This is a genomic window from Burkholderia sp. PAMC 26561, from assembly GCF_001557535.2.
Taxonomy (GTDB): Bacteria; Pseudomonadota; Gammaproteobacteria; order Burkholderiales; family Burkholderiaceae; genus Caballeronia.
In genome coordinates this window covers 518,675-575,564 of record NZ_CP014309.1, presented here as the reverse complement: position 1 = coordinate 575,564, position 56,890 = coordinate 518,675, and the positions used below count along the sequence as shown (strand labels likewise).

Below are 56,890 nucleotides of genomic sequence, written 5' to 3'. Positions count from 1 at the left end.
TCAAACGGTGCGGTTTGTTGTCGGCCGCAACCATGTCAATGATGACTTTCGCTGCTTTTTCCGGATCGCCCGGATAGACGCTCTCGCCGGCGCTCGAAACAAATTGGCGGAAGGCTCCCGCAGTATCAGCATATGCCTCGATCTGCTCGCTCATCCGGTTGCGCTGTACAATCCCGGTTCTGAAGCCGCCAGGTTCAACAAGCATGACGCGAATGCCAAGTGGTTCTACCTCTTGCCACAGCGCTTCCGTAAGCCCTTCTAAGGCAAACTTGCTTGCAGCGTAATAGCCCATGCCGGCATAGCTGACCACACCCGCCATTGACGAGATGTTGATGATGGTACCTTGACGATGACGGCGCATACCCGGCAACACAGCTCGAATCAGGTTCGCAGCCCCGAAAAAGTTGGTATCGAATTGCCATCTGATATCGTCTTCGCTTCCTTCTTCAACAGCCGCCAGATAGCCAACTCCCGCGTTGTTCACCAAGACATCAATCGCACCAAACCGGGCCTCAGCTTCTCGAACTACGCGCTCTATATCATTGCCTTTTGTAACATCTAGGGACGCGACAAGTGCGGTTTCAGGATATGCGCTGAGTAGTCCCTCAAGCGCTACCGTGTTACGAGCAGTAAGCACAACTCGGTTGCCATGGCGGAGCGCTGCGCTGGCTAAAGCGTAACCCAAACCACTTGAACAACCAGTAATCAACCAGACTGGACGGGACATGAAAACTCCTAACTATTGTGAGTATTGATGCGACGCACGCTCCCTTGTTAAGAGTTGCGAAAAGCGCATCCAATCGACCCTCGATGTCGTTTGAGACGGGAGTCCCTCGTGCAAGATGGTCGAATTGGATTTACCGGAGAGGGTGTGCCGCGACGCCGCACCCATGACTCGTCGACATCTTCTTTTGGCATCGTCTTGGGGAGTGCATTTGTCTATGCACCCGTGCTCCCAAACGTGCCGATTAAACAAGAACGCTATAAGACAACACGCCCATCGCGCATTAAGATGTCAGCGTTCGTACGTTTGACGGGTTGCAAGGCGCTTCATTTTTGATAACGCTCGGCTGCGTGTTCCTGACCGAAGTTAGGCAACATCGCCTGTCGCGCCGCATCAAAGTCAAGCCACTGCTGAGCGTCGGGCAAGGGCGGAATTGTGATCAACTCGCGACGGTCGAACCCGACCAGGGCAGCGTCGACGAGGTCGGCAACTTCCATGAGCCCCTGAACCGCAGCAATATTGTGTCCGGCGCGTTCCCAGATTTCAGTCCGTGTGGCTGCGGGCATCACCGCTTGCACATACACGCCACGCGAACCCAACTCGGCATGCAACGACTGGGAATAGGTCAGCACGAAAGCCTTCGTCGCCGAATACACGCCAAGCGGATACTCGGGTGCGAGCGCGAGCACTGAAGAGATATTTACAATAGTGCCGGCTCCGTTTGCCACGAATCGCTTTACCACCGCCGAGCTCAAGCGCATCACAGCCGTAATGTGAAGTTGGATCAGAAACTCTTGCTGATCGACAGTGGTCGCTTGAAATCCGCCCGGTGCTGTAGCACCCGCGTTGTTGATAAGAATATCGATCGAATCGTCGTCTTGAAGGCGGCGTTCCACGTGAGCGAGGTCTTCGCGCTCAGTCAGATCGGCCTTTAGCACGTCGACCGATACGCCATGCTCGCTGCGTAGGCGCGCGGCTGCCTGTTCGAGGCGGTCCAGATCGCGTGCGACTAACACGAGATTGTGTCCTCGTTTGGCAAAGCGCTCGGCGTAGGTTGCACCAATGCCGCTTGAGGCACCGGTGATCAGGACGGTGGATGGTGTTGTAAGTGTCATCGAATTTCTCAAAAAAGATTGATAGGGAGACATTCGCAATCGCCTCGATTGCGAATGTCTCAGTTGCGGCAAGCCGGGATACAGCGTATTCGCAGATGCAGCGAGCTTCTCAGGGCAACCTGCTTTCCAGCGCTTCGATCGCGCTGGCTACGCCCTCGCCGTATCGCGCGTCGGCTCTTTTACAGTGCTTGATATGGAGTTCCTTGACAGGTACCGACACGCCTTTCATCGCGCGCGCGGTGTTGTCAAACAGCGCCTGTTGTTGTTCCGCGCTCATGCTGCGGAACAAATTGCCGGGCTGGGAGTAATAGTCGTCATCAACGCGGTGATTCCAGTGGTCAGCCGCTCCCTCAAGTGACAAGGGGGGTTCACGGAAATCGGGTTGTTCCTGCCATTCGCCTCGAGTGTTCGGCTCGTACGGCGTAGCGCCCCCCATATTCGCATCGACTCGCATCAAGCCGTCGCGATGGTAACTATGAACGTATCGGGCCCCGCGCGGCGCGTTCACTGGGATTTGATGGTAATTGACGCTTAAGCGATAGCGTTGAGCGTCCCCGTATGCGAAAAGACGCCCCTGCAGCATTTTGTCGGGCGAGAAGCTGATGCCTGGAACCACATTGGCCGGCGCAAAGGCGGCTTGTTCCACGTCAGCGAAATGGTTCTCGGGATTGCGGTTTAACTCCATGAAGCCAACTTCGATCAACGGATAGTCGCTTTTTGGCCAGACCTTCGTCAAATCGAACGGATTAATATTATAGGTAGCCGCTTCGTCTTCCGGCATGATCTGGACCGACAACGTCCACCTCGGGAAGTCCTTGCGTTCGATCGATTCGTACAGGTCACGATGGTGCGTTTCACGATCACTACCGGCAGCGCTCTCGGCTTGCGCATCCGTCAAGTTCCAAATGCCTTGCTGCGTGCGGAAGTGAAATTTCACCCAAAAGCGTCGGTTCGCTGCATTGATGAAACTGTAAGTGTGGCTGCCAAACCCGTGCATGTGTCGGAACGTTTTGGGAAGTCCGCGGTCACTCATGACTATCGTAACTTGATGGAGCGCTTCAGGAAGTTGTGTCCAGAAATCCCAGTTATTTTGGGCGCTTCGCAGACCGGTTCGGGGGTCGCGCTTGATTGCGTGGTTCAGATCGGGGAACTTCAGCGGATCGCGCAGGAAAAAAACAGGCGTGTTGTTTCCGACAAGATCCCAGTTGCCTTGTTCTGTGTAGAACTTCATGGAAAACCCACGAATGTCGCGTTCGGCGTCGGCCGCGCCCCGTTCACCTGCAACGGTTGAGAAGCGCGTGAACATCTCGGTCGTCTTTCCGATTTCAGAAAAAATGTTTGCTTTGGTGTACTGAGTGATGTCATGCGTCACGGTAAAGGTTCCAAACGCACCGGATCCTTTTGCATGCATACGACGTTCGGGAATGACCTCGCGATCGAAATGCGCGAGCTTTTCCAGAAACCATACGTCTTCCAATAACGCCGGACCGCGCGGCCCCGCGGTGCGTATGTTTTGATTGTCCGCAACTGGTGCGCCAAATGCGGTAGTTAATTTGTTCACAATAGATCCTGTAGGGGCGTGGCGTCGACCAGGAGTCGACGCAAACTGTCAATTTAAGAAAATGCAGCTGCTTCCAACGGCGCGGGCCACGCGACGTACGACTAGATGATCGAAATCCAGTATCGGATCAAGATCGAAGTATCGCAACGCTCAACGGACGGCGAATGCTGCCAACCATACGTGGACTCCTGCCATCGCCCCACACGAACCGTCGCCTGAGGCTTAAAGTTGCGCTTAGCCAGACCTGAAACAATTTGTTCAACGTCCGTATTGACGACGACTACCAACGCTTAAAAATGAATCGGTCGAAAGCACGTCAAGACATCTAAGATAAGTAGAACCGGAAGCGTTAGAAGGACTTTAAGAGGATTTCACACGGATAACCAATCCGATCGCGCCAATCTAGCATCGCTACATGGCCGAGCTTTTTGGTACCCGTTGGTCTGCCGAAACGCAAGGACGCTCCGGCGCTGGGAGATCCCGATCGCTTTGCTACACTTTTTCACCAGCTTGGCGCCAGGCTCGGAAAAAGAGGAACGAGCACGCAAACGCCAACCTTCCGGATTCTTCGTAAGGTACGCACGCAACTTTTCATCAGGAGGTTTGAATGACGATGTCAAAAGGGGAGCAGCCCATTCGTTTTGACGACGGAGCCGCATACGAGCGGGGCATGGGAATCTGGAGTCAGTTGGTCGCCAATGAGTTTCTAGACTGGCTTGCCCTGCCGCATGGGAAGAGGTGGATAGATGTTGGATGCGGTAACGGTGCCTTCACCGAATCGTTGATCAGTCGCTGTATGCCACACGAAACTCAGGCAATTGACCAGTCTGAAGACCAACTAGATTTCGCCCGCAAACGGAAGGCTGTTGGTAGTGCAGTCTTCCAGCAGGCCGACGCGATGGCGCTGCCATTTGATGATGACCGCTTCGATGCCGCTGTAATGGCTCTTGTGATTTTCTTCGTCCCGAACCCCGCTGGAGGGGTTGCTGAAATGACTCGTGTGGTCAGGCCTGGCGGCCTAGTTGCTGCTTACGCATGGGACATTGCCGGTGGCGGGCTCCCGTTTGAGCCCATTCGCTCTGAACTCGCCCGTATGAGCGTGAAGTTACCGATGCCCCCTCAAGCCGAGGTCTCGGGGCTAAAGGCGCTGCAAAGGGTTTGGGCCGCCTCTGGCCTCGAGTCCGTAGAGACCCGGGTGATCTCGGTGCAACGGATCTTCGGCAACTTCGATGAGTTTTGGAGCACTAGCATGCTGATTGGGGGTCTTGCTGAGACAGTGGCCGCGATGGCTTCCAGCAGGGCCGAATTACTAAGATGGCGCGTTCGCACTCTCATGCGAACCAACGAGGTCGGCCAGATCGTTTGTGACGCGAAAGCCAATGCGGTTCGTGGTCTCGTGCCAATGTAGCTCGCATGCTCGGGCCGGACGGGCCGTCGCCCGCCTTGGCACGTGTGTCTATGTCATGCCATGCCATCCTCGCTTGAGAAGTCGGTACCGGTATCTTGGGACTTGGCATGCCTGTGAACAAAACCTGTTGGGGCGAGCAGGTAACTGTTCGACTCGCGCGGCCGAGCGGTGCATCGGACATAGCCGATGCACCGTCGCTTACTGATTAAACGTTAGATCGGCTTTGAGACGATGACATTGTAAATGGAGACGATTGCACTACTCGCTCGGGGCGGGATGCACGGATAATTGCTCGTATCGGCGCTGCTGTGGACCGCCGCGCTTTTAAGAAGAAACATGATGCTGAGCCTTGTCAAGTATCGACCCGAGCACTGTTTGTCTACCCAGGCTGGCCAACGAATATATTATTTTCAAGGTCAATATAGACCGGCCGTTCAGCGCCTGGGCACGGCGGGGAGAAACTTAACGACTTACCTGCTTTAATGTCTTCGCGGTCCACTCCGGCGGATCAGGTGATGAAAACAAATACTGTTGGAGCTGAGAGATGAGCGAAGATCGCGTCCAAATGCCGGTGGCTTTCTTCGGCATAGTGGTAGGCGTACTGGCAAGCGCAAACGCCTGGGACGTCGCTGTCCGTGTCTGGCGATTACCCGCTGACTTTGCGGTGGCACTGAGCGCGATTGGTATTGCGCTTTGGTTGTTTGCATTGGCACGCTACAGTTACAAGTGGCTACGCCATACGCGCGAGGCTCGCTCCGAGCTCCTCAATCCGGTGCAGTCTTCATTCGCCGCGTTGGTGCCGGTCTCGAGTTTGCTGGCGTCAATGGCACTACTGCCATATGGGCGGACGATCGCCGCCGTCATCTTCGCAATGGCAGTGGTGGCGCAGGTGGTACTTGGAATTTATTTACATGGGAAATTGTGGCAAGGAAGCCGTCGGGCAGCGCTCATAACGCCAGCGATCTATCTGCCGACCGTCGCCCCGAATTTCGTTACGGCGACTGCTGCGGCCGCTTTTGGGCTACCCCAAGTAGGAATGCTGTTTTTCGGCGTTGGCTTGTTTTTCTGGATCGCAATCGAATCCCTCGTGCTTCACCGCGCTATGGCTTACGACTCTTTGCCCGACGCTCTTCGACCTACCCTCGGTATTCAGATCGCCCCGGCCGCGGTTGGGGGTGTCGCTTACATGAGTTTAACCAGTGGCGTTCCTGACATATTCGCGCACATGCTGATGGGTTACGGGCTTTACCAAGCGCTGCTGCTTGTGCGTCTGCTTCCGTGGATTCGCGGCCGAGCGTTCACGGCGTCTTATTGGTCTTTCAGTTTTGGCGTTGCGGCGTTGCCTACGCTTGCAATGCGACTGGTCGAGCGAGGTTCTACCGGCGTGATTGAATGGCTCGCAGAAGTGCTCTTTGTCGCTGCAAACCTGATTGTCGGTGCTCTGATGGTGATGACACTGAAGCTCTTGACTCGTGGCAGGTTGATGTCTAGCCCTGCATCACCGAGTCAGATTTTAAGGGAAAAGACATCAGCACAGCTGGCGCGCGACGCGCGCAGTTACTAAAAGCAAAATGCACTGCGTTGTTCAGACAATTGCGTTGTCCTGGTTCGTGATGTTAGCCATAGAGGATGTTGACCGTCCGCCGTTCGAGCGAAGAATGATCTGATGACAAGTTGGCGCGATTAGATTAGAGGTCTCTTCATAACACTCCTAAGATCTGTTCATCGCATCCACCTCGGCTGCAGGGTTCAACTCAAAGGAGTTATCGCATGTCTTCAGTTTGGCTCATTACTGGAAGTTCACGTGGCCTCGGCCGTGCATTGGCAGAAGCGGTTCTCGCCGCAGGTCATCGGCTCGTTGCCACCGCGCGAAAGCCGTCAGATCTTGCGGAACTTGTCGAAAAATACGGCGACAGCGTGCGTGCTGTGTCGTTGGATGTTACCGATTCGGTTTCGGCTCGGGCAGCGGTAAAGGAAGCCGTGGATGCTTTCGGTCGGCTCGATGTGTTGGTCAATAACGCCGGATACGGCAATGTCGCGTCGATCGAAGAGGGTGATGAAGACGACTTCCGCGCTCAGATTGAGACGAACTTCTTCGGCGTGGCAAATGTCACGCGCGCTGCGATTCCCGTCATGCGGGCACAGCAGGCGGGTCATATCCTGCAGATCTCATCTATCGGCGGTCGTGCCGGCTCACCGGGTCTTTCGGCTTACCAGTCAGCAAAGTGGGCGGTAGAGGGTTTCTCTGAAGTGTTGGCGAAAGAGGTCAAACCGCTTGGGATCAAAGTCACGATCGTGGAGCCTGGTGGCTTCCGTACAGATTGGGCCGGCTCGTCAATGTCGGTTGTGCAACCAGGAGAGGCGTATCGGGAGTCCATCGGTGCCTTTCTAGCCTTCCGTGAACTGGTCAAGCCGATAGGGGACCCGAAAAAGGCCGCGCTTGCGATCTTGAAGATCGCGGGTATTGACGAGCCGCCTTTGCGACTGTTGTTAGGAACGGATGCAGTCATGATCGCAAGCATGGTGAATAAGGCTCAAGCCGCAGGAGACGCGCAGTGGAACGACCTAAGTCTCTCGACCGACGCTGACGACGCGGATATCGAGTCGCTCGTATCGTTGCTTAAAAAAATTGGCTCGACTGAAGAGAAGGCGGCCTAAATGACACCGACACCCAATGTGCGCGTTCAATCCGAAACCGTGCCTATAAGCGTAGCGCTTCTAACGCGCCTGGACGCCATTGGGGTCAATGTTGTTCGTGTGCTCGAAAGGGCCGGCGTGCCGCGGCCGACAACGTCGATAGGCACGCTGCACCTTGATACACGGCTGTTTTTTGCTGTATGGTCAGCCATTGGTGAGGTTGCCGGAGACGAAGAAATCGGCATCCGTATCGGTAGCCATGCGTTTGATGGCAAACTTGATCTAGCGTCAACGTGCGCGCTTCATTCAAAGGACCTGGCAGACGCGTTCAAGAAGCTCTCGCGCTACAAACGTCTCACGTGTCCGGAGGACGTCCGGGTCGACGTGACAGGTGGCGAAGCTGCCGTTACGTTTCATTGGCTTCTTGCAGACGCTTTCGCGCCGGATTTGCTTGTCGACGCCATTTTTGCGTCCACCGTCAAGTTGGCAGGGAGGGCTTCAGGTGGTGCAATCGCTCCTAAGCGGATCGAGCTGGCTCGCCGGACCAAGCGTCAAGCGCAACTCGCACGGCATTTCAAATGCGACATACGTTTCGATGCGCCTATAGATGCGCTCATCTTCTCATCGGCTGATATGAGGACACCTTTTATTACGCACGATGAACGCATGGTTCACGAACTTGTACCGGGCCTAGACGCGGAGCTCGCATCCGTTTCTAAAAATCAAACGTTCGATGGTCAGGTGGACGCGGCGCTTCTTCGCGGAATGCGCGGACAACGTCCGAGTGTTGAAACGCTTGCTGCTGAACTCTCGATCAGCCCGCGAACGCTGCAACGGCGACTCACTCAAAATGGGACCCACTATCAAGAACGGCTTGATGGGATCAGGCAGCGCGTTGCCCATCGGTTGCTGGAAAATACCAATCTTGATCTGGGCGAGATAGCCTGGTTCCTAGGCTTCGAAGAGCTGAATTCGTTTTCTCGCATATTCAATCAATGGGAGGGAGTCACGCCTAACCGCTGGCGTGCGCTGAAAACTAGCGCCCCGTCCACGATTTCTCTATAAGACTACCGAGAACGGATGGTAGTGAATGCTCGTCCTAAACGACTTTTGTTTCGCCAAGTGGACTCAAATTATCGCAGTTGTGACGGGAACCGTTCCATCGTTGGGACATCTCGTTCAAAAAACAAAATGTGTATTTATTTGATTCAAGAAACGAATGGACATAAACTCCTGGACGCCCCCAATCCTCTCCTAATTCAATTTGCCGTTTGCGTCAGCGAACCGAATATTATGAAACCATTTTCGCCATTATTCCAACCCTTTAAACTTAAAAGCCTGACAACCAACAATAGGGTGGTTATGGCACCAATGACGCGTCGAAAAAGTCCTGGTGGGATTCCGGGCGCCGACGTCGCGGCGTACTATCGCCGGCGCGCGGAAGGCGGCGTTGGATTAATTATTACAGAGGGTACGACGATAGACCGTCCCGCGGCGTCAAATCATTCCAGTATCCCAAATCTGCACGATTCGGCGAGCATCGAAGGTTGGCGCGAAGTGGTCAGGCAGGTTCATGAGGCGGGAGGAAAGATCGCACCACAGCTATGGCATCTTGGACTGATGCGCGAAGCGGGTGCCGGTCCGCATCCCGACGCAATCAGCGAAGGTCCTTCTGCTGTAAGCGGCGCAGGCAAGCCAATGAACGATGAAGACTTGCAAGACACAGTCTTGGCATTTTCGAAGGCTGCGAGAACGGCCAAAGACATTGGTTTCGACGCCGTCGAGGTCCATGGCGCACACGGTTACCTGATCGATCAATTTTTTTGGGAAAAGACTAACCGCCGCGAAGATCAATACGGCGCGAGTGTCAAAAATCGAGGGCGGCTGGCGGCAGAAATCATTAAAGCTATTCGAAGGGAGGTCGGTTCCGAGTTCGTCATTTCCTTTCGTCTATCGCAATGGCGGGTTCAAGACTACGACAGCAGATTGGCGGCTACAGCTGTCGAGTTGGAAGAATGGCTCGGACCCTTGGCGGACGCGGGTGTTGACCTGTTGCACGCATCGACCCGCCGATTCTGGGAACCTGAGTTTGCGGGATCGGATCTTAACCTCGCGGGATGGATAAAAAAGCTCAGCGGGCTTCCGACTATTACCGTCGGTTCAGTCGGTCTCGATGGTCCCGACTTCCTCGATACGTTGTTCAATTCCAAAACCGGCGATAGTCACTCGCATCGTTCAAACCTCGCGAGTCTAGAGGCGCTGAGCGAAAGACTGCTGCATAAGGAGTTCGACCTGGTCGCAGTCGGCCGCGCATTAGCAAATGACCCGCAGTGGCTAGCAAAGATTCGGGAAGAGCGGTCTAGTGAGCTCCGTCCATTCTCCGCGGCGGCGCTAGACACACTGAGCTGATGTTGCATGATCCGCACCTTTCACAAGTCGGAGAAGTTACGGCCCTTTCCTTCGATTGATCATTGAAGGAAAGGGCGCCCAATTAGTTGAAGTTCAGCATGACAGCCCACCGCCCAGATGATCCGCCCATAGATATATAGAACGGGTCATCTTGGGTGCGACATCGTGAGCCGTCAAATATCCTCCGCATTTCGCCGCACGAGATCCTTCGGTTCCTGTGTATGGCTCATTACGTCTTTACATAAAGAGGTAGCTATGAAAAAAACCCACATGCAGAACGAGATTCTTCCCAATCTTTCTCTTCGAAGGACGCTTGTCGCAGTTGGAATTGGCTTGATTGGCGCTATTGCGCCGGTTTTATCCACCGCAGATGAATCTGGCTCAACTGGCGCCGGGAAGCAAGACCGCAGGACGTCAAATGGAAGCAGCAAGACAACATACGGTACCCAGACAGTTGGGGATGTCGAGGTATTTTATCGAGAAGCCGGTCCGAAGGACGCGCCCGTTATTTTACTTCTGCACGGGTTCCCAACAGCAAGTCACCTGTTCCGTGACCTGATGCTCGAACTGTCGAAGCGATATCGGCTAATTGCTCCAGACCTCCCTGGCTTTGGCAACACCAAAGCACCGCCGCGCGGCGAGTTCAATTACACATTCGATAATTTGGCAAAGGTTATCGACGGATTTACAGTTGCACTGGGGCTAAAAAAATACGCGATCTACGCGTTCGATTACGGCGCGCCGACCGGCTTCAGGCTTGCGATGGCGCATCCGGAGCGCGTGACAGCGATAATCAGTCAAAATGGAAATGCTTACATCGAAGGCCTGAGCGACACATGGGGCGACTGGCAAACCTATTGGCGCGCCCCGACGCCCGCAAATCGAGAGGCTTGCCGCGGCTCGCTTTCAGCTGACACGATCAAGAATTTTCAATACCTGCGCGGAGCCGACCCGTCGTTGATGTCACCCGACGGTTACACCTTAGACATCGCCTACATGGGGCGTCCGGGCGCAGAGGAGATCCAGCTCGATTTGATACTTGACTATCGTAGTAACGTCGCCCTCTATCCAAGCTTCCAGAAATACTTTCGAACCCATCGGCCGCCGCTCCTTGCGGTTTGGGGGAAAAATGATCCCTCGTTCATTCCGCCAGGCGCGACGGCTTATAAGCGGGACATTCCCGATGCCGAGGTGCATTTTCTTGACACAGGACACTTCGCACTCGAAACGCACAGCCCCGAGATCGCCGCAATGATCGACTACTTCTTGACGAGGAAGCTCCCGGCAAGCGTATGAGTCGTAGCCGAAGCCATGCGCGCGATTTCGGATGGCGGCCTAATTTGGATCATTGCCGGCAAGGAAGAGACATCCAGAACAGGAAAAAGACAGCGCCGCTAGCGACAGTCGCAAGCATGGAACCTCTAGATGCCCCCCATACGGCCAACGTGGCGAATGCCGCAGACCTAACTACAGAACAAAAAACATTATATAAAAACAGATTTTTGTCCAAGGCTTACACCTATCTAGTGAATGCGGGCTAGCGGCTCATCTATCGAGGACCATGTGAATATCCCTTGCTTTTGAATTGGTCACTTTGGACGCGGATTGGTGCTCACGACTCTGTTGCGTTTTGCTATGGCGCAGGCGTGGGACCTTTGAATGCCATTGGCGGCATGCAAGCGTTGTCCCTTTGTTGCCGATGCGAACCACGTCTTCCAAGATAGGGTCTGTATTGATTTCTTGGAAAAGCGATCTGGTCGATCGCTAGGGAGAACGAGAAACGATTCCGTCAAGTGCTGCTGACTCGTAAGCTTACCTACACATTCGTGCGCAGTCCATCCGGAACGGCAGCGGGTTTCGGCCGCCCAAGGAAGAAGGATGCGCAAATGCTGACAAGGGACATAGCGGCAAGATAAGCCGCAACGGCGTATCCCGAGTGGAACGTCTGGAACAACCACAGAGAGACCAACGGCGCCGGGCCTCCCGCGATAATAGATGCTCCTTGATATCCCAGCGATGCTCCGCTGTAACGAATATGAGCGGGGAATGACTCAGCTATGTAGGCGGCCTGCGAGCCGTATAGTGCCGCGTGGATGACCATTACGAAGACGGTGCCTCCAATCACTGCGAGCGGCAGCCGCGTGTTGAGTAATGCGAAGTAGGGAAATGCGAACAACATCATGCAGATCGCGGCTGACATGTAAGTCCGCCGACGGCCAATGCGGTCGGCGACATAACCGAAGAACGGTAACGCGAAGCAAGCGACCAGGGCGGCGATTAATACGGCGTTCAGCATAAGGTCCCGACCGAGCGCCAGATGCTTTGATCCGTACAGCACCGCAAACGTAGTGAGCGTGTAAAAAGCGGCCTGCTCACCCGGACGGATGAGCGCCGAGAGGAGAATGGCGCGCCACTCGGTGCGAATTGCTTCCCCGAGCGGACTCTTCGTGCGATCGGCCGACCTGTTGGCTTCGATGAAGTCGCGCGTTTCGGGAACGCCGACGCGAATAAGCAGTCCGAACATCAGCAGCACCGCACTCGCAATGAAGGGGAGCCGCCAGCCGTTTTCCAGCAGCGCTGAACCGGCCAGATGACTGCAGGCGCTCCAGACAAGGACTGAGATCACGAGGCCGAGCGGAACGCCGACGTTCGGCAACGATGCCATGAAACTCCGCCGCTTTCCATGATGTGATTCCATCGAAAGCAGAACGGCACCCCCCCATTCGCCTCCGACCCCGATGCCTTGCAGGAAGCGAAGCCCAATCAACAGCCATCCTGCAGCAGGTCCGACCACTTTTTCTGTCGGCAAACAACCGACTAGCACCGTGGCGACGCCCATCAGCGTAAGGGTGGCGACAAGAGTGGATTTACGGCCGACTCGATCACCCAGATGGCCGAAGAGCGCGCCTCCTAATGGACGTGATAAAAAGCCTACAAAAATTGTAGCGAATGACTCCATCAGGCCATCGGATCCGCCGTATGAGAAAAACAGAGAAGGAAATACGAGCGCTGCAGCAGTACCGTAAATAAAAAAGTCGTACCATTCGATGGTCGTACCGATGACACTGGCGATTGCCGCGCGTCGTTGTACGCGCTTTGAGGCAGATAAGCTCTCAATCGTGTCGTCAAGCAGCGCAGATTGGCTTGGGTTCATGTTTTGTCTCCTGATATTCAACGTAACCATCGTGTATCGCTTGGTGCGATGTCGCTCAGAATTTCGCCTCCGCACGCTACGAAAGCGCGCGGCTGCGCAATCTGACCCATTGCACAAGCTGGTCGCCGTCTGACGCGGCGTTGATCGTGTTCTCTTGCTGGAGTGGGCGGGTTGAACGCCTAGGTCGAGAAATGGGTAAGCGGCCGTCCTTAACGTGCGACGGGTGCCAGGAAGCCGCTGCGACCTGGGTGTACGTCGCGACTGAGGGCCAGCGGCGTTCGCCTGTCGAGCAAACAAAGCCAGCGCCAAAGTGGCGGTCGTAGTGGTATGCCGCCCTTGAAATCCGACTGAGGATGACCGAGTGCGGCGACCATCAAGCGCGCACGGTGCGACGACAGTAAGTCGCCATCGGCAACTGATCTGCCGATCCGTCCGTGCAAGTGATCGAATTAACTCATGACATTGCTTTGGTTTTTAGCACTGCGAATTCGGCGCGGAGGGCCTCGCTATGCTCCCCGATGGCCGGCGCGCGGGCGAACCGTTGCTCATCCCATGGCGCACGCACGGGCGGGGCAATCATTTGAATTTCCGAGTCGTCAACGGACATAGGCCAGGTGCGAAGTGCAGGGTGTTCGGACATTCCCCGGACCGAACGTACCTGACCATATGCAGTGTTGGACGACGACAGGCGCTCCAGTGTTTCGCTCAAGTCAAGGCTCGCGAAGGTATCTGCAATTAAGCGGTCCAGCGCATCGCGGTTTCGAACCCTTTCGGTATTCGATGCAAAGCGCCGATCCAACGCAGTCTCGGGCTGCTGCAGGAATGCTTCGCAAAAGCGCTGCCACTCCCGCTCGTTCTGAATGCTGATAACGATGTCATGCCCGTCGCGGGTGGAAAACGACCCGTACGGTGCGATCGATGGATGCTTTAGTCCCTGGCGGGTCGGCGCCCCATCGCCATAAACTTCATGCAGATAGGGAATCGTCATCCAGTCTGCCGCACCATCAAACAGGGACACCGATACGCCCGAGCCGCGGCCGGTACGCTCGCGTAGCGCAAGTGCGGAAAGCACGGCGATGGCGGCGTTCATGCCCGCACCGATGTCGCAGATGGACACGCCGATACGGCCGCAAGCCTCCGGGGAGCCACTGATACTTGCGAGGCCGCTCTCGCACTGGACCAGCAGGTCATATGCCTTTTGGCCGCTGGCGTCGTTATCGTTGCCGTAGCCGGTAATGTCGCAGGTAATAAGGCGTGGATACCGCTTACGGAGCGAGGCGCTGTCAAAGCCAGCGCGTGAGAGTGCCCCGGGCGCGAGGTTTTGCACAAACACGTCTGCGTTGGTCAAGATACGGTGCAAAAGCTCCGCGTCGTCGGGCTGTTTAAAATCCATCACGAGCGACTCTTTGCCACGGTTCGTCCAGACAAAGTAAGACGAGGTTCCTTTCGCAGCTTGGTCGTAACCACGCGCAAAATCGCCTTCGGCACGCTCGATTTTAATCACGCGTGCGCCCATCTCTGCAAGCCGCCCTGTGCAGAGGGGTGCAGCCAGCGCCTGTTCAATCGACACTACGACCAAGCCCGCAAATGGCTTAGCCAGCAGAGCTTCGTTTTCGATGACGCGCATTGTTGTCTCCAGAGTCTGTCGATGTACTGAATCGAGTATCGATAAATTAAGGTTCCGGATACAGCGAGCTTTTTCGAACGTTGCGTTCGCGAATGACGAAATGACGCGATGCAACAATAAAAAAGCGCCATTCAAGTGCCTTTTATTTGAAGGCCTCAGTTGCGATACACTTTGCAAAATTCGACGTGGCCGAACGGTATGCCCTACGATCTGACAGATTTAAAGGTCTTTCTCGCGGTCGCTGAAGAAGGCAACGTTTCGCGCGGAGCCGAACGGTGTCACCTTGCACCGTCATCAGTGAGCTTGCGGATAAGAAATCTGGAAAATGCGGTGGGTGTGCCGTTGCTTACGCGTCAGGCCCGCGGAGTGAGCCTAACGGGCGCCGGCCATGTTTTGATGGAGCATGCGCGGCGGTGTCTGGCGCAACTTGAGCAAATGCGGGCTGACCTACTTCCCTTTGCGCAGGGCCTGACTGGCCACGTGACGGTTTTTGCCAACAACAATGCGATCAGTTCCCATCTGCCGCACGACCTTGCCCGGTTCTTCGCGCTGCATCCGAGCGTGCGGATAACAATGGAGGAGCGTCTGAGCCACGATATCGTTGTAGCCGTCGCGGCCGGCCGCGCCGACCTTGGTGTAGTAGCGCTTGAGACGGGGTATCCGAATCTGGACTTTCTTCCTTATCGCGAGGATCAGCTCGTCCTACTTACGCCGATCGACCATTCGCTCGAGCTGAACACAACGGCGAGTTTCGCGGAGTGCCTCGGACAACCGTTTATTAGTCTGCAGTCAGGCGCTGCACTGCACACGTTCCTAATGAGTCATGCCACGGCGCTTGGCGGCCGCCTCGACGTCCGGGTGCAGGTTTCAGGCTATCGGGCGATCGCGCGTCTGGTCTCCTCCGGGGCCGGCATTGGCATCGTGCCGCGCTCGGCTATCGAACCATCAGACCAAGGGCAGCTTGCCGTGGTGGACTTGATCGAGCCTTGGTCTAAACGAGACCTTCGCGTATGCGTGCAGCGACATCCTAATGAGAAGAACGTCTTTCGGGATAAGTTGATCGAAGTCTTATGTAGCGGTGCTGACGGTTCACGTACGCCGGCTACACATGCGCACTGACGGGAACTGCGGTGGTCAAGGTCCGGGTAGGCCTATCCTGGCACACGAGATTACCGTAGCCCCGATCGTGTTGCGGTCCGCATCGCACGTAAAATCTAATTGGATCCGTCTTGGTGATTTCGCGCAGATTGCAATCGCTTGGCCGCTTTTCGAAACCACCACGCGACGCCTGCTCGACAAGGGGGCGTTTGCGGGATGCGTCGAGAGCCCCTCGCATCGCTTACATGTTGTTACTGCGTGGAAAATGAGCGGATTTGCAAGACAGAAGCACGTGTTGCATTGCGAGTTGACGACGCTCGTGCGGCACTGACGCGTGCCGCTGCATGTAACCCTGTTCAGGAGGCTCTAGATGCGCTTCGATGTCGCGGATTTACGCTTGTTCGTCGCTGTCGCCGAGGCGGGGAGTATCACGCATGGCGCTACGCGCGCCAATCTCGCCCTAGGCTCAGCAAGCGGGCGAATCAAACAGATGGAAGAGGCGGTCGGCGTGCCCCTTCTTTTGCGCGAGCGCCTGGGAGTTACACCAACCGACGCCGGCCGTACGCTGCTGCGCCATGCGCGAGTGACGCTCGCATCGATGCAACGCCTGACCGACGATCTTGGTCAGTTCGCGCACGGACTCAAAGGTACCGTGCGGCTGCTGGCAAACACCAATGCGCTCATTGAGTTCTTACCCACGCCAGTGAGCCAGTTCCTCGCCGACAATCCAAATGTCAACATAGAGGTCGAAGAGCGCCTGAGCCATGAAATCGTCGAAGCGTTAATGGACGGCGTGGCGGATATAGGAATCGTCGCGTCGACCGCGAATATGAGCGGGTTGCAGGCATTCCCGTTCGCGTCAGATCGGCTTTGTGCAGTAGTTCCTGCATCAGCAAGTGCGTTCGACGGTATGCGGGATATCGCGTTTGAACAGCTGATCCAACACGATTTCGTGGGCTACGGCGCCGATGCATCTATCCAGATCTACCTGGAGGGTCACGCTCGGCTGCTGCATAAGCGGATCCGCCAAAGAATTCAGTTACGAAGCTTCGACACTATTTGTCGGCTGGTCGAAAATGGGGTGGGCGTCTCTGTTGTGCCTGAATCCACCGCTCGCCGTTGCAAACGCACCATGAGCATCCGGACGCTGCGTCTGCGCGACGAATGGGCGGTGCGCGAGATGCGTGTATGCGTCAGCGAACGTGATGCGCTTCCTACGTTTGCGCGAAAGCTTCTCGATCATTTGACCAAACAAGGCAACGGTTTGAAGGCGCACAAGCCAGCTTCTCTTGGTGAGTAGATGGTCCTCTTGGCCAGCCTTCTACATTTCCGAAGGCTGACACCAAAAATGCCGCATTGTCGGCGCAGTGCATGACGAAGAAAATCAGGGCATCGAATCACTCAACAAGGTGCCCAACGTCATGCCGAATCATTCTGTTGTTCGCCAGCGCAGTTGGCTTTTTACGCCAGGAACCCAGCCCGACCGGCTGCTGAGCGCTGCAAAAAGTCACACCGACATATCGATCTTTGATCTTGAAGATTCTGTTTCGCCCGCCGACAAACGTACGGCACGAAACAATCTGCGCGCGCTGCTCAACGCGCCTGCCGACGAATCATTTCCTGCCTTTGCCGTTCGGATCAATTCAACCGCAACGCGGTTTGGACTGGATGATCTTGCCACGCTACTTGATAGCTCCCGCATGCCGCAATTCATCTTGTTGCCAAAGATTGAATCGGAAGAGCAAGTGGTACAGATCGCGGCTCTTTTAGCGGAAGCAAACCGCTCTGCCGCGCTCGTTCCTTTGATCGAATCGGCGCGAGGCTTGTCTGCCGTTAGTGCGATTGCGCAGGCTGCACCAAGCGTGACCGCATTGATGTTCGGCGCAGCAGATTTCGCATCCGATGTCCGCGCTCAGCCTGAAGCGCTCGCGCTGCAGGTGGCTCGTGTCCGGATCGCGGCGGCATGCGCGCAAGCCGGGATTAGCGCGATTGATGCGCCCTGTTTTGCCATCCACGATGTCGACCTGCTCAAGGCCGATTTAACGTTCGCCGTCACTAACGGCTTTCGAGGAAAGGCCGCGATCCATCCGTCGCATATTGAGTCTATCACCCGTGCGTTCACACCTTCCGGGGATCGCATTGCGTGGGCCAAGCGCGTGCTAGAAGCGAACGATCAGGGCGCGGCAGTCGTCGACGGTCGCATGGTAGACGAAGCTATTGCCCGAGAAGCGCGCGAAATACTTGCCGCCGCCTAAACACCCCACCCACTTAAGGAGAATCACCATGACCGCCAATATTTCCGCTTATCGCCAGATCGAGGCCAACCGTTTCCGCGAAACGTCGGGCCTGTACTTCGAGGATTTCGTGCCGGGAAATACCTATGAACACCGGCCCGGACGGACCATTACCGACGTCGACAACATCTGGAACACGCTGCTGACGATGAACACACAGCAAGTCCACTTCGACGCAGCGTACGCGGCGAAGACTGAATGGAAAAAGCTGCTCGTTGACAGCACGTTCACCCTTGCGCTGGTCACGGGCATGAGCGTACGTACAGTGAGCGCGAAGGTCGTTGCAAATCTGGGCTGGGACAAGGTCCGTGCAACGCATCCGGTCTTCGCTGGCGACACGCTGTACGCCGAATCGACGGTTATATCAAAGCGCGAATCGAAGAGCCGCCCAACGCAAGGCATCGTCACCGTCGAGACGAAAGGCATCAACCAGGAAGGGAAGGTCGTGATGACATTCGAACGCACCATGTTGGTCTACAAACGCGGCCAGTCGCCCGAAGCGGATGCTAACTACTGATCGATGCACCTTCAGGGGCCGATTGCCAACCACGAACACAGAGAAACATCATGAATATCAAACTGAACGTAGAAGAACTTTACAAGAGCAAACTCGCAACGCCAGCCCAGGCAATTTCGACGCTGCGCAGTGATTCGGCGATTGCCCTTGGCATGGCCATGTCGCAGCCGCCAGCACTGCTGGAAGCGCTGGGCGAACGCGCGGCAGCGGGCGATATTGACGCATTGAAAGTCTATTATTTCCACTCCGAAGAATTTTTGCGCAAGAGCCTGCTGCGCTACTCACTCATGGGTCGCATTCAGCCGCACTGCATGTTTATGGGTGCGCCAGAGCGTGAATTGATCAAGCTCGGAGTAGCGGACGGCGACCGGAAGGTAGTCTATTTCGTGCCGAATACATTTAGCCAATCTCCGCGACTTTTTGCGGACCATATTCCGATCGATACGATGCTCGTCATGGTTTCACCGATGGACGCGAACGGATATTTCACTTTCGGCACGAACAACGACTACACCAGCGGCGTCGCGCGCGCGGCGCGTCGGTTGATCGTCGAGGTCAATCCCAATATGCCGCGTGTGTTCGGGGACTCTCTGATCCACATCTCCGAAGTCGACGCCATTGTGGAATCCAATCATTCCATTCCCGAATTGAACCCCAAAGCACCGACGCAGGAAGACAAAGTGATCAGCGCCGCTATTGCTGAGCTCATCACCGACGGTGCCTGCCTCCAAATGGGTATTGGCGCGCTGCCCAACGCCGTGTGCAGCGCGCTTGCAAGCCACAAGCATCTTGGCATCCATACTGAGTTGCTCACGCCTGGCTTGGTCGACCTGATTCAGCGAGGCGCGGTTGACAATTCTCGCAAGACGCTCAATCGCGGTAAATCCGTGTTCACGTTCGCGATGGGCAACAAGGCAATGTATGACTTTATGAACGATAACCCGACTGTGGAAAGCTACCCTGTCAATTACGTCAACGACCCGCATGTGATTTCACAAAACGACAACGTCGTTTCGGTGAACTCGACCATCGAGATGGACCTGACGGGAGCGTGTAATTCCGAACATGTCAAAGGGCACCAGTACAGCGCCACCGGCGGTCAACTCGACTTTGTTCGGGGCGCATATGCATCGCGGGGCGGCAAGTCAATCATCGCGTTTCACTCAACCGTAGGTGCGAGCCATGTGTCGAAGATTGTTGCTCGCTTGAATGGTCCTGTCACGACGCCGCGCACTGATACGCATCTGGTCGTGACCGAATACGGCGTAGCCAATCTGAAAGGCTTGTCTTCGACCGAACGCGCCAAAGCGCTGATCCGGCTCGCTCATCCCGACGTTCGCGAAACTCTGAACGCGCAGGCCCGCGAACTGCACCTTCTTTGATATTGAGACACACCGTGAGCAATAATTTAGCTGACTACCTTACGAAGACACTCGAGGCAGCAGGTGTTACGAAAATCTGGGGCGTTACGGGTGACAGCCTGAACGGCCTGTCCGCCAGCCTCGAAAAAGTCGAATCGATTAGCTGGATGCACACTCGGCACGAAGAAAGTGCTGCGTTCGCCGCCGGAGCCGAAGCAGCGGTGACAGGGCGATTGGCGGTATGCGCAGGAAGTTGCGGCCCTGGGAATCTGCATCTTATCAACGGTCTTTTCGACTGCCACCGCAATCACGTTCCTGTACTCGCCATCGCCGCCCATATCCCATCCACCGAGATTGGGCTTGGCTATTTTCAAGAGACTCATCCTACAGAACTCTTTAAAGAATGCAGTCACTACGTCGAACTGGTAACCAGCGCCGACCAGTTCCCACGTGTACTCGAACGTGCAATGCGCACCGCGATCACCGAGCGGGGCGTGGCTGTGATTGTCTTGCCAGGAGACGTCGCCCTAGGCGACGCACCCTCTACGATGCCGACTTGGGTTGACGCAGATCCGCCCACTATTGTGCCAGCTGAATTCGATCTGAACCGTCTCGCGGATTTGCTAAATGATTCGAGCGCCGTGACCATGCTCTGCGGCAGCGGATGCGCGGACGCACACGATGAAATTGTTGCTTTTGCGGATACACTCGCCGCGCCCGTCGTGCACGCACTGCGCGGAAAGGAGTACGTAGAGCACGACAATCCATTCGACGTTGGTATGACGGGTTTCATCGGCTTCAGTTCTGGTTATCACGCCATGATGTCCTGCGAAACCTTGGTTATGCTGGGTACGGATTTCCCCTACCGGAATTTCTACCCGCCGAAAGCGAAGATCATCCAGATCGATATTCGCGGCAGTGCGCTCGGAAAGCGGACACCTCTTGCACTTGGGCTGGTAGGCGGTGTCCGTGAAACTATCGAGGCACTTTTGCCGCGGCTGACAGTGAAAAGCGATCGTCGGTTTCTCGAAAACGCTAAGAAGCACTATGCGGTAGCGCGCAAAGACCTAGACGAATACGCGCGTCCTTCGCCCCCGGGACGGCCGATCCATCCGCAATACCTAACCCGGCTGTTAGATGAAATTGCGGATAAAGACGCCATTTTTACGGCTGATGTCGGCACACCGACGCTCTGGGCGGCAAGATATCTCACAATGAACGGGTCAAGGAAGCTGATCGGATCGTTTAATCACGGTTCGATGGCCAATGCTATGCCCCAGGCACTGGGAGCGCAGGCGGCGCAACCTGAGCGGCAAGTGATCTCATTGTCGGGCGATGGTGGTTTGTCCATGTTGCTTGGTGATCTGCTGAGCGCCCGCCAGCTAAACTTGCCGATCAAGGTTGTCGTGTTTAACAACAGTTCATTAGGCTTCGTCGCGATGGAGATGAAGGCGGGCGGCTACCTTGATACCGGCACCGATCTAAGCGCCACCAATTTCGCAGCGATCGCGGAAGGCGCGGGAATCTACAGTATCCGCGTCGAAAAATCGGAAGATTTGCTGGACGCGTTGGAGCGGGCGCTGGCGCGTCCCGGTCCCGTTCTCGTCGACGTGGTCACAGCGAAACACGAGATCGCATTGCCCCCTAAGGTACAGTGGGCTCAGGCAAAGGGCTTTAGTTTGTACATGATTCGAGCGGTGCTGAACGGGCGAGCTGATGAAGTTGTCGAACTGGCGAACACGTACTTTCGCTAACTTCCCAAGCGAAGTTTGATGTTCATTTATCGTGCGCCTAGGAGCTAATATGGAACATCTGCACGAAATGCCCCACTCGCCGCAACGACGGCTTATCGTCGATTTTTACCGAGCGATCGCCGCGCACGATATTGAACTGTTGCGCACAGTTGTATCTCGCGATTGGCAATATATTCCTGCGATATCCGATGACCAGTTTGGCCCTGACCAGTTGATTCCGGCGTTTAAAAGGCTGGCGTTCGGGCTGCGCAAAATGAAGATTGATCTGCTCGATGTTCTCGTCAGCGACGACCGCGTCGCCGTTCGTGCCAGTGTTTCTGGAACGCAAACCGGTCCGATAATCGGCGTGGCGGCGACGTCAAAACCGATCAAGTTCGCTGTTCATGCCTTTCACGAAGTGAAAAACGGCAAAATCATGCGGACGTGGCATCTCGAGGATTGGCTCAGTGTGTTCCAACAAATCGGCAGGACGCCCTGACCTTTCTTACTAATTTGCTTTTAGATTGGGTGCCTGATTGTCGGACCATAGCGTAGGCGCTCGCTTAAGACACGATGGTCATTTTGAGAGGAGTAAGCAAAATATCGAGCGTCCCGCACAACGGCAGCGCGCTATTCGCCGTCTATAGTGCCTTAGACATTTACGCTAACGGAAATATCAAAAGGCGTCCGCGATATTCAACTAAGGAGATCACGATGTCCGCAACTACTTTCGAAAATTTGATTATGTTTTTTTAGGTGACGGGAAAGGCGGAAAATCGCTCGCCATGGAACTTTCAAAATTAGGAACGGTTGGCCGTCGTCGAAGAAGGAATGATCGGCGGATCGTCCATCAACATTGCATGTATCCCAGCAAAGGCGCTTATCCAGAGTGCGCGCCTGATGCACGCGGTTCGCTCGGCTGACGCCACTACGCACGGCACCGATGACAAGAAAGTCAACATGAAGAAGTGCATCGCCACGTTCGCGCCATCGTTGACGGATGGTCAACACTAACCAGAAAGCGTTCGATGCCGCTGGATTCGATCTGATCCTCGGTACAGGCAGTTCCATCGCGCCGCGTACCGTGCGCGTCGCTGTGGGGTAGGTGGCGAGCGAGTCGTCGAAGGAACGCACGTCTTTATCAATACTGGCACGTACGTCGCGATTCCCAATGTCCCAGGCCTGCGCGACGCTCAACCCATGACGCACGTTGAAGCACTTGCCCTCGAACATTTGCCTGAACATCTGATCGTTGTAGGTGGTGGCTACATTGGCTTGGAAATGGCGCAAGCATTCCGGCGCCTGGGCAGCAAAGTCACTGTACTGCAAGAAGCGGCCCGCGTTGCGATGCGAGAAGGCACCGACGTCACGGACGAAATCGAAGCGGCGTTTCGCGAGGAAGGCATCGATGTGCGAGTATCCGTGCAAATGACGCGTCAGCGGCCGCTCGGGGCAATTGTCAATGTTGACCTTGCCGATGGCACTCGTGTCAGTGGTACCGAGATTCTTTGCGACGGGCCGCATTTCGCGCACGCAGCGCATTGGGATGGACGCGGCAGGTGTCGAACTCGAGGCGCGTGGCTTCGTGAACGTGGACGAGCGACTCTCGACGTCAGCAGATAATACGTGGGCAATTGGCGAAGTCGCTGGCACACCGATGTTCACTCAAGCGTCGTTCGATGACTACCGCGTGCTAAAGTCGTAGCTCTCCGGTGGCACAGTGACGACCCGCAGCCGCGTCATCCCCTACGCGCTGTTCGTGGAACCGAAACTTGGCCGGATCGGCCCCAACGAAACTGATGCCGCGAGCCTGGGCATGGCGGTGCGTGTTGTCAAATTGCCGGTGGCGGGCATTCCGCGCGCGCCAACGAAGGCGATACGCACGGGTTCATGAAGGCGATCATAGCGGCGGACTCAGATCAAATTTTCGGCTTTACGATAGCAGGTTCGCAAGCCGGCGAGATTGTAACGACGGTTCAAATGGCAATGCTGGGCAAACTGCCGTACACCGCCGTACGCGACGCGATCATCTCGCATCCGACGCTTGGCCCTGACGGAAAACCGGATGGCTTCATAATGAAAGCAAGTTTTGAATCTGTCGCACAGCAATTTGGTGAGACGATAGTTCAAGCAGATCAACTTTTTCAAGCTCTTGGTGCAAACACGGACGGTCTCTTGTCGCATGACCAGTTTATGAACGGCATCGTCGGCGCCCTAAAAAATGCTGACAGCGCAATTTCGTAAACGATCATGACGTCGATGGACGTGGACGGCAATGGGATTGTGAGCGAGACGGAATATGTAAACTACGAAACAGCATTCATCGCTGCCGAAAAGCCAATCGTTAAAAGCTAAGCGAGTTTCCTTCGCCCACTCGGGATTTGGCTTCGAAGGCTCGAGGGAACTGGTTCGGTCGCGCACATTCCCTCGCCCCTGAGACGCGAAGAAGGTATTGGGTCCGAGATCTTGTTCGCTGCAATCAAGGCACGCGCGCGATCAACTGATGATGCGCGTCCCGGCCGATCCTGCCGCGCAGTTTCCCATGCGCAAGTCCATCCGAGTGATAGACAATCAGAATGGCATTCTCGTGCGTAAGTACTTTAGGAGCAGTGACCGTCACCCTAGCCGCACCGCTGGAATCGGCCTTAAACGTGTTCTTTATACCGGTGCCATCGAGTGGGCTGAAACCGATCGGCTGTTGATCGAAATGATTTTCAAACAAACTATAGCGCGGGCCCGGCACCAGTCCCGCTAGCTGTACCGCCACCGTTTCGCGACCATCTGAAAGCGGCGTGAGTCTTGCGGCTCCTCTCGCACCAAGCCACTGCCCCAAGTTCATATGCAAGGGTTTGCGGATAGCGGAGTAAACGGGTAGCACCGGCGAATCCGACACTCGCGCATTCCTAAGTCCGACGATATGGAAAATTCCTTGAGCGCCGACCGCAGCCGCTGCGTCGTTGTCGATAACGAATACTTGCGGATCGATCGCAACCGGCAAGCCGACCTCAGCAGAAAAAAACGCTGCGTGCGTCTCAAACGGAAGCTCCGTTGTCGACTGCGCATGTGTGCCGGTGGTCATGCCAAGAAAGCTCAGGGCGATCAAAACGCCTTTCAGACACTGCATGGATTGTTCTCTTTCCGTAACGTAGCTTCAATGTTATTCGCGACCCGCACCGTATCACTTGACCCGGACCGTTTGCAATAAAGCCAACTGCATGGCACAGCGATCGGCCTGGCGAGACCGTTCGCTTAACCACCGCGATAATCTTCGATCGCAGGAGATAGATGAGAATTGTCACATGAACGGGTCTTGTTCGATCCCGACTCGGATGTGCTTCCCGTGCTTTTGCCATAATCCGTTTCATGAGCCACGCTTGGCGGCCTATCCAAGTTTTCTTTCGTCGCGGCATTAGCCACTGTGTTGGCCCTGGAATCAGGATAGTGCACATCGCTGAGCGGAGAGAGTCCTGCCATTTCGGCCGCGATTAGTTCCGCTCGTACCTGTGGGCGTGAAATAGGTGAATGGTCGAAAGAGTGAATCCACTATACGGGCGGCATATAGCCCTGGATTAGGCGAGATCATCTCGTCTTAATGCTCTGCGTCTCATTCAACCCTTGGCCTTCGTTCATTACATGCAGTCAGTCTTGTCCGACAACCGTACGCAGCAACGCCGGAGTTTGCTTTAAGGCCGCATACACTTGCGGATCGATCGTATAGTCGCGGCCGAGTGCGATAGTGACATCCTGATAATCCACGTGCACGCCATGTTCGGCGTCTTCCCAGACCACCGCCTTCAACGGCAGTTCCAATGCAGCATGCGGATTAGCCGCCATGACTGGCGTTCCGGCCTTCGGGTTTCCGAAAAGGAAAACCCGCGTAGGTCTTAGCGACATTCCGGCGCCGGTCGCGGCGGCGCTTTGATCGATATCGGCGAAAAGCGTTACGCCTCGCGATGCTAGGGCAGCCTTGAGCCGCGACACGGTCGTCTGAAAGTCGTATTTGCTTTGTAAGGTAAGCACGGAGGACGGGTGTTCGCCAGCGGTTCCAGCATGTGCGGTCATGGCAGATGTCATACAGAAAGCTACAAAAAGAGCCCCGCAGTATGCACGCCGTGTGTAACTGCGAGAAAGTCGCGTGATGTGATCAGTCATTGTCCCGTCCTAAGCGAAGGTTCCGTCGTCTTATTGGTCCGTGCAGCAAGCGGCGCTTTGTAACGTCGCCTAAAGTTACTGAGCCCTCTTTGCTGCAATCCCAGGATAGAACCGCTCAACAGCCTCTGTGAACGTCGCGCGCGAAAACTGACCCAGATGCACCGATAACAATCGGCCTTTCGCGTCATAAAAAAGCGTAGTGGGATAGGCGTTCGCCGACACCGCCCTTGCAACTCCAAGTCCGGGATCGAGCAGCGCGTTGCAGATATGAATATTGTGAGACGTGAGGTAATCGGTTACTGCCTCGGGCTTTTCGCCCTGATTGACGAACACGATGTCGAGCCCCGAATTGCTCGCCTGCGCGTCGGCCAGAACTGGCAGCTCCGCCTGACAAGGCCGGCACCACGTTGCCCATAGATTCACAATCGTCGGTTTGCCGTCGCCTATGGTTAGTGGGCGAATAGAGCCGTCGACGTCGACAAGCGAGACAGCCGGAATGTTCTCGGGCAGCCTTGAAAAATCCATTGCTACCGTAGCGGTGCTCCAGACTAGAGCGCCGGTTACGACTGCCGCTGACAACGGCATGCGCACCGCACGGCGGCGCAAAAGGAACCAGGACACAACGCACGCCCCGGCGATCAGGCCCGGGATCGGATCGGATCCGCGATCGCGGAGGTCGAGGATCTTGAGTAGATCTTCTTTATAGGCGGGAAGGTAGCGCAGGGCGAACGACGCCCGCGCGACCACCAATCCGATGAAGACGCTGGTGAACAGGGCATTGTCCACGTGGGCACGGCCCCTTCCAAGAAACCGTCCAGCAAATAAAGAAATCACGACGCTAAAAAACAAAATTAGTGGTGGTACGGGTAGCGTAAAAAAGCCAAAGTTCATTTGGTACTGCCCGTTAGATGATGGATTGAGGAGCCTGCGCAGACGCCAATAAGTGCCCGTGCGAAGCCGAAAGTGTACGACGGACGGATTGCCGTGCTTATGCCGCATCGTCGCATTGGTATGCGCAATCGTCTCAAGATGCCTTGTCGATTGCCGTCCAGCCTTGCGAGACTTGACGTTTTAGCATTGCTAAGATGTTGCTGCGAGGTCGAGTGTTCCAATGGGGATGCGCTCGCGATGGTTTGCTGATGTAGCGGTTAGTCAGGGTCCGCTTGCCGATGCTTGCGACCCTGAGCCAGCGATCTCAATCTGCTGACCGCAGCCATCGTGCTTTGGAATACCATCCATCTGGAGCGAGCTACAAGTGCCTTGAGCGGTTGCCGCGCTCGATTCGGAAGCCGTCAGGGAAAGTGTACGTGCCATTAAGGAACGGCGGCCGCCTCGCTTCAAGGCTCGACAGGAAGCAGAGACCCGCTCAAGTTGTGGGCTTCTAATTAAAGGATTCACTATGTCACGAGTATCCCGCGCTTGCCGGAAAAGCGGAAGACGAACGGGTGACCACTGAACCGATCACGTCGAGAACACTTTGCACCATCGCTGCGAGGCTGTTGAAGCCCGCACGCATGTCGGTGACGCCCGCGACCAGCCACACACGTGTCCAGTTGGTGGTACCAGCGTCATTGACGCATCACACAAGTAAGCCAACGCGACGCGCAGCACGTCGAAATCAGGAGTGTCTTCGAGCGGACCCGAACCGCTTAGCGCTCCACCTTGATGGTTGGGTGCTGCGTTAACGACGGCGTGATCTGCGCGGGAGAAATGGAGAAATGATTCTGGCGCAGGCGACCGCGTCTTCGGTGGCGCAGGCGAACGTTGGCGTCACCACTCGCGACCATGTTCTTGTTCAGACCGTGTTCCTTAGCAACATCAGCGATCGAAAGTTCCGGGTCGTTAGCTTGCGCCAGCACCATCTCCCGGAATTCTTGTGTGTAGTTCCTTAAGCCGCGGCGGCGGACGCGGTGCGCTCACATGGAGCATGCAGATGCCGCGTCGCTATGAACAGACGGTGCTGCACACTCGCTTAATGCCAGCCTTCGGGCTCCAGAACATAACAAGCCGCCGTGATCTCAACAACGATCCGACGTTCGTCGCGGCGGAGTCCTGATCAACATCCGCGAATAGCGTTACTCCGTGCGAGGCTCGGGCTACCTTGAACCGCGACACTGTTTTCTGTATGTCGTATTTGCTTTGAAAGCGAAGCATGGAGCGAGGACGCTATGCCAAAATTTCAGCCTGTGCGGTCATAGCTAAGGTCATCCAATAGACGATTAGCACAGCTGCGATGTACGCGCGGCGTTTGGAACTGCAAGGAAGTCGCAAAAATAGCATAAGTCATTGTCCTGTCGTCGGTGGAGGTTTACCCCTGATGTTGGTATCCATAGCAACCGCCACCAAAACAGCCACGCCAAAACGATGAGTATTCTTTGCTGCTTCCAAGGATTAATTCATTCAACGCCTGGCTGTTAGACCGCGCCACTGGACGAGGCGCTCAAAGTGCACAAGAGGTGCCGTCAGCCACAGCGCCAAGACCAGCAACCCTCGGGAATCGCTGGTGCCTCGCTTGTGTTGCTTAAGAATTTCTTTTTAGGCGTTGCCCAATTTTTTTACTTGGACTCGTTGCTGCGGGAGGGCTTTGGCTTTTCCACGAGCAACGACAACGCCTGATACGGCCAGAACGAAACCGATGATCTGAACAAATGTTAATTTTTCCCCGAATATGAACCAAGCCTCGGCCGCGGCGAGTGCAGGTACCGCCAGCAACAACGTACTCATCTTGGCGGCTCCTTGAGATCGAACCATCCAAATCAGCAGCAATACAGCGCCGACCGAAAGTCCTACGACAGACCATATTAAACTAAACCAAACAATGGGCAAGTTATCCCATCGACCAAACGAACCAAAAAACATCCCAACTAGAGCAACCATTGCTCCGCCGACATTTTGGATGCTTCCGGATACGCGTACCCCGTCACTGGATAGTCTCCCACGCTGAATGATGGTTCCAGCTGTCATGCCGATTACAGCAGTTATTGCGGCGACGATATTAGAAACGCCAATATGACCATAGCCGTTATTGCTGAGCGCTGGAGCGAGCACACAAACGACGCCGGCAAAGGCCGTCGCCAGACCGGCCAACGTACGAGTCGGCGGTACCTCGCGGTCGATAAAGAAAAGCGCCGCCGCGGTTACCAACGGCTGCATGCTACCCATCAAAGACATTATTCCTGCCGGCATTCCACGGGCCACCGTCCAGTAAGCCGCGCATAGATAGACGCCGTGTAGCAGCGCACCGGCGCTCAGATGGAGTAGTAACTGCTTGGGAGATGGCCACTTTTCCTTCATCAGAAGGGCGATCCCACCGAGCAGACCCGCACTCAACATCATCCGAACGAACAAAAACGTGCCCAAGGACGCGTGCGACACAATTGCACGTGCAACGACAAGTCCCGTGGACCACATGAGGACGAATATGACTGGTCCAACGACGTTAAGCATATCGTACGAACTCCTGTTTGGCGCGCAGAAACGCTCACGCTGACCTTTGAGATTGCGGTGTAATGGACCCGAGTAGCGCGTCACAAATTGCTCGACAAAAAGTCCCCCGATGTAGGAGGTCATCGCAGAACGAATGTACGCACGTATGAAGCAGATGGGAATGCGGCGGCGAATCATCCGGCTGCTCGTTCCGCTCAATATGTTTATTCGACGCCAGCGTTGCTGTTATGCGCGCTGTGCGCGAGTCCACCTGTAACCGATCATGCGATCGAGTGCTGGCTTGTTGCATAGAACCGGAAAATGTCTCCGATAAGAGGATCGGACCGAAAGAGTTCGGCCGTCAAACCTTCGACCGGCGCTTAAATGCAAGATGGCGTGATAGTCCACCCCAGCCATGCCGTCCGGTCGTTCGTGTCCCGCCTAGCGATTGTCGGGCGAACGGCCGCGCCAGAACCGCCGATACATTTTTTTGTGTGCGTCCCCGGAAGAGTGCCACACGGTGATTTCTACCTTCCGTCGCGAAAGTGGCGTGATTCGATTGGAGTTTAAGCCGCAACAGTTCTAAAGTTCTTTCTATGGAATCGTCATGCGCAGCCCGGTTTAGTCGTACAGAGCCTTAAAAAGACAGCGGATATTCGAATGAGCTTCTTGAACATGAATTTGAGCCGGAACAGCAGTCCTAGTTAAGACGTCTACATGTAGTCTTCGGTCACGCAGGTCGACTTTGAATCTCGGTCAAGCTTTGAACTTGACATCGCTCCAAGCAGGACTAACAAAAGGCAGCTATGACAACACCTGGTTTCCCTCATTTGAGTCGCGCACAAGGTGCGTCATCGCAACAGACGCTTTCCCGGCGGTCATGGCTAAAGGCGTTAGCTGCTAGTGGCGCCGCCGTTGCGATGGGCTACAGTGCCTTTGCCTCGGCAAGAGCTCTTGAGCTACCCATTTCCGGAGTCGTCAACCGAGACGGGCGCGTTTCCCCCTTTAAAGTCGGCGATCAAGTCGCGGTTTCTATGCGCTATCCGATCGGGCACTACCGGACGCCTTTCTATCTTCGCGGCAAGCAGGGATTGGTCGTCCGGGTAGTCGACCAGCACGTCAATCCAGAGGAAGAGGCATTCGGGCGGAATGCAGGTAGCCCGCTTTGGGTTTATCAGGTCCGATTCTCTCAAAGGGATTTGTGGCCCGACTATACGGGCGCGAGCGAAGACCATCTCCAACTTGAAACTTTTGAAAACTGGCTTGAAAAGGCTTAGGAGCTAAAAAATGGCTGAAGAACACGTACACGATCATTCGGAGCATGCGGCGATTGAGCATGACGATATGCCTAGCTACTATGCGATCCTCGAATTGTCGATTCGCGAACTGCTCATTGAGCGAGGCTTGATCACCGCCGATGAGGTACGTCACCAGATTGAGGTTCTCGACTCGAGATCGCCCACGCTTGGCGCGAAACTAGTTGCTCGCGCGTGGACGGACCCCAAGTTCAAGGAAAGGCTTCTTGCGAATGGGAATTCAGCCTCCGAAGAAATGGGAATCTCAATCTACGACGACACGCAGTTCACTGTTCTTGAAAACACCGATTCGGTTCACAACCTCATTGTCTGTACGCTTTGTTCTTGTTACCCCCGCCCAGTATTGGGCTTGCCCCCAGATTGGTATAAAAGTAAGCCGTATCGCTCGAGAGCCGTACGAGAACCGCGTTCCGTTCTCGCAGAGTTTGGCACTCATATCGCTGACAACGTCGAAGTGCGTGTCAACGACTCGACATCAAATCTGCGTTACTTAGTGTTGCCCGTCAGACCTAAGGGTACCGAGCACTACACGGAAGCACAGTTGGCTAAACTGGTTACGCGCGACACCATGATTGGTGTTTCCGTCCCGCACGCTTAATAGGAGAGTGAAAGTGATCGATACATCGATGCTTGTCAAAAAGCTTGTCAACGACTTTGGCGGGACGGGCGCCCACGAGCCTGTTCCCATGGCTGAGCACGAGCTTTTGCCATGGGAAAAACGCTGCCATGCACTCCTGGACGTTCTTGATTTTCACAAGATTGTGAACACCGAAGAGAAGCGCCGCGGTACAGAAGAAATCGGAGCTGAGATGGCAGCGAAGCTGACGTACTACGAAAAGTGGATCGTGTCCGCATCGCACTGCCTACTGCAAAAAGGCGTGCTGACACCCGATGAAATTGGACGTAAGACCAAGGAAGTTTCCGTCCGCCTCGGTGTCCCAGTTTAGTCTCAATGTTTCGGAACTCTGAGACTCGACATCGGCGTGCGGTGTCTTGTGACCGGGTTGATGGACCGGATATCGGCGGCTGTAGAAACTAGGTAACAGTCGCCGAGTCGGTGCTGCTATTCGACATTCCTTCAGCAACCGTGGATAACGCGCCTGCGCAATCCAGGCTTGGTTGCACATGGCTGGGTCTGGCACAAAACAACGATCGATCGCGCATCAAGCGTGCATTACCGGCGCACTTCGTTAGGCCGGCGGCATGAGACACAGACTGACTTGTTAATCTGATAGCGATGCTCACACTCTCAAGCGGGATATTATGTTTGCGCAGGTCATTGCCATTTTTAGTCAATCCAACAAGCCAATTCGTCGCAAGTTAGTTGGCACATACGGCTTCCTAATCGGCTTAAACATTGTAGCGTGGCTATGGGCCTTCATTGCATTCCGGTTACATCCAGTTCTACTGGGCACCGCTTTGCTCGCTTATGGCTTTGGCTTACGCCATGCGGTAGACGCGGACCACATCGCGGCGATTGATAATGTGACGCGCAAATTGATGCAAGATGGCAAACGCCCGGTCACTGTTGGTTTGTTCTTTTCCCTCGGACATTCAAGCGTCGTTATTTTGGTTTCCGTAGCGGTCGCTGTTATAGCCACCGCGATGACGGGTCGTTTCGCGCAGTATAAGGCGATCGGGGCAATAGTTAGCACGTCAGTATCGACGCTTTTCCTGCTCACGGTTGCCTTGATGAACGTGCTTATTCTTATTTCGATCCTGAAAACTTTGCGTAGGGTGAGGGGTGGAGGCGCCTACGTCGACGACGAATTTGACGCACTACTTTCAAAGCGCGGTCTTATCTCCCGGATACTCCGGCGGGTGTTTCGTTTTGTCAGCGCAAGCTGGCATATGTTTCCGCTTGGCTTCCTCTTCGGGTTGGGATTCGATACCTCAAGCGAGATATCGTTGCTCGGCCTGTCTGCGGACCAGGCAGCGCACGGGCTGTCACCTTGGGCGATTATGGTATTTCCGCTTCTTTTCAGCGCAGGTATGTCGCTCGTTGACACAGTTGATGGCCACCTGATGCTCGGCGCCTATGGTTGGGCTTATCTACAACCGCTTCGAAAAATTTACTACAATGCAACGATAACGCTTATCTCTGTCGCGGTGGCGATCATTGTAGGCGGCGTCGAAGCGCTTGGGTTGATCGCTGATAGGTTTAAGCCACAGGGTCAATTGTGGGATATCGTGGGTGCTTTGAACGAGAATTTCGGCACTTTAGGTTATGTGATCATAGGTGTGTTTATCTTTAGCTGGTTCGTCTCCGGTTGGATCCACCGCCGTCAAACGTTCAACACTAACGAGCTCAAGGGATAGTGTGAAAGGGGCGACTGGTCTGCTTGAAAGATCGCTAACGCAAGCGATGAAAACTTCGCTCCGCTGGCGCGCACTCCCGGCGCGGGACGTCCAGATCATGGTCGCACTTGCGTGAGGTTCGTTTTCAACGCAAATTCTGCGTGGAGGGAATATTGCTGCTTCCGTAGGAGGCTTCGGTGCAATTGTTAAGAACAGTAACGATCGTTCAGCGCGGTCAGGACGCCCTTGCAGAAATTGGCGCAAGCCATTTTTGCATGGCCTAGGTGTTATGCTCCGGTTTCCGCGCAGATAAGCGAGCGATTCGATGGATGCACTTGACCGGTTGATCGAGCTAAGCCGTCTTAGAGGGTCGCTGCAAAAGCGCTGCCTTTTAGGCGGAGACTGGTCCCTCGACCACGCCCGGATGCCCGACGGCGAAGCGCTGTTTCACGTCGTTGTCAGCGGGGAGTGCGTTCTTCGACTACGCGACGGTCCCGAAACTGTGCTACGTGCTGGTCACATCGCCATGCTGCCGCGCGGCGATGCACACGTGTTATCTGTGCATCGTCGGGTAGGCGCCGACGTCCACACTTCCGCCTTGACAAGTCACTTCAATGGCGCGGTCACAGTAAGCACAAACAGTCAAACGAATGATCCGGACATTGACCTGTTATGCGGAAGGTTTGACTATTTGCCGAATGCGCTCTTGATCGCTGTCCTACCTGATATTGTTGTCGCGCCCTTTTTGAGCGGTAATGTAAGCGATCTGGCAAGTATTGTAGGAATTATGCGAAGGGAAGCCGACCAGGCTGGGCCTGGCGCACTTTCAATTGTGTCCGCGCTATGTACCGCGTTGTTTGCCATGATGCTACGGGCACATGTCGCGCTTCAACCGGCATCGGTGGACATATTGACATTGCTTGCCAGCCCGCGTATTGGGGCCTCCGTCATCGCCATGCTTGAGCGCCCTGCGGAAAAATGGACGATCGAACTGCTTGCGGAACGCTCAGCGATGTCACGCGCCACGTACACTCGTGCTTTTTCCGCTTTGAGCGTCGATTCGCCGATGGTCCTGCTCGCTCGCATACGGATGCAACTCGCCGGTATGCTTCTTTCTCGAACCTTAAAACCCATCGCCGAAATAGCGGATGATGTTGGTTACCAGTCAGAATCCGCGTTTAGCAAAAAATTTAAGGACGCCTTCGGGGTAGGCCCAGGGCTATTCCGGCAAACGCGTGTTTGATTGGACGAGTCGACAAGCCTTGCTACAAATCCGTCGAGCTAGCTTGGGCTCTGGCGTTCGGGATAAGTCGTCAACATCGTGCCGACGCGGTAACGGAGTGCCGTGGCGCGGGCGTACTATCTCTTGTTGGCCCTCATGTTAATTGAGTTGAGCCTTATAAAAGCGAAACCCCTTAAATTCGACACCTTCGAGCCGAAAAGCACCCCTTGGTTTCGTCGAAGTTAATTATATCGACGCCGATGAATGTCGTCAGCAAAGGGAAAATGGCCCTACCGGCTATTGTCCACACGCCAGGTTTGCAGGAACGGCGATGTCCATCATCGCGGGATTCGGCAGACGAAGCCCTTCCATAGTGGCGACATATTCGCTTTCAGTCCTGCCGGCCAGACGAGGATTAAGCCGACGCTCATCGCCTATGGTCGACGCTGTGCAGCCTTTATAGTCATGCGCCGGGTAGAGCACGGTTTCGTCGGGCAACGTAAAGAGCTTATTGACGATTGAATCCCAGGAGCGGCGGGCATCCCCGCCCTGGAAGTCGGTGCGGCCGCTGCCGCGAATCAGCAATACGTCGCCGCTAAAAACGGCTTGCGGCTTTGCCGGATTCAGTACAAAACTGAACGATTCATCGGTATGGCCCGGCGTATAGATCGCCTTCAGTTCAATCCCATCCACCTTCAGCAGATCGCCCTCACGCACACGTTGCGACACACACAGCGCTTTGGACATGTCGCCCATGATCGTCACGCAACCCGTTGCATCACGCAAGTCACCTAGTGCTGTGATGTGATCGGCGTGCGTATGGGTATCAATCGCGTGAACGAGTCGCGCACCCATGGCGTTAATCGCCGCCACGTAGGTCTCCGACTGCGATTTGACGGGATCGATGATCAGCGCCTCGCCATTTTCGCGCGATACCAAAAGGTACGTGAATGTGCTTGACGCTGGATCGAAGAACTGTCGGAAGATCATTTTGGAAGGCCGCTTAATAGCTCTTGTACGGCAGGAATTTTCCGGATAAAACAACTTTTACACGGTCGCCCTTCGGGTCCGCTTCGCGCTGGATGTCCATCGAAAAGTCGATGGCGCTCATGATGCCGTCGCCAAATTCTTCGTGGATTAATTCCTTGATCGTGGTGCCATACACGCTGACGATTTCATACCAGCGATAGATCAGCGGGTCGGTCGGCACAGCACTGGGCAACGAGCCCTTGTAAGGGACGATTTGCAGCCACGCCACGGCTTCTTCGGACAATCCGAAAATCTCCCCCATCATTTCTGCCTGAGCCTTGTTCAGTGTCATCTGACCCAGACACGCGGCGGTCGTCCACTCCTTGCTCTGCCCGATTTTTTCGGCAATATCGCTCCATTTCAAACCCTTGGCGACTTTGGCGGATACGATCATTTGTGTTACTTCAGTGCGACCGGAAATCATGATAGTGCTCCTTTAATGAAAAAATGAAATCTCAAGCGATGGCCCGGATGAGCGCGCCGGAATGTCCTGCGGACGCGCCGTCGTTGTCCAGGCCTGGACGCACGAGACGCGGCTGGGTTTGCTCGTCTTCATCGGACGGCCCGAACTCACGCGAACGACGCACGAGGAAGTCGACCAAGTGATTGCGTATCCGATAAAACTGCGGGTCGTGATGAATGGTTTCGCGCTGGCGATCAGCCGGCAGCGTGTTCACGACAATCTCTGCAATTCGCGCACGGGGCCCGTTGTTCATCAGCATGATCTTGCTGGAAAGCAGGATGGCTTCGTCCACGTCGTGCGTGATCATGAAGACGGTCTGCCGCGTTGCCGCGCAGATCTTCAGCAACTCGTCTTGAATGACGCCACGGGTGAGGGCGTCGAGCGCGCCGAACGGTTCGTCGAGTAACAGCATTTTGGGTTCGAGGGCAAAGGCCCGCGCAATGCCGACGCGCTGTTTCATGCCCCCTGACAACTCGGACGGTTTTTTCTTTTCCGAGCCCTTCAATCCCACCATGTCGATGAACCGCATGCCGTGCTCCGCTATCTGCGCGCGCGTCCATGTTGGATGCCGCGACCGCACGGCGAACGCAATGTTCGCTTCCACCGTGAGCCACGGCAGAAGCGCGTGTCCCTGGAACACCACGCCGCGGTCAAGCCCCGGCCCTGATATCTCCCGGTTGCCCATGATGACGTGGCCGCTGCTTGCTTCTTCAAGCCCGGCAACTACGTTAAGGATCGTACTTTTCCCGCAGCCGGAATGTCCGATTACGCAGACAAATTCGCCTTGCCCAATGGCAAAACTGACGTTCTCGAAGACGGGTGGCGCGTCTTTCTTGTATCGCTTGGAAAGGCCTTCAACGCGGATGAAAGGGGCCGCATTCGCCGTCTGTCCCGTCTGGCTAGCCGTGTCAGTCAACATACGTCACCTTGCGTTGAAGTTGAGCAAAGAGGAAATCGAGGCCCATGCCGACCAGCCCGATTAGCAGCACCGAAAACAGCACGTTGGACAGCGACAGGTTGTTCCATTCGTTCCACAGGAAATAGCCGATGCCCGTGCCGCCCACTAGCATCTCGGCCGCGACGATCACAAGCCATGCGATACCCATTGAGATGCGCATGCCGGTCACGATAGTAGGTGCGGCAGCCGGCAAGATCACGGTCAGCGCCCGTCGCAGCGGCGGCACTTCGAGTGTGCGCGCAACATTTAGCCAGTCACGGCGGACCGCCGCTACACCGAACACGGTGTTGACCAGCATGGGCCAGACGGAGCAGATAAAGATCACGAACACGGCGGAGGCCGATGAACTCTTGATGGTGTAAAGCGCGATTGGCATCCAGGCAAGGGGCGAGATGGGCTTGAGTACCTGGATAAAGGGATTGAATGTCAGGAACGCGAGCTCTGACATGCCGATCAGGAAGCCAAGCGGCACGGCCACAAGCAGCGCCAGGATATAACCGGTCGCTACGCGGACAAGCGAAAAGCCGAGCTGAATGCCAATCCCTTTATCGTTCGGACCGTCGTCATGGAAGGGATGCGCGATCTGCGTCGATGCTTCCTCGACGAACTGCGCCGGAGTCGGAAAACCGGTCACCTTCGCTGGCGCTGAATCCGCTGCACCCGTCTCCGGAATCTTGCCCATCAGCATGGCGTATTCAGTGGCTTCGGCGCTTGCTGTTGTCTGTATTTTGGCGGTTGGTACGTCAGGCAACGTTGCCGCCTCCCAGACGATGACCAGCAGCGCCAGCACCGCCAGCGAGCACAGCGCGGCCCTATGCCTGAGCGTTAAACGCGTTGATAGCGACATGATCACTCCTCCTGCGCTCACGCGCGCTTGATGGCGAAACTATGAAGGTAGTCGTCAGGACGGCTCGAATCGAACGGGTGGCCCATGACGGTGATAGGCCTGTAACCGCCGGCATTTGCAGCAGCGGGGATCGGCTCGCCGACCTGACGCATCGCGTTGCGGGCATCGGTCATCAGGAAGACTTTTTCAGCGAGCGCCTGATAGTCCACCTCGCCCTTGACGTAACCCCATCGCTTCATCTGCGTCATCATCCAGACCGCCATGGAATACCATGGCAACGGGTCGAAATCGACGCGATCGGGCACGCGTTGAACGTGGCCGAGGCCGTCGGCGAAGGTTCCTGTCAACACTTGGCGCACGACGAGTTCCGGTTGGTTCAGATAGGCCGGCGCCGAGATCATTTTCGCGAGCGCAGGGCGATTCGAAGACTCGTGGGCGAACGCGGCCGCCTTCAGATTCGCACGGTAAAGGGCGGCAAACGTGTTCGGATTCTGCCGGATAAACGCCTCGGGCACGCTGAACGAACAGCACGGATGACCCGCCCAGATGTCTCGCGACAACACGTGAATAAATCCCACTTCATCGAACACAGCACGCTGGTTGAACGGGTCCGGTCCAAGAAATCCGTCGATGTTGCCCGCCCGCAAATTTGCGATCATCTCAGCGGGTGGCGTCACGCGTAATTGCACGTCGCGATCCGGGTCGATGCCATGCTCCGCCAGGTAATAACGCAGCAGGAAGTTGTGCATCGAAAAATCGAAGGGAATCGCAAACCTGAAGCCTTTCCAGTTGCGCGGATCGCGATTGTCCTTGTGCTTCAGCGCGAGTACGATGGCCTGGCCATTGACGTTCTGAATGGTTGCCACCCGGGTTGGGGAGGGCTGCGAACCAATTCCCATCGATATCGCCAGCGGCATAGGCGCAAGCATGTGGGACGCGGCAAGCTCATGGTTCAGCATCTGGTCCCGGACGAGTGCCCAACCGCCGACTTTGCGTAAGGTGACGTTGAGTCCCTGCTCTTTGTAGTAGCCAAGCGGTTCGGCGGCAATGAGCGGCGTCGCGCACGTGACCGGCAGGAAGCCGACGTTCAGGTCGCGCTTCTCGAGGTTGCCGCTCTTGTCTTCGGCAAAAGCTTCCTGCATCGCTGATATGGGCAGCACGCTGTACACCGCGGCTATCGCGGCGCTCTTGCCGACCGCACGGATAAACGCGCGCCGCGCGGTATCGCGGGGGAACAACGCGCGCACTGCAGCCGCCTCTACAAAGTCCCTTGAGAGCGAGTCAGCGTCGGTCGCGCTGGCTCGGACGTGCTCCGCCTGACTTGGATGCCGTCCGCATGCGCAGCCGCCTAGCGCCGTGTGACCGTCGAAAGGACCGTAACGGTTGTGGCTCTCCATCTGTTTCCCCTGAATGATCCACGCGTTGAAGGCAAAGGCTTACTCCGCGAGCTCGAGGCTGCGCTGACCGACTTTCAATGAGGCAGTGACCACGCCGTCGCAATACTGCGCCATGGACAGGTATTGATCATCCTCGTCGACTACTTCCCATTGCAAATCACGAGACGGCACACCGCGCATCAAAATAGGCAGTGACCGCGTCTTCACGCGCAGTACGGGCGGCTGGTGTTGATAGCCCGGGTGAGGGCGCTTGAGCACGGCGTGAGCAATGGCTTCTGCTTGCCCCGCTATCGGTTCGATATACCGGCAGGGCGCACCTTCCAGGCTGATGCAATCGCCGAGCGCATAAATATCCGGCGCGCTGGTTCGCAAGGTATGCGAATCGACCACGATGCCATTTTCAAAGCTCAATCCGGCTGCTCGCGCGAGTCTTGGTTCAGTGGCGAGGCCGGTTGCAGACAGCACGAGGTCGGCGCGCAAGGTCTCGCCATTCGTCGTCTGTATGATGCGCTCACCCTGGTAGTTCTGCGTGACGCTTGCGACCATGCGGCTCGCCTTGTACTGCACGCCCGCCGTTGCCCAGCTACTCAAAAGTCGTGCCGATGCCTTCTCGGGCAAGAGACCTGTGAGCGGTGCCGTGTGCACATCGAGTACGGTGACGTGATGACCGGCGCGCGCAAAGTCCTCCGCCAGTTCGCAACCGATCAATCCCGCCCCGATCACGGCAATCCGTTTCGGACCTGACGCAACCGCGCGCTGCACGCCGCCCCACATGGCGAGATCATTGATGCGCCAGCATAAGTCCTTGGGCAAGGCGTCCGGCATGACCGGGCACGCGCCTTGGGCCAGCACCAGCTGCGTGTAGGTGACGGCGCCTGCGGTGGTGCGCAACTGATGCAGCGACGGAGAAAGTCCGATCGCAAAGGTGTTGCGCAGCAGGCTTACTTTCAGGCGCGTGGCAGCAGCGGTCGCGGCTTCTGCGATCATCGACTGGGTGGTCTTCTTCTGGCTCAACGCAACCGATAGCTCAGGCTTGCGATATCGGTCGCCTTCGCAGGCAGTCACCAGCGTGATGGGCACGTCGGCATCGAGCGCGCGTAGTGCTTCAGCAACCGCCCATCCCGCCGTGCCGCCACCCACGATTACAACACCCGTTTCACGCGTAACCACCGCTTCGCGTTCTTCACGCGATACCACCACCGGCTCATAAGGCGCGAAATCGCTCTTCTGGACGCCGCATAGCGGGCACACCCAGCTATCGGGGATATCGGCGAAACGCGTGCCGGGTGCGAGGCCGCTGTCGGGGTCGCCCGCTTGCTCGTCGTAGATCACGCCGCACGCGCGGCAGATGTATTGCCTCCAGTCGCTGATGATGGCGTTCATGCCGGGAACTCCTCTTTGCAGAGCCGTGCCATTTCAAAACGCAGGTGCTTGAGTGCGGGTGTGACGATCGCCACGAAATGCGATTCACGGATGCGCCGTTGAGGCGCGGCGCTCATCAGGTAACCGCGTGCGCCCTGATGCAGCAGCGACGCCTGCGCGGCTCGCAATGCCAGTTCGGAGCCGCGCGCGCGGACATCCAGGACTTCGAGCAAATAGTCCCTGCTGCCGTCATACGGCGTTCTGGCGAGGCGTTGCGCCTGCTGGGCGGTGTCGTCGAGTTCGGCGCGCAGTTCGTTCGGGCGGTCGCTTAGGAAACGGTTGACGTGGCCAAGCATCGGCTCGACTTCGAGGATCGAGTCAATAGCACCCTGGGCCACGCCGAGCGCCATGCCGACCTGCAGCAGGATGAATGCCGGCCGGATCCGTGCGATGAACGGCCTCGCCGGGTCCGCAATGATCTGGGCTTCGCCAACAAAGTAATCGTTGAGTCTCACGCCCCATGTGCTGGTGCCTTCCATGCCCGAGAACACGGGGCAGGGACGTAGTTCGACCCGCGCGTCGCAATCGAGCATGAACATCACTTCATGCGTCACCGTGCCATCGTCGCGCTGCACGCCGGCAATGGCGCCACAATATTGTCCGGCCGCGATATGGCTGACCCATGGCAACGCGCCGTTGATCCGGTAACCACCGGGGACACGCGTCGCACGCAGCATCATGGGTTCGATGCCGGAAAACGCTTTCATCGGATTCGACAGGGCGGTACCGCCGAACGTCCGGCCTTCGGCGTGCGCATCGAGCCGCGCGCCCCTCAGCGCCGGATTGCCGGATTGCTCCATGTACAGCCCGCAGACATCGTGCGACCACATCAGGAAACCGGTCGCACCGCACGCACGGCTCGCGCGCTGCATGGCATCCACAGACACACCCACGCGCGCGCCGTAGCGATCCAGATGCACCCCAAGCGCGCCGGCCCGTCCAAGCGCCGCCAGGATCTCGAGCGGATAATGCCCTTCGTCGATGCGCACCGCCGCATCCTTCAGCGGTCCATCCGAAATGCGTTCTACATCCGCCATGACGGCGTCGTCGGTCCAGCGTCCGACGCGCGCGCGGTCGGCAAGCATTGCGCTTTCCATCATGTTTTCCTTGGCATTCGAGGGGCGTTGCAGGGTGCGATCCGGCTCGTTACGAACGCCGTGACTAGTCGGCCAGCGTGACCGTCATGGGGATCGGGTTGCGAACCGAGTTGGCGACGGGCGAGTAGAAGTTGGCCTGCCGCACGATGTCGTCGAGCACGTCGCGCGAAGCGTCGCCCTCGATCAGTACTTTCACGCGGATATCCTGGAAGCCCATTTGAGAGGGTTGCATCTCAGCGCCACCGGCGCCCCATGCGGCCGGATTGCCAATATCTGCTTCCAGCGAGAGTTCAAGTTTCGTGAGCTTCACCTGCTTCCATGTGGCAACGGCCGTGATGCCGACTGCAAGGCAACCGCCCAGTCCGGACAGCGCAACTTCGCCCGGCGCGGGTGCGGTGTCGTCGCCAAACAGGTGAAGCGGTTCGTCGACGACGACCGGCTCGTGCTTGCCAACATAGCTCAGTGAACGGTACTTGCCTTGCAAGACGGTGCGGACATTGTTCTTGCCGCGTGAGCCGGGGTTGTTGCGGCCTTTTTCCGCGAAGGTCATGAGGCCGTCGCGATCGATCGGGCTGAGGAACGCGGTAACGATTGAGGAAGTGTTCGTGGTCAAGGCTGGCTCCTGATAGGAAAGTGTCGCTAACCGCCTGAGGCATCCATGCCATGCGGTTGCGACTATTCCAATGCAACAGATATGCCAGTAGGTTGGTGAATCGTGTCCAGCCTTGTCGGGAGAGGCTCTGCGCCGAATTTCCGTGCCCCGGTAACGATGCCGTGACAAATGAAGCGGGCCTTGGAAATGTTGACATTGTTAGCAATGTCAACATTGTTTAAAGGTCATAGGGCGCCTTGGCCTAGCTTTTTCCATCGATAGTCGAACTGTCGCGCCGTCATCCCGAGCATTTGCGCTGCCCTGGACTTGTTGCCGCCGCATTGCTGAAGGGCATGAAGCAGGGTATCGACGGAATGCGAATTCACGCTGCCGTAAGGGCGCAATGACAACTGGTGCGAAGCCAGCGTGGGTGCAACCTTTACGGTCTTCTCGACCACGCCGGACTCGAGCGGCAGGAAGCGATCTATATCCGCCGCGTCCAGCAAGGGCTGCTCCGCGAGCAACACGATTCGTTCGATCAGGTTGGCCAACTCACGAATGTTGCCGGGCCACGAATAGTCTTGCAGCCGCACGAGCGCGGCCGCCGTGAGGTTGACGTTACGCTGGTTCACTTGATTCACGTGACTGATGAAATGCAGTGCGAGCTCGCGGATGTCCTCGTGACGCTCGGCGAGTGAAGGCAGGCTGATCGGAATGACGTTGAGCCGGTAGTACAGGTCCTGCCGGAACGTGCCGCTCGCCACGCCGCTCAACAGGTCTCGATGCGTTGCCGCGACCAACCGCACGTCGACGCGAATCTCGCGTTTGCCGCCGAGGCGCGTAAGCGTGCCCTCCTGAAGCGTGCGCAGCAGTTTCGTTTGAAGGGTCAGCGGCATCTCGCCGATTTCATCGAGGAAGATCGTGCCAGCGTCGGCCTGTTCAAACCAGCCGGCGCGCGCGGTGGCCGCGCCCGTAAACGCGCCGCGCTCGTAGCCAAAGAGCTCTGACTCAAACAGGGTTTCGGGAATAGCCGCGCAATTGATCTTGATAAACGCTTTGTCGCGACGTGGACTCGCCAGATGTAATGCACGGGCGAACAGCTCCTTGCCAGTACCGGATTCGCCCAGCAGTAACACGCTCGCCGATGAATCCGAGACGCGCTCCAGTTCGGAAATAGCCCGTAACAATCTCGGCGAGGTTCCGATGATTCCATAGCGCGCGCTGCTCGACGCTAGCGCCTGCGCCAGGACGGCGTTGCGCTGTTCAAGCGCGCGAGTCTTCTCTTCCAGGTTGGCTTCGAGTTGCAGGAGCTGGCCGACCAGCGTGGCGAGAATACGAAGGAGCGTCACGTCGTCGGCAAGGGCTCGGCTGCGCGTCCTGATGCGGTGGCACGCCAGCACCCCCACCGTCGTCTGTCCCCTCATGATGGGCAACGCGATAAAGGAAACAGGCCCTGGCGGCAGCTTCGAGCGTTCGACCGCCCGGGCAAGGAAACCGGGTTCTGCGTCGATATCCTGCACGATGATCAAATGCCCGTCGCGTAAGACCTGACCCGTGATCCCTTCGCCCTCGTCATAGCGCCCGCGCTCGACTTCCTGCGCCGTGAGCCCGTATGCATGCCTGATACAAGCGGATTGAGCGCCCTCGTCGCGCAACACAACCCGGCCACGGTTCAAACCAAGCAGTTCGGACAGGAGGTGAAGCATTTCACGAAGCACCGGAACGGGCGAAAGGTTCTTGCCAATGAGCGCCATCACCTGCTGCAAAAGCAACATTTCCGACTCACGCCAATGGCCTGGATTTTCCGCTTCAGTCTCGCGAGGGCTGTTCTGCATAGCAATCCAAATGGGGGTAGTCGAACGATGGATCTTCATCAGGATGGCTCTTGATCGCTCGTTCTCGCATGCGTAGCACGGCCAATTTCTCCTCTCCGCAATCTTCCGTCAGGCTGAACATACCTGGATATATTCGTCCTGTCGCAGGTCGGGTCGACTAGCACTCGTCCTGACCGGTGCTTTGTACGCGTATCCTGCCAGATCCGTGGAGTCATGTGAATTTGTCCGTAAATGAGTATGGGCTAGCCTTGAGAAGGCAAGCTGGCGAGTGGCCTGGGTGAAGGCAGTGGTGAGCAGATTGTCCGCTAACACGGAACCTGAGTTCCCCACAGCGGACGTGGACCGGCCGAAGAACGCGACGGTAGCTCAACCGGCTGGCTATTCAAAGTTTCGTTCCGCTGGACGTCCCGGCTAGGGGCCTCACAACGACTTGGCCTTGCTTGGAACGCGCGCGACACTACGTAACGAAAAGGAGGCTTCTCATACGCCGGTACTGCGGCGGTCCCCAAGAACGAGGTTCCTAAAAATGATCGACGCGCCGGGCAGCGACGCCGCTCAGCGAAATGACGGCGGTGGCGTATTGGAAGGCTTAAGTGCCTTTGTACGTATCCGGACTGGCTCGCCTGAATTCTGCCTTGAACCGAGTTCAGCGGCCTTCTCAAGTTCGCCTGTATCAGAGCTGACTGACTTGCTTACGGTTTCATCTAGGCGCTAGAGCGAGCGGCTTTAATTGACGCAGGGCAGCTCCTGTGGGCTTTCGCTTCGGAAGTTTTACCGCAGCCTATCGAAGCTATGGAAGCGTTTGGTTCAATATGATTAGGCTTAATTAGATTAGGCAACCTAAGCGAGTTTACATAAATAGAATGATCGAAATTTAGTTCGCATTCCTATGCGTATTAAGGCGAGCGGATTATCAATTTGTGCAGTGGGCCGTTGCACAAATTCGGATATATGGTGCCTCCAAGGTGCGAGGTGACAGTTTGCGCATGGCGGGGAGGGCTGCTGGCTAGATGCAATGTCCGTGCACGATGGGGCGTCAAAAGGGGGAAGTGCGTGAATGCTCCTCACGGACCTGGTGTCGTGCAGAGGCGGTCAATGAGTCTTATCGTCGTTGCTCTCCAGCCAAGCCGGAATATAACGCTCGCCGTTGAGCACGCGCCAGACTTCCACATGAGCCTCGCGCTCAATATAGAAGATTAGGTGCGGATAGCGATCCAGTGGCCACGACCGCAGGTCTGGGATACCCAGCTCGTACGCGTAACGGGGAGACCCGATGTTCGGGTGCTTGGAGAGACGCTCGTAAGCCTGCTCGATCTCCGCGATGAATCCGAGCGCAGCCTGCTCCGAGCCTTCGTCTACGAGGTAGTACGTCACCTCGTCCTCCATGTCCTGCCTGGCTAGCCTTGTCGGTATGACGGGCTTAGCCCTCATTTGCGAGAAGTACGCACGCGAGCGCGCAGTGATTCGAAGTAGTCGGCGTCAACAGGGGCGGCGAGGCCAGACGATGCGCCCTGCAGGATTATTGCGCGCAGACGCTTGCGATCTTGGTCTTTTCGGATCAGTTCGCGGACGTATTCGCTACTCGTGCCGTACCCGCCCTCGCCAACCTGTTCGTCGACGTAGACCTTCAGCGAATCCGGTAGGGAAATGTTCATGGTCGTCATTAAACAACTCTAGCACGCTTTGGCAAATTTTGCCAAAGTAATGCGGTATTATGAGGCGGCCGATACAAAGTGACTGCTACGGCTTTGGTGCGCATAGATTGTGATCGGTAGTTAGCGTCGGGCGAACAAAGAACCGGATATGCGACCGTGCGCGCGGTGTTCGACCGTACGTTTGGTCAATTCATGCCGATTCATCTTACATAACCTTATGATCATCGGGAGTGCGTATCAGCCCTAGCGGACTAAGCAGCCATGGGCAGCTGCCATCAAATTGCCGCAGGCCTCTCGACGTTAAGGGATCTACCCTCAACTCATAAGAGGCTAGGGCGCACGATGGACGTTTCTGATGCTGTACGAAGTTCAACCCCACGACGACTGATTCTTCGGTAGTGCATTGTGCGGATCGAAAACGTCGAGACGATCGGTTGGGTCGAAATTCTCTGTGTACAGAACGAGATTCGTGCCGTTAGGTGTTAGTCGTGATTTGAAGAGGATACCTTTGGCGCCGCTCAAGACGACCTCATCGCCGATGATCCAACTGGGTGGCTCGATCCGTTCATTGAACCAGCAGTGGCGCCAATCGCAATAAAAATCCTCCCACAAAGGAGACCACTTGCCACTCTCGTATCCACCGGTGAAATCGACTATAGGGGTGGCCGTGAGGCTGTAGCTAACCAGCGTCCCTGGTGGCATCAAGGACGAGAGTTGCTGATACTCTCTGACGGCAGTGTCGTGATCCAATGCGAGGTAAAGCGCGTTGAGTCCGACACGATTCGCACGACCGCCATGCGTTCCTGCTCCAGCGCCGCTCATCGGCGCGACTGCCCACTTCGGGACGAGCATCCGATATACGGTTACGTTAAACAGGTTCGCAAAAATCATCCCGCCGCGCCCGTTTCGAGGGATGCAACGAAACGGATGATATCGTCGGCCCGACCTTCGGATACCAATTGTTCGGCGGTTTTATAGTCGAACACGGGGAGGGGTTCGTTTCTGTACCAAAAAAGCGCCTTCGAGACGTCGCCTGCAAGATCAGTCGCGGCGCGGATCACCCTTAGGGCATCGCGAAGAAACCGTTGTACGCTTTCGGACGCAGGTTGCCTGCTGATCGTATTTCGGTGCACGTGCGCTTGCTGCGCCAGGGTCTGCAAGTCAATATGCAAAGCCTCGCCGAATCGACGGGCCGACACAATCGGTGCGGGGTCGTTTGGGTCACGCAACGACGCCATAAATCGATCAAAACCAACATCTGCGCCGGGAACGGTCGCATCTGCATTTGAGTTCATAGCGTCGCCTTGTGCACTTATTTTGCACAATACTAGCACAACTTCGCAGTCTCGCGCTGCTTCCGAAGGCAAGCAATGGGCATGTGTTGGCCCTGAACTACGGGATCTAACAGCAATTTCTTTTCATTGATCGCGTGAGCTTTGCAAAGTCGACCTCGACATTTGCAGGGCCATATTTGACATAGGTAAAGCTGGTCTTTGTGTGGCTCGGGCACCTTTCGAGTCGAGGCACCCGTACAGTGCGCGATGCTTGGCTGCATGGCTTTAGTTGATACCGGGCTAAGGTCGAACCGGTCTATAACTAGCGGCACTCAGCCCTTCGAGTTGCAAATAAACGCTCATCTCGATACGAAGCAAAAAGTGCCGAACCGAGAGTGCACTCTGGTAAAATTGTACCTTTTACAAGGCTAACTGCCTTAATGTGGGATTTCTCACACTTTGTTTCAATTTGTTGCATTTCGTCGGGAAGCTCGCCACGTATGTGTTTGCGGCGGTTTAGGGTGAGGCCGCGCCCTTCGCCATGGTTAAGACTTCGAGCCAAGATCCGTTAAAGGATTCAACAGAACAAGGAGCGCACCATGAAGATCAATTCCAGCAACGTCCCCGCAGCACTTCAGACCAACCAACCGCGTGTCGCCGCCAGAAGCAAGGTGCAGAGCGCGGGCGCGGTGCAGCAGTCCAGCGCAGCCGATGTAACAAGCTCGACGGTGAGCTTGTCGTCCTTGTCGGATCTGGGCGCGACGGGCGCGACGGACATCGACACGGCGAAGGTCGAATCGATCAAGGCCACACTTCGCGACGGCACCTATAGGATCGATTCGGGCAATATCGCTAGCGGTATGCTGAGCAGCGCTAGCGAACTGATGAGGACGCAGTCGCATTGATGGAAGTTGGTCTCAGCGAGCGATTTCCCTTGCTGAGCGAAAGCGTTCGCCGGGGATGTCGCTTTAGTGCTCGTTGAGATGTTTGAGCAAATCCAATGCTGCTGATACCGAATATCACCATTGGAACCGTCGAGAAATCGGGAAGCCCTGGGCCAAAGTGCACTCTTCGAACGCCAACCGATCCTCCCTTGTGACCGGGCTCGTAGTTCATGCAATGGGAACGAGTGGCAGAGCGTCAGTGCTAGAGGTAGGGGCGGCTGATACAGAGTGACTGCTACGGCTTTGGTTCGCATAGACTATGAACGGTAGTTAACGTCGGGCGAACAAAGAAACGGATATGCGACCGTGCGCGCGGTGTTCGACCGTACGTTTGGTCAATTCATGACGTATTAATTTGACATAAGCTTATACACCTCAAGGGAGAATGACGGTACTGGTTTGTATTTTTATCGATCGCGTTATTACAACCCTGCACAAGGCCGTTTCATCAGCGCGGATCCCATTGGATTTGCGAGCGGTCAAAATAGTTTGTATCAATATGTAGATAGCGACCCGATCAACTTCGAGGATCCTAATGGGACTGCGCGTTCACCTACGTCTTGGTGTCCTGAATGTGGTGCGCCGAATGGCAACAAGAATTATCCGAATCCTTACTGTGACAGCTGTTACGGCAAATCAAATGACCCCAACGGGGGGGTACCGTATTTGCCGCTGATTCCGGAACATGAATCACCAGAGCCGCCCGACGGCAAGATGTGTCCCGGATGAACACGGGTATTGCTTCGCGCCAGGTGGTTCATCCCTCATGGCGCGTTGCAAACTTTAACATTCGTAAATCAGTGACCAAGCGTCGTAGCCCTGCGGCAGAGCGTAAAATGCAAGTTGTCTGCAAATGCCTCGTTATGAAATTTCACAGTAGGAAGACTAAATGACCGTGTACATTTCGACATATGACTGGCTTGGGTGCTTGATCGAAGACCACGTGATACATGCAACGGTAGAAGAGGTCGCTCAAACACTTGAGACCAATATTATTGATGTTTTTGGGATTGAACTTGAATCATCTCAAGTCTCAAATATTGAATCCAAATTTAAGATATCGATCAAAAAACCGTTTTGCCGGGCGTCGGTTCGCCCACAATGTTTCGCGGACACTTTACCTTATGCTGTTCACACAAATCGCGAATTACAACTTATGGTTTCCGGATTAAAACCACTCGCGGTATTTTCGGAGCATTATCCAGAGGGATTAGTAAGGAAACTTTTTCCTGAATCGGCATTCGACGAGTTAGTTGCGGCAGGAAAATTGATTAAACGCGAATTTATCGAACACGATATTTCCATGTCGAAAATAAACCCTGCCAACAGGAATGTAAGAACCCGATACATTTTATTTTCAACCATGAGCGAAGAATGGCGCATTGATGCGTACATTCTCTTGCTGTTCAGTGGTATGACTGCAGGCTATGGAGAATTGTATGACAGAATGCAGGGTTCTCTTCTAGGATACGAAGAATGGCAGAATGCAGCATTCATCAAAGCCACACGGGAACGATAGCGTTTATCTATTTATAGTGCCCGAGCATGCTTAATCCTTCCAACCATGTTTGCCCATCCTTCTTGAAGACATTCACCGATGGAACAGATGTCTGATTGGATATTTCGTTGGAAAGCACCTCGGAATGTGTCACAACCCAAACCTGCGTTTTTGTAGCAGCTTTTTGAATCATCTTAGCGAGCGGGCGTAAAAGATTAGGATGTAAGCTACTTTCGGGCTCGTTTAGTGCAATAAAGGGCGGCAAACGATATGCATTAAGTGCTCCTGCAAGCGCCAAAAACCGGACCGTTCCATCAGATAATTCAGATGCATCAAATAAGCGTCCGGGATATTCCAAGTATTCGAGGCCAAACGTAGCCGACTTCTCAGGGAAAGGTACGATCAGTCGGGCGCCGGGAAATGCGTCGGCGACTGCTATGTCCAAGTCAACAGTTTCTTGTCTAATATGTCGTAAAGTAGCAAACACCGCTGCTAAATTACCGCCGTCGGAATCCAGCGCAGAGCTTGTGATTGGAAGGGAGGGCCGCCGCAACGGGGCATCACGGTCGGTTCGAAACTCATGGTAAAACCTCCAAGCTTGCAGAGTAGCGCGTACGGCGTCGAGGTCGGGATAACGCCGGGTATCCCTTAGCGATGCGAGCGCTGTTTCCGACGAGAGCAAGAAATTCATCTTGTCTTGTTCGACTCCTTCATTGTCGACTGCGGACATAAACGCGTTGCGTCGGTGAAGAAGGGTTAATGGTCGCCGGCATTGCAAGTTGATAGGCGATTCGGTTCTTATCTGTGGCTCTAGTGGAAATGCAGGACTAGGAGGCGGAGCGACAAAACCTATCTCGCATTCGTACCTAAAACAGCGTTGATTCGTTTCTCTTTCTGAAAGTTCCACAGTTAAAATAATTCGTGATTTGCCAGCCAGCTTCGATACTCCGGCCCAGATGGCAGATGGCATGCCCCCCTCCCTTACCAGATCCTGCGCTAGGGATCCGTTTGCAGCCGACTGAATAAGTTGCAATGATCGATACAAATTGGTCTTTCCAGTACCGTTTTCGCCAACGAATATATTGAGGCCGCCGAGAGGAAAATCGATTGAGCGAAGCGACCGATATCCCGAAACCTTTATTCTTGAAATATTCATGCTTGGATTTGCCGGAAGGGGTATGTCTTTCAGGATTTACTTAGTAAATTAGCATGTTTCGAGGTCGGGAAACAGTCCATGCGGACGGATGAATTTGAGTCAGTTGGTCTTGTTAGGACAAGCATTTCAAGCATCTGCTGCCGATAGTGTGACAGATTGGCTCCAAGAGCAGGCGATCGCAAATGTCAGCACGGGCGCGTGGCCGCGGGCGACACTTCAAACGGTCAAGTGGGCTCCTTTCCGGTCCGACAATCACTTAAAATCGCTGCGGTTAATGAGTCCAGAGATGAATCGATACCGCCGACAACGTCATTTGACATAATGTTAATTATCACCTATTCGTAAAACGCTTAACAAACGTCGCTCAAAGCCACATTCAGTGGCGGTAAAAAAGCCTCATTGCATACCACCAAAGCACGTGTGGACTATAATGCACATGTTTTCCAACATGGAGATGTGCATGGGTAAGGCACTCGAAGTCCGGGCACGCAAATCAACGAATGTCACGCTGCCGCCTGAAGTTCTGGATCGGGCCAAGGAGCTCGGGATCAACCTTTCGCGCGCAAGCGAGCGTGGTGTACGCGAAGAAATCCAGGAGACCGAGGCTCGTCGTTGGGCTGATGACAATGCCGAGTTGGTCGCGGCATACACTGCGATGGTCGAACGCGACGGGCTCCCGCTCTCGAAATACAGGACGTTTTGATGGCGCGTTTTGATCTTTACGATAATCCCGACGACGAGACGCGGCGCCTTGCACCTTACCTGCTCGACGTGCAGAGCACGCATGTCGGAATCTTGCCGACGCGCATTGTGATTCCTTTGAGACCTACCCCGGACCTCGGATTCTCAGGCAAGCCGTCCGATTTGCTGCCAGTCTTCGAAATCAATGGAGAAAAGCACTTTCTCGACACGCCTGCCATGAGTGCTGTTCCGCAGAACGCGCTCGGCAAACGCATTGGCTCCCTTGCGGATCGCCGCGATGCCATCTTGGCTGCAGTCGATCGGATTTTCGGCGCCTACTGAACGGAGGCGTCAGTGATCAGTCTAGTAGGTGAATTGGCAAAAGTGCAGACATCAGCGGCACTGAGGACACTCAGCGTTGCGCGTAAGCATTGATCTGCGATGTCCATAATCCTTAACCGTCAAAGCCCCGTACTGCCGCCCTTTTGGTGAGTTCGTACACCGCTGTGTTATGTGACTTGCAGACTCAGGCTACTTTTGCGGTCTTTCATTTCAACCAGCGCAAATTAATTAATTCGCATTCCTGACAAATTAAAACACGATCATTCTATTTATGTCAATTATTTTAGGTTTCCTAAATTAACAGCGATGGAGTTGGAACAATTATGTCAGCCTAGGGTGTCTGGCGTTGCGCACGTTATAGCCATCGCGTTTGCCGAAAATCCGCGCACTTACGATCTTGGTGCGCCAACGCGATTTATTTTCGAGCAGGATTGTCGCAAACAACACATGTTTGCAACGCTCTCCACCGGAGCTGCCTCATCGTCCGCAAAGAATTCGCACGTTACCGCACCACGCACTGCCTTCAATCGGGTCAACGATCATGAAGTTTTTTGGCCAGCGCGCTTTATTAGCATGTCGAACGGTGTGGACCGCTTGCGTTCTCCGGTCAGACGATAAATGGCATTGGCAACAGCCGGTGTCACTGCCGGGCTCGATAGCTCGCCTACGCCCCCCGGTTTGGTGAGGTCTCCCTGCACGATCTCGATATCGACGGCGGGCATGTCGCTCATTCGCGCCACCCGATACGTATCGAAGTTGCGTTGCATGACGCGGCCGTCGCGGATGTTGATCTGGTCGAAGAGCGCGTGTCCGAGGCCCCACATCAGGCCACCATAGAGTTGCTCCTCCACGCCACCGGGAGACACCGCCAGACCGCAATCCGCCACGCAAGTGAGCTTCTCTATGACGATCGCTCCTTCCTTCTTCGCGACACGGGCGACGACCGCGACATAACTGCCATACGCCTGATTGGTCGCAATGCCCAGCGACACGCCTGCGGGCAGCGGCTCATGCCATCCCGCGCGCTGCGCGGCTCGTTTCATGACCGCCGCATGGCGCGGCTCATCATGCATGTTCGCCAGCCGGAACTGCAACGGGTCGCGGTTGCCGAGATGGGCCGCTTCATCGATGATCGACTCGACCGCGAACACATTAGAGATGTAGCTGACCGCCCGATACCAACCCGTCGGGACACCCGTTTCATGGCGCACCCAGCCAATGTCCAGATGCGGCGCGCGGTACGTGAACTCGCGCGCGTTTATGGCCTCGGTGGTGCTGTAGTCCATGCGATCCGCGCGATCGAAATAACCCGGCTCCCATTGCTCCGGCGACGCCGGCGAGACGGCACGCAGTTGCAACGCGGCCAGGCGGCCGTGCTCGTCGAGCGCCGCCTTCGCGCGATGGTACGTAGCCGCGTGATGAAACAGCGCGCCCATTTCCGTCTCGCGGCTGTTCATCAGCTTGACTGGTTTGCCGGTCTTTACCGCGAGGTAGGTAACTTCGAACAGCCAGTATTTGGATTCGCGCGCGCCGAAGCTGCCGCCCGATACAAGCTCGTGCACTGTGACCTGATCTCCCTTGAATCCGCCGATCACTTCGGCGGCCTCCTGCGCCGTTGAAGGGACCTGGATACCGCCCCAGTAGGCTATTGCATCCTTGCTTGCCCATGCGGTGACGTTGACGGGTTCCATCGGATTCTGGGCTTTGTACGGCATCGAATACGATGCTTCTATCACGCGCGCCGGATGCGTCCACGCGGCCTTCGCGTCACCCGATTGAATGGTCGGCACGACATGCGCCGCCGGGCTGTCGAGCCACGCGGCCTGATGACCTGCGAGCGCGTCGCTGTTGAAGCTTTCGAAGAGGCTGTCGTCCCACTCGATCTGCAACGTCGCCTGTCCTTGATGCGCTGACCAGTAGTCATCCGCAAGAATCGCGACGCCTGCCTGATTGCCGCCCAGCACATCCGGCCGCCCTGGAATCTCGATCACGCCGCGCACGCCCGGCACTTTGAGTGCGGTGGACGAATCGACGCTGCGCACGCGCGCGTCGATCACCGGCGCGCGCGTGATCACGGCAACCAGCATGCCGGGCAGATCGACGTCGATGCTGTATTGAAACGTCCCCGCGACCTTCTGCGCGGCCCCGCGCTTTTTCTGCAGCTTGCCGATGTACTTGAACTGCGTGGGGTCCTTGAGCGCGACATCCTTCGGCGCAGGAACGCGTGCCGCAGCTTCAGCTAGCGATCCGTAGTTCGCCCGCCGGCCACTCGCTGCATGTTCAACATAACCGTTCGCCGTCGAGCACGATGCAACGGGTACGTTCCACTGGTTGGCAGCAGCCGCGACGAGCATCGCCCTTGCGGTTGCTCCTGCCATTCGAAGGCGATCGTATTCGAGCGAGACGCTGGTACTGCCCCCCGTTGAGAAAACCTTCCACAATGGATGAATGTAGACCGCGTAGAACGGATTTTCGGGCGTGATCACGTCGACCGCGAACGGGTCGACATCGAGTTCCTCCACCACGATCGCTGCCAGCGCGGTCCGCGTTCCGGTGCCCGAGTCATGTTTGTGGACTACGAGTTTGATCGTGTCGTCGGGTAATACGCGGACCCATGCGTTGGGTTCGAATTCGTTGGTCGCGCTCGTTGACGCAGCGGTGCCCGATGCTTCGCTCGCCCGCGCGTCAGGCAGACGAAAACCGACAGCAACCCCTGCGGCGACCAACGCCGAACCCTGCTTCAGGAAGCGTCGGCGGGAAACCTCTCGAGACTCGACCAGCGTCACGGCCGGTTTGCTTGCGTCGCGCATCATGCCTCCTTCTTTGGCGACAAGAGTTCGGGAGCGGCGCGTTTGATCGCCCTTCGAATACGCGCATAAGTGCCGCAGCGACACACGTTGCCCGACATGGCCGCGGTGATCGTTTCGTCGTTGACTTCGGGCTTGCCGTTGAGGAACGCCGCGGCTGACATTAACTGCCCGGGTTGGCAATAACCGCATTGCGGCACGTCCTCTTCAACCCATGCACGCTGCAACGGATGCTCGCCGGTCTTCGACAAACCTTCGATAGTCGTAATGCGATGCCCCGCTACCGCCCCCACCGGCAGCACACAGGAGCGCATCGCGTTACCGTCTAGGTGCACGGTGCACGCGCCGCAAAAACCGCCGCCGCAACCGAACTTCGTGCCGGTGAGTTTCAGGCTGTCGCGCAACACCCACAACAGCGGCATGTCTTCCGGTACATTGTCGAGCGTATGCCGCTCGTCGTTGACGATGATCTCGATCATGGGTGTCTCCTTTCGCTTGTCGCTTGTTGTCCAGCCGTCGCGCCGATTATTGAAAGCCGTTAAATCCCGCGCCAGCGACAATTTCTTCTAACGGCCGTCAGTCCGACTAACAGGTATGTTCAAACGCTACCCTTCCATCCAGTCGATGCAAGCTTTCCTCAACGCGGCGCGCGGCGGCAGCTTCTCGAGCGCGGCAAGGCAGCTCGACCTCACGCATAGCGCGATCAGTCAACAAATCCGGACGCTGGAGGAATTCGTCGGGCAACCGTTGTTCGAACGCAAGAATGGGCGCGTGATGCTTAACGACGCCGGCGTCCTGTTCGCCAACCTGCTTGGCGACGGCTTCGAGCAGATCGACCGTGCGTTGTCCTCCGTGCAGGAGCGGCCGGCCTCACACTCCCTTACGCTCGACGTCGATCCAGAGTTGTCACAACACTGGCTTAGCTCCCGACTGGCCGGGTTGATCGAAGCGTTGGACGGGCGTGCGCTGACTGTGCTGTCGACGCCTCGCCACGAGCGCACGGCGTTCGAACGCGTCGACATAGCATTGCGATACGGCTACGGCGAATGGGAGGGTTATGAAAATAAGTTGATGTGCAGCGACCGGTTGACGGTCATGGCCTCACCCGCGCTGGTGAAAAAATTCGGCCTGAGTTTGCCGCTCGCGCCTGAGGCGGTGCTCGAGTTGCCGCTGCTCGGTTATACCAAGCGATCATGGATTCCATGGCTCGAAGCGGCCGGCCTGGCGGCGCTCGAACCCTCGAACACGCTCGCCGTGTTCGACAACGCGGCTAGCCTGATTGAAGCCATGGCAGCGGGCGTAGGCGTCGGGCTCGCACGGGGTTTGCTCGCGGCGGATGCACTACGTGCAGGGCAACTGGTGACGCTGACCGAGGTCGCCATTCCAACCCACTACAACTTGTACGCAGTGTGGCCGCAGGGCAAACGCGAGAGGGTGGCGGACGTGGTGGAGACGCTCAAGGCGCTGGTGGCGCAGAGCCTTGAGTGAAAGGTGCGTCAGTAGAAAGTGCTTCCGCGCATTGGCGCACGGTATCGAGAAACAGCCGTAGCACCGGCGACGTATCGCCGGTCCGGAAGCGCGCATAGAGCGACACCTCCGGCGGTTGTCCGCTCAACGGCATGAACACTACACCGCCGGTTGTCAACTGCTGCGCCGAGGACGGCACCAGTGCCACGCCAAGCCCTTGCCTCACCAGGCACAGCAACGTCTGCACTTCGACCACCTCCTGCTCGATCTTCGGCGTAAACCCGGCTTCAATACAACAGTCCCGTAAGAACCTCGCAAGCTTCGAATGCGTCAGGCCGAACGACACGAAGCGCTCCGCGTGCAACTCCTTCAACGCGATCTCCTGTCTCTGTGCGAACCGATGTCCCGGCGGCAGCACGGCCATTGCACATTCCCTCACGACCACCTCGCTCTGGATCTCCGGGTCGTCATGGGTCATACGAAAGAAACACACGTCCAGGCGGTGCTCCTTCAGCGCTTGTATCTGCGCGGCAGGCGTCATTTCGTGCAGCGTCCAGCGTACGGCCGGATAACGCTCGTCGAACGCGCGCAGCGCGAGTGGAATGGCGTCGACCATGGCAGAACTGATGATGCCTATCTCAAGGTTCCCTACTTCCCCTCGCCCCGCGCAGCGCGCCAGATCGATCGCCCGTTCGAACTGCGCGAACACCAGGGGCACTTGTTCCTTCAGTGTTTTCCCTGCCTCCGTAAGCTCGACACGATGTTGCGAGCGCGTGAAAAGAGCCGTGCCCAGCTCTTCTTCAAGCAGCCTGATCTGCTGGCTCAAAGGGGGCTGGGAAATGTGCAGGCGCGCGGCTGCGCGGCCGAAATGCAACTCGTCGGCAAGCACCGCGAAGTAACGCAACAGCCGGATGTCCATATCGCCTACGTATCAAGAGTCACGTTAAAAAATATTGTACAGAGCGCTTTTGTTTGAAGAGACTGCGAATCAAGCAGCAGTGCACATCAGTGTGACACTCGATGCCGGCGAGGGGAAAGCGCTAAAAAATAGTGCTTTGACAAGGGCCGCAATGCACATCCGCAGATGCGCCTGCCAGCGATCCGGCAACTGGTTAATGCCAGTTCCTCTGTTATGGGAGATCGAGTACATGATCATCGACACAAGCTGTTACCCGACCAACCTGGTCGACCTCGCCTGGCGCCACGACGGCGAACCGTTCACGGGCGAACGCCTCCTCAAGACGCTCGACGGGCCGTACATCATCAACGGCAAACCGCGCCGCATCGACAAGGCTTTTATCCAGCCGCCCCAGGGCAACACAATCTATACGTGGACCGACGGCGAGCGCTCAGGCCGCGAGTCGATCGACGACT

The 56,890-nt window shown here is 56.1% G+C and carries 57 protein-coding genes and 1 pseudogene (2 of these 58 cut by a window edge); 29 read left to right on the top strand and 29 right to left on the bottom strand.

Going from position 1 to position 56,890, the window contains the following annotated elements; all coding sequences use genetic code 11:
• From AXG89_RS29420 to AXG89_RS29410, 3 genes are all read right to left on the bottom strand, one after another.
• A protein-coding gene (locus AXG89_RS29420; RefSeq protein ID WP_062173279.1) for an oxidoreductase crosses the window boundary here: on the bottom strand, positions 1-727 show its 5' portion. Its footprint begins 107 nt before the window's first position; only the first 727 of its 834 coding nucleotides appear in the window; the start codon lies at positions 725-727; the stop codon falls past the left edge of the window.
• Between the two features lie 323 nt (positions 728-1,050).
• Positions 1,051-1,839, bottom strand: a complete 789-nt coding sequence (locus AXG89_RS29415) for an SDR family NAD(P)-dependent oxidoreductase (protein ID WP_205583093.1) — start codon at positions 1,837-1,839, stop codon at positions 1,051-1,053.
• A 109-nt stretch (positions 1,840-1,948) separates the two neighbouring features.
• Positions 1,949-3,400: a catalase gene (locus tag AXG89_RS29410; protein WP_062173283.1), complete on the bottom strand. Its 1,452-nt coding sequence runs from the start codon at positions 3,398-3,400 to the stop codon at positions 1,949-1,951.
• 607 nt (positions 3,401-4,007) lie between these two features.
• Here AXG89_RS29410 and AXG89_RS29405 point away from each other — a divergent pair.
• The 6 genes from AXG89_RS29405 to AXG89_RS29380 all read left to right on the top strand — a co-directional run bounded on the left by AXG89_RS29405 (position 4,008) and on the right by AXG89_RS29380 (position 11,150).
• On the top strand, positions 4,008-4,808 hold the full coding sequence (locus AXG89_RS29405; protein ID WP_236873542.1) for a class I SAM-dependent methyltransferase: 801 nt from the start codon (positions 4,008-4,010) through the stop codon (positions 4,806-4,808).
• A 544-nt stretch (positions 4,809-5,352) separates the two neighbouring features.
• On the top strand, positions 5,353-6,372 hold the full coding sequence (tehA, locus tag AXG89_RS29400) for a dicarboxylate transporter/tellurite-resistance protein TehA (RefSeq protein WP_062174181.1): 1,020 nt from the start codon (positions 5,353-5,355) through the stop codon (positions 6,370-6,372).
• 206 nt (positions 6,373-6,578) lie between these two features.
• Positions 6,579-7,466 (top strand): oxidoreductase, encoded by an 888-nt coding sequence (locus tag AXG89_RS29395; RefSeq protein ID WP_062173285.1) that lies wholly within the window; start codon positions 6,579-6,581, stop codon positions 7,464-7,466.
• Entirely contained in the window at positions 7,467-8,510 is a 1,044-nt protein-coding gene (locus tag AXG89_RS29390; protein WP_062173287.1) for an AraC family transcriptional regulator, read from the top strand.
• A gap of 228 nt (positions 8,511-8,738) precedes the next feature.
• A complete protein-coding gene (locus tag AXG89_RS29385) occupies positions 8,739-9,854 on the top strand; it encodes an NADH:flavin oxidoreductase (RefSeq protein ID WP_062173289.1) in 1,116 nt (371 codons plus the stop codon).
• A 255-nt stretch (positions 9,855-10,109) separates the two neighbouring features.
• Positions 10,110-11,150 carry an alpha/beta fold hydrolase gene (locus tag AXG89_RS29380; protein ID WP_062173291.1) on the top strand — a complete coding sequence of 347 codons (1,041 nt, stop codon included), beginning with the start codon at positions 10,110-10,112 and terminating at the stop codon, positions 11,148-11,150.
• A 520-nt stretch (positions 11,151-11,670) separates the two neighbouring features.
• On the opposite strand, the gene AXG89_RS29375 is transcribed toward AXG89_RS29380, so the two are convergent.
• A complete protein-coding gene (locus AXG89_RS29375; RefSeq protein WP_236873543.1) occupies positions 11,671-13,038 on the bottom strand; it encodes an MFS transporter in 1,368 nt (455 codons plus the stop codon).
• Positions 13,039-13,462: 424 nt separating this feature from the next.
• Positions 13,463-14,635, bottom strand: a complete 1,173-nt coding sequence (locus AXG89_RS29370) for a CaiB/BaiF CoA transferase family protein (RefSeq protein WP_062173295.1) — start codon at positions 14,633-14,635, stop codon at positions 13,463-13,465.
• A gap of 198 nt (positions 14,636-14,833) precedes the next feature.
• Between AXG89_RS29370 and AXG89_RS29365 the strand changes: the two genes are divergently transcribed.
• From AXG89_RS29365 to AXG89_RS43620, 11 genes are all read left to right on the top strand, one after another.
• A complete protein-coding gene (locus tag AXG89_RS29365) occupies positions 14,834-15,754 on the top strand; it encodes a LysR family transcriptional regulator (protein ID WP_062173297.1) in 921 nt (306 codons plus the stop codon).
• Positions 15,755-16,103: 349 nt separating this feature from the next.
• A complete protein-coding gene (locus AXG89_RS29355) occupies positions 16,104-17,033 on the top strand; it encodes a LysR substrate-binding domain-containing protein (protein WP_062173301.1) in 930 nt (309 codons plus the stop codon).
• Positions 17,034-17,154: 121 nt separating this feature from the next.
• Positions 17,155-17,988 carry an aldolase/citrate lyase family protein gene (locus tag AXG89_RS29350; protein WP_062174074.1) on the top strand — a complete coding sequence of 278 codons (834 nt, stop codon included), beginning with the start codon at positions 17,155-17,157 and terminating at the stop codon, positions 17,986-17,988.
• Between the two features lie 28 nt (positions 17,989-18,016).
• Entirely contained in the window at positions 18,017-18,544 is a 528-nt protein-coding gene (ripB, locus tag AXG89_RS29345; RefSeq protein ID WP_062173303.1) for a (R)-specific enoyl-CoA hydratase RipB/Ich, read from the top strand.
• 50 nt (positions 18,545-18,594) lie between these two features.
• Complete coding sequence (locus AXG89_RS29340) at positions 18,595-19,926, top strand: acetyl-CoA hydrolase/transferase family protein (protein ID WP_062173305.1); 1,332 nt, start codon at positions 18,595-18,597, stop codon at positions 19,924-19,926.
• Between the two features lie 2 nt (positions 19,927-19,928).
• The gene (gene poxB, locus AXG89_RS29335) at positions 19,929-21,659 is read left to right on the top strand and encodes a ubiquinone-dependent pyruvate dehydrogenase (protein ID WP_442861756.1); all 1,731 of its coding nucleotides are present in this window, start codon (positions 19,929-19,931) and stop codon (positions 21,657-21,659) included.
• 49 nt (positions 21,660-21,708) lie between these two features.
• Positions 21,709-22,137, top strand: a complete 429-nt coding sequence (locus AXG89_RS29330) for an ester cyclase (protein ID WP_062173309.1) — start codon at positions 21,709-21,711, stop codon at positions 22,135-22,137.
• 539 nt (positions 22,138-22,676) lie between these two features.
• Positions 22,677-23,261: an FAD-dependent oxidoreductase gene (locus AXG89_RS44095; RefSeq protein ID WP_250645753.1), complete on the top strand. Its 585-nt coding sequence runs from the start codon at positions 22,677-22,679 to the stop codon at positions 23,259-23,261.
• Complete coding sequence (locus AXG89_RS44090) at positions 23,185-23,343, top strand: FAD-dependent oxidoreductase (RefSeq protein ID WP_250645752.1); 159 nt, start codon at positions 23,185-23,187, stop codon at positions 23,341-23,343. The genes AXG89_RS44095 and AXG89_RS44090 overlap by 77 nt, the downstream gene beginning before the upstream one ends.
• Positions 23,344-23,358: 15 nt before the next feature.
• The gene (locus AXG89_RS43625; protein ID WP_236873546.1) at positions 23,359-23,532 is read left to right on the top strand and encodes a hypothetical protein; all 174 of its coding nucleotides are present in this window, start codon (positions 23,359-23,361) and stop codon (positions 23,530-23,532) included.
• Positions 23,529-23,882, top strand: a complete 354-nt coding sequence (locus tag AXG89_RS43620) for a hypothetical protein (protein WP_069638436.1) — start codon at positions 23,529-23,531, stop codon at positions 23,880-23,882. The genes AXG89_RS43625 and AXG89_RS43620 overlap by 4 nt, the downstream gene beginning before the upstream one ends.
• 235 nt (positions 23,883-24,117) lie before the next feature.
• Here AXG89_RS43620 and AXG89_RS29320 read toward each other — a convergent pair whose 3' ends face one another.
• The 7 genes and pseudogenes from AXG89_RS29320 to AXG89_RS29295 form a co-directional block, all read right to left on the bottom strand.
• Entirely contained in the window at positions 24,118-24,762 is a 645-nt protein-coding gene (locus tag AXG89_RS29320; protein WP_062173311.1) for a hypothetical protein, read from the bottom strand.
• Between the two features lie 125 nt (positions 24,763-24,887).
• On the bottom strand, positions 24,888-25,124 hold the full coding sequence (locus tag AXG89_RS44975; protein ID WP_442861769.1) for a hypothetical protein: 237 nt from the start codon (positions 25,122-25,124) through the stop codon (positions 24,888-24,890).
• 153 nt (positions 25,125-25,277) lie between these two features.
• Positions 25,278-25,700, bottom strand: coding sequence for a DUF302 domain-containing protein (locus AXG89_RS29310; RefSeq protein ID WP_062174075.1), 423 nt, complete (start codon positions 25,698-25,700; stop codon positions 25,278-25,280).
• Between the two features lie 165 nt (positions 25,701-25,865).
• A complete protein-coding gene (locus AXG89_RS29305; RefSeq protein WP_062173313.1) occupies positions 25,866-26,681 on the bottom strand; it encodes a TlpA family protein disulfide reductase in 816 nt (271 codons plus the stop codon).
• A gap of 521 nt (positions 26,682-27,202) precedes the next feature.
• A pseudogene (gene tnpB / locus AXG89_RS43615) lies at positions 27,203-27,306 on the bottom strand (IS66 family insertion sequence element accessory protein TnpB); the annotation flags it as partial.
• Positions 27,307-27,439: 133 nt separating this feature from the next.
• Positions 27,440-27,652 carry a hypothetical protein gene (locus AXG89_RS29300; RefSeq protein ID WP_062173315.1) on the bottom strand — a complete coding sequence of 71 codons (213 nt, stop codon included), beginning with the start codon at positions 27,650-27,652 and terminating at the stop codon, positions 27,440-27,442.
• 673 nt (positions 27,653-28,325) lie between these two features.
• A complete protein-coding gene (locus AXG89_RS29295; protein ID WP_236873547.1) occupies positions 28,326-29,414 on the bottom strand; it encodes a DMT family transporter in 1,089 nt (362 codons plus the stop codon).
• A 608-nt stretch (positions 29,415-30,022) separates the two neighbouring features.
• Between AXG89_RS29295 and AXG89_RS29290 the strand changes: the two genes are divergently transcribed.
• The 5 genes from AXG89_RS29290 to AXG89_RS29270 all read left to right on the top strand — a co-directional run bounded on the left by AXG89_RS29290 (position 30,023) and on the right by AXG89_RS29270 (position 34,073).
• Positions 30,023-30,493: an SH3-like domain-containing protein gene (locus AXG89_RS29290; RefSeq protein ID WP_082771592.1), complete on the top strand. Its 471-nt coding sequence runs from the start codon at positions 30,023-30,025 to the stop codon at positions 30,491-30,493.
• Between the two features lie 10 nt (positions 30,494-30,503).
• The gene (gene nthA / locus AXG89_RS29285; RefSeq protein ID WP_062173323.1) at positions 30,504-31,130 is read left to right on the top strand and encodes a nitrile hydratase subunit alpha; all 627 of its coding nucleotides are present in this window, start codon (positions 30,504-30,506) and stop codon (positions 31,128-31,130) included.
• 13 nt (positions 31,131-31,143) lie between these two features.
• Positions 31,144-31,479 carry an SH3-like domain-containing protein gene (locus AXG89_RS29280; RefSeq protein ID WP_218778169.1) on the top strand — a complete coding sequence of 112 codons (336 nt, stop codon included), beginning with the start codon at positions 31,144-31,146 and terminating at the stop codon, positions 31,477-31,479.
• A gap of 316 nt (positions 31,480-31,795) precedes the next feature.
• Positions 31,796-32,851, top strand: coding sequence for a HoxN/HupN/NixA family nickel/cobalt transporter (locus AXG89_RS29275; RefSeq protein ID WP_062173325.1), 1,056 nt, complete (start codon positions 31,796-31,798; stop codon positions 32,849-32,851).
• Positions 32,852-33,155: 304 nt separating this feature from the next.
• Entirely contained in the window at positions 33,156-34,073 is a 918-nt protein-coding gene (locus AXG89_RS29270; protein ID WP_062173327.1) for an AraC family transcriptional regulator, read from the top strand.
• 276 nt (positions 34,074-34,349) lie between these two features.
• Here AXG89_RS29270 and AXG89_RS29265 read toward each other — a convergent pair whose 3' ends face one another.
• From AXG89_RS29265 to AXG89_RS29205, 13 genes are all read right to left on the bottom strand, one after another.
• Positions 34,350-35,042 carry an MBL fold metallo-hydrolase gene (locus AXG89_RS29265; RefSeq protein ID WP_062173330.1) on the bottom strand — a complete coding sequence of 231 codons (693 nt, stop codon included), beginning with the start codon at positions 35,040-35,042 and terminating at the stop codon, positions 34,350-34,352.
• A gap of 13 nt (positions 35,043-35,055) precedes the next feature.
• Positions 35,056-35,505: a cyanase gene (cynS, locus tag AXG89_RS29260; RefSeq protein WP_062173332.1), complete on the bottom strand. Its 450-nt coding sequence runs from the start codon at positions 35,503-35,505 to the stop codon at positions 35,056-35,058.
• Positions 35,506-35,536: 31 nt separating this feature from the next.
• Positions 35,537-36,463 carry an ABC transporter ATP-binding protein gene (locus AXG89_RS29255; protein WP_062173334.1) on the bottom strand — a complete coding sequence of 309 codons (927 nt, stop codon included), beginning with the start codon at positions 36,461-36,463 and terminating at the stop codon, positions 35,537-35,539.
• Positions 36,453-37,349: an ABC transporter permease gene (locus tag AXG89_RS29250; protein WP_062173336.1), complete on the bottom strand. Its 897-nt coding sequence runs from the start codon at positions 37,347-37,349 to the stop codon at positions 36,453-36,455. Before AXG89_RS29250 ends, AXG89_RS29255 begins: the two co-directional genes overlap by 11 nt.
• Positions 37,350-37,366: 17 nt before the next feature.
• Positions 37,367-38,746, bottom strand: coding sequence for a CmpA/NrtA family ABC transporter substrate-binding protein (locus AXG89_RS29245; protein WP_062173338.1), 1,380 nt, complete (start codon positions 38,744-38,746; stop codon positions 37,367-37,369).
• A gap of 39 nt (positions 38,747-38,785) precedes the next feature.
• Positions 38,786-40,129 (bottom strand): FAD-dependent oxidoreductase, encoded by a 1,344-nt coding sequence (locus AXG89_RS29240; RefSeq protein WP_062173340.1) that lies wholly within the window; start codon positions 40,127-40,129, stop codon positions 38,786-38,788.
• On the bottom strand, positions 40,126-41,253 hold the full coding sequence (locus AXG89_RS29235; RefSeq protein ID WP_236873548.1) for an acyl-CoA dehydrogenase family protein: 1,128 nt from the start codon (positions 41,251-41,253) through the stop codon (positions 40,126-40,128). Before AXG89_RS29235 ends, AXG89_RS29240 begins: the two co-directional genes overlap by 4 nt.
• A gap of 76 nt (positions 41,254-41,329) precedes the next feature.
• Positions 41,330-41,815, bottom strand: coding sequence for an OsmC family protein (locus AXG89_RS29230; RefSeq protein WP_082771651.1), 486 nt, complete (start codon positions 41,813-41,815; stop codon positions 41,330-41,332).
• 287 nt (positions 41,816-42,102) lie between these two features.
• Positions 42,103-43,632, bottom strand: a complete 1,530-nt coding sequence (locus AXG89_RS29225; RefSeq protein WP_236873549.1) for a sigma-54 interaction domain-containing protein — start codon at positions 43,630-43,632, stop codon at positions 42,103-42,105.
• Positions 43,633-44,784: 1,152 nt separating this feature from the next.
• Entirely contained in the window at positions 44,785-45,123 is a 339-nt protein-coding gene (locus AXG89_RS29220; protein WP_062173346.1) for a type II toxin-antitoxin system RelE/ParE family toxin, read from the bottom strand.
• Entirely contained in the window at positions 45,120-45,356 is a 237-nt protein-coding gene (locus AXG89_RS29215; protein ID WP_062173348.1) for a type II toxin-antitoxin system ParD family antitoxin, read from the bottom strand. The genes AXG89_RS29220 and AXG89_RS29215 overlap by 4 nt, the downstream gene beginning before the upstream one ends.
• Positions 45,357-45,716: 360 nt before the next feature.
• Positions 45,717-46,238 carry an RES family NAD+ phosphorylase gene (locus AXG89_RS29210; protein ID WP_062173350.1) on the bottom strand — a complete coding sequence of 174 codons (522 nt, stop codon included), beginning with the start codon at positions 46,236-46,238 and terminating at the stop codon, positions 45,717-45,719.
• On the bottom strand, positions 46,235-46,642 hold the full coding sequence (locus tag AXG89_RS29205) for a hypothetical protein (RefSeq protein ID WP_062173352.1): 408 nt from the start codon (positions 46,640-46,642) through the stop codon (positions 46,235-46,237). The genes AXG89_RS29210 and AXG89_RS29205 overlap by 4 nt, the downstream gene beginning before the upstream one ends.
• A 578-nt stretch (positions 46,643-47,220) precedes the next feature.
• On the opposite strand from AXG89_RS29205, the gene flgM reads away from it, so the two are divergent.
• The 3 genes from flgM (at position 47,221) to AXG89_RS29190 (ending at position 49,084) form a co-directional block, all read left to right on the top strand.
• Positions 47,221-47,526: a flagellar biosynthesis anti-sigma factor FlgM gene (flgM, locus tag AXG89_RS29200; protein WP_062173354.1), complete on the top strand. Its 306-nt coding sequence runs from the start codon at positions 47,221-47,223 to the stop codon at positions 47,524-47,526.
• Between the two features lie 438 nt (positions 47,527-47,964).
• On the top strand, positions 47,965-48,294 hold the full coding sequence (locus AXG89_RS29195) for an RHS repeat-associated core domain-containing protein (RefSeq protein ID WP_086386656.1): 330 nt from the start codon (positions 47,965-47,967) through the stop codon (positions 48,292-48,294).
• Between the two features lie 160 nt (positions 48,295-48,454).
• Positions 48,455-49,084: a hypothetical protein gene (locus AXG89_RS29190; protein WP_062173356.1), complete on the top strand. Its 630-nt coding sequence runs from the start codon at positions 48,455-48,457 to the stop codon at positions 49,082-49,084.
• Between the two features lie 7 nt (positions 49,085-49,091).
• Here AXG89_RS29190 and AXG89_RS29185 read toward each other — a convergent pair whose 3' ends face one another.
• Positions 49,092-50,219: an AAA family ATPase gene (locus AXG89_RS29185; protein WP_062173358.1), complete on the bottom strand. Its 1,128-nt coding sequence runs from the start codon at positions 50,217-50,219 to the stop codon at positions 49,092-49,094.
• Positions 50,220-50,679: 460 nt separating this feature from the next.
• Between AXG89_RS29185 and AXG89_RS29180 the strand changes: the two genes are divergently transcribed.
• On the top strand, positions 50,680-50,922 hold the full coding sequence (locus AXG89_RS29180; RefSeq protein WP_047846543.1) for a type II toxin-antitoxin system CcdA family antitoxin: 243 nt from the start codon (positions 50,680-50,682) through the stop codon (positions 50,920-50,922).
• A complete protein-coding gene (locus tag AXG89_RS29175) occupies positions 50,922-51,242 on the top strand; it encodes a CcdB family protein (RefSeq protein ID WP_062173360.1) in 321 nt (106 codons plus the stop codon). Before AXG89_RS29180 ends, AXG89_RS29175 begins: the two co-directional genes overlap by 1 nt.
• A 539-nt stretch (positions 51,243-51,781) precedes the next feature.
• Here AXG89_RS29175 and AXG89_RS29170 read toward each other — a convergent pair.
• Together AXG89_RS29170 and AXG89_RS29165 are read right to left on the bottom strand one after the other, a co-directional pair.
• On the bottom strand, positions 51,782-54,055 hold the full coding sequence (locus AXG89_RS29170) for a xanthine dehydrogenase family protein molybdopterin-binding subunit (protein WP_062173363.1): 2,274 nt from the start codon (positions 54,053-54,055) through the stop codon (positions 51,782-51,784).
• The gene (locus AXG89_RS29165; RefSeq protein WP_062173365.1) at positions 54,052-54,528 is read right to left on the bottom strand and encodes a (2Fe-2S)-binding protein; all 477 of its coding nucleotides are present in this window, start codon (positions 54,526-54,528) and stop codon (positions 54,052-54,054) included. The genes AXG89_RS29170 and AXG89_RS29165 overlap by 4 nt, the downstream gene beginning before the upstream one ends.
• 115 nt (positions 54,529-54,643) lie before the next feature.
• Here AXG89_RS29165 and AXG89_RS29160 point away from each other — a divergent pair, with 115 nt between their 5' ends.
• Entirely contained in the window at positions 54,644-55,537 is an 894-nt protein-coding gene (locus AXG89_RS29160; protein ID WP_062173367.1) for a LysR substrate-binding domain-containing protein, read from the top strand.
• Here AXG89_RS29160 and AXG89_RS29155 read toward each other — a convergent pair.
• Positions 55,506-56,435: a LysR substrate-binding domain-containing protein gene (locus AXG89_RS29155; protein ID WP_062173369.1), complete on the bottom strand. Its 930-nt coding sequence runs from the start codon at positions 56,433-56,435 to the stop codon at positions 55,506-55,508. The genes AXG89_RS29160 and AXG89_RS29155 overlap by 32 nt on opposite strands.
• 229 nt (positions 56,436-56,664) lie before the next feature.
• On the opposite strand from AXG89_RS29155, the gene AXG89_RS29150 reads away from it, so the two are divergent.
• Positions 56,665-56,890, top strand: partial view of an amidohydrolase family protein gene (locus AXG89_RS29150; RefSeq protein WP_062173371.1) — the 5' end (the start) only. The gene runs 695 nt beyond the window's last position; only the first 226 of its 921 coding nucleotides appear in the window; it begins with the start codon at positions 56,665-56,667; its stop codon lies off the right edge, out of view.

Coding starts and splice junctions, on each gene's coding strand:
- AXG89_RS29415 (WP_205583093.1), bottom strand. CDS start 1,839: ATGACACTTACAACACCATCCACCGTCCTGATCACCGGTGCCTCAAGC.
- AXG89_RS29405 (WP_236873542.1), top strand. CDS start 4,008: ATGACGATGTCAAAAGGGGAGCAGCCCATTCGTTTTGACGACGGAGCC.
- tehA (WP_062174181.1), top strand. CDS start 5,353: ATGAGCGAAGATCGCGTCCAAATGCCGGTGGCTTTCTTCGGCATAGTG.
- AXG89_RS29395 (WP_062173285.1), top strand. CDS start 6,579: ATGTCTTCAGTTTGGCTCATTACTGGAAGTTCACGTGGCCTCGGCCGT.
- AXG89_RS29390 (WP_062173287.1), top strand. CDS start 7,467: ATGACACCGACACCCAATGTGCGCGTTCAATCCGAAACCGTGCCTATA.
- AXG89_RS29385 (WP_062173289.1), top strand. CDS start 8,739: ATGAAACCATTTTCGCCATTATTCCAACCCTTTAAACTTAAAAGCCTG.
- AXG89_RS29380 (WP_062173291.1), top strand. CDS start 10,110: ATGAAAAAAACCCACATGCAGAACGAGATTCTTCCCAATCTTTCTCTT.
- AXG89_RS29375 (WP_236873543.1), bottom strand. CDS start 13,038: ATGGTTACGTTGAATATCAGGAGACAAAACATGAACCCAAGCCAATCT.
- AXG89_RS29370 (WP_062173295.1), bottom strand. CDS start 14,635: ATGCGCGTCATCGAAAACGAAGCTCTGCTGGCTAAGCCATTTGCGGGC.
- AXG89_RS29365 (WP_062173297.1), top strand. CDS start 14,834: ATGCCCTACGATCTGACAGATTTAAAGGTCTTTCTCGCGGTCGCTGAA.
- AXG89_RS29355 (WP_062173301.1), top strand. CDS start 16,104: ATGCGCTTCGATGTCGCGGATTTACGCTTGTTCGTCGCTGTCGCCGAG.
- AXG89_RS29350 (WP_062174074.1), top strand. CDS start 17,155: ATGCCGAATCATTCTGTTGTTCGCCAGCGCAGTTGGCTTTTTACGCCA.
- ripB (WP_062173303.1), top strand. CDS start 18,017: ATGACCGCCAATATTTCCGCTTATCGCCAGATCGAGGCCAACCGTTTC.
- AXG89_RS29340 (WP_062173305.1), top strand. CDS start 18,595: ATGAATATCAAACTGAACGTAGAAGAACTTTACAAGAGCAAACTCGCA.
- AXG89_RS29330 (WP_062173309.1), top strand. CDS start 21,709: ATGGAACATCTGCACGAAATGCCCCACTCGCCGCAACGACGGCTTATC.
- AXG89_RS44090 (WP_250645752.1), top strand. CDS start 23,185: ATGGACGCGGCAGGTGTCGAACTCGAGGCGCGTGGCTTCGTGAACGTG.
- AXG89_RS43620 (WP_069638436.1), top strand. CDS start 23,529: ATGAAGGCGATCATAGCGGCGGACTCAGATCAAATTTTCGGCTTTACG.
- AXG89_RS29320 (WP_062173311.1), bottom strand. CDS start 24,762: ATGCAGTGTCTGAAAGGCGTTTTGATCGCCCTGAGCTTTCTTGGCATG.
- AXG89_RS29310 (WP_062174075.1), bottom strand. CDS start 25,700: ATGACCGCACATGCTGGAACCGCTGGCGAACACCCGTCCTCCGTGCTT.
- AXG89_RS29305 (WP_062173313.1), bottom strand. CDS start 26,681: ATGAACTTTGGCTTTTTTACGCTACCCGTACCACCACTAATTTTGTTT.
- AXG89_RS29300 (WP_062173315.1), bottom strand. CDS start 27,652: ATGGTGCTGGCGCAAGCTAACGACCCGGAACTTTCGATCGCTGATGTT.
- AXG89_RS29295 (WP_236873547.1), bottom strand. CDS start 29,414: ATGATTCGCCGCCGCATTCCCATCTGCTTCATACGTGCGTACATTCGT.
- AXG89_RS29290 (WP_082771592.1), top strand. CDS start 30,023: ATGACAACACCTGGTTTCCCTCATTTGAGTCGCGCACAAGGTGCGTCA.
- nthA (WP_062173323.1), top strand. CDS start 30,504: ATGGCTGAAGAACACGTACACGATCATTCGGAGCATGCGGCGATTGAG.
- AXG89_RS29275 (WP_062173325.1), top strand. CDS start 31,796: ATGTTTGCGCAGGTCATTGCCATTTTTAGTCAATCCAACAAGCCAATT.
- AXG89_RS29270 (WP_062173327.1), top strand. CDS start 33,156: ATGGATGCACTTGACCGGTTGATCGAGCTAAGCCGTCTTAGAGGGTCG.
- AXG89_RS29265 (WP_062173330.1), bottom strand. CDS start 35,042: ATGATCTTCCGACAGTTCTTCGATCCAGCGTCAAGCACATTCACGTAC.
- cynS (WP_062173332.1), bottom strand. CDS start 35,505: ATGATTTCCGGTCGCACTGAAGTAACACAAATGATCGTATCCGCCAAA.
- AXG89_RS29255 (WP_062173334.1), bottom strand. CDS start 36,463: ATGTTGACTGACACGGCTAGCCAGACGGGACAGACGGCGAATGCGGCC.
- AXG89_RS29250 (WP_062173336.1), bottom strand. CDS start 37,349: ATGTCGCTATCAACGCGTTTAACGCTCAGGCATAGGGCCGCGCTGTGC.
- AXG89_RS29245 (WP_062173338.1), bottom strand. CDS start 38,746: ATGGAGAGCCACAACCGTTACGGTCCTTTCGACGGTCACACGGCGCTA.
- AXG89_RS29240 (WP_062173340.1), bottom strand. CDS start 40,129: ATGAACGCCATCATCAGCGACTGGAGGCAATACATCTGCCGCGCGTGC.
- AXG89_RS29235 (WP_236873548.1), bottom strand. CDS start 41,253: ATGCTTGCCGACCGCGCGCGCGTCGGACGCTGGACCGACGACGCCGTC.
- AXG89_RS29230 (WP_082771651.1), bottom strand. CDS start 41,815: ATGACCTTCGCGGAAAAAGGCCGCAACAACCCCGGCTCACGCGGCAAG.
- AXG89_RS29225 (WP_236873549.1), bottom strand. CDS start 43,632: ATGTTGCTTTTGCAGCAGGTGATGGCGCTCATTGGCAAGAACCTTTCG.
- AXG89_RS29220 (WP_062173346.1), bottom strand. CDS start 45,123: ATGAGGGCTAAGCCCGTCATACCGACAAGGCTAGCCAGGCAGGACATG.
- AXG89_RS29215 (WP_062173348.1), bottom strand. CDS start 45,356: ATGACGACCATGAACATTTCCCTACCGGATTCGCTGAAGGTCTACGTC.
- AXG89_RS29210 (WP_062173350.1), bottom strand. CDS start 46,238: ATGATTTTTGCGAACCTGTTTAACGTAACCGTATATCGGATGCTCGTC.
- AXG89_RS29205 (WP_062173352.1), bottom strand. CDS start 46,642: ATGAACTCAAATGCAGATGCGACCGTTCCCGGCGCAGATGTTGGTTTT.
- flgM (WP_062173354.1), top strand. CDS start 47,221: ATGAAGATCAATTCCAGCAACGTCCCCGCAGCACTTCAGACCAACCAA.
- AXG89_RS29190 (WP_062173356.1), top strand. CDS start 48,455: ATGACCGTGTACATTTCGACATATGACTGGCTTGGGTGCTTGATCGAA.
- AXG89_RS29185 (WP_062173358.1), bottom strand. CDS start 50,219: ATGAATATTTCAAGAATAAAGGTTTCGGGATATCGGTCGCTTCGCTCA.
- AXG89_RS29180 (WP_047846543.1), top strand. CDS start 50,680: ATGGGTAAGGCACTCGAAGTCCGGGCACGCAAATCAACGAATGTCACG.
- AXG89_RS29175 (WP_062173360.1), top strand. CDS start 50,922: ATGGCGCGTTTTGATCTTTACGATAATCCCGACGACGAGACGCGGCGC.
- AXG89_RS29170 (WP_062173363.1), bottom strand. CDS start 54,055: ATGATGCGCGACGCAAGCAAACCGGCCGTGACGCTGGTCGAGTCTCGA.
- AXG89_RS29165 (WP_062173365.1), bottom strand. CDS start 54,528: ATGATCGAGATCATCGTCAACGACGAGCGGCATACGCTCGACAATGTA.
- AXG89_RS29160 (WP_062173367.1), top strand. CDS start 54,644: ATGTTCAAACGCTACCCTTCCATCCAGTCGATGCAAGCTTTCCTCAAC.
- AXG89_RS29155 (WP_062173369.1), bottom strand. CDS start 56,435: ATGGACATCCGGCTGTTGCGTTACTTCGCGGTGCTTGCCGACGAGTTG.